Origin of the sequence: Williamsia herbipolensis, from assembly GCF_000964005.1 — a bacterium.
GTDB lineage: Bacteria > Actinomycetota > Actinomycetes > Mycobacteriales > Mycobacteriaceae > Williamsia_A > Williamsia_A herbipolensis.
Genome location: NZ_JXYP01000014.1, coordinates 286,809 through 344,234, shown reverse-complemented (window position 1 = coordinate 344,234; position 57,426 = coordinate 286,809). Strand labels below are relative to the sequence as shown.

Below are 57,426 nucleotides of genomic sequence, written 5' to 3'. Positions count from 1 at the left end.
GCTGGAGGCGAAGGGCGCGCAGGTACACTCGCAGCTGCTCAACGTCGCCGAGCGCGAGGCGATGCTCGAATACGCCGACACCGTCCTCGCACACTTCGGCAAGGTCAACGCGATCTTCAACAACGCCGGCATCGCCCACCACGGCGAGGTCGAGCTGACCGAGTTCAAGACCTTCGAGCGGATCATGGACGTCGACTACTGGGGCGTGGTCAACGGCACCAAGGCGTTCCTCCCGCATCTCATCGCCTCCGGCGACGGTCACATCGTCAACACGTCGTCGCTCTTCGGTCTGCTGTCCATCCCCGGCCAGAGCGCCTACAACGCAGCGAAGTTCGCCGTGCGCGGGTTCACCGAGTCGCTGGTGCAGGAGATGCGGCTCGCCGGCTACCCGGTGTCGGTGTCGTGTGTGCACCCCGGTGGCATCAAGACCGCCATCGCCCGCAACGCGACGGTCAACGAGGGCAGCGACATCGCACAGTTCGCCGAACTGTTCGACAAGAAATTGGCGCGGATGACCGCGGCCAAGGCGGCGTCGATCATCATCGCGGGCGCCGAGAAGAACAAGGCCCGCATCCTCGTCGGCGCCGACGCGCAGTTCCTCGACAAACTCGTGCGCGTCCTCGGCCCGAAGTACATGCCGGTGGTGGCCCGTGCGGCCGGCGCGACCCTGAAGCCGCGCTGACCCGATGTCGTACCGTCCCGCCGGGCCGAAGCTGCCCATCGGTGTCGTGGAGCCGCTGACCCGGATCATGTACCGGGCCATGCTGCATCCACGGCTCCCGCTGTCGACCCAGCGCGCGCTGGCCGACCGCGCGCTCGGTGTGGAACCACTCCCCCGTGACACGGTCGTCCGGACGCTCACCGTCGGTGGACGCCCCACCGAGCGGGTGACCGTCGGCGCCACCGAGACCGACACCGCCGTGCTGTTCCTGCACGGCGGCGGGTACACGTTGGGTTCGCCGCACTCGCACCGCCACCTCGGTGCGCACCTGGCCGCGGTCACCGGGGCCGCGATCTTCCTGGTCGACTACCGGCTCGCGCCGGAGGATCCGTACCCGGCCGCGGTCGTCGACGCGGTCGCGTCCTATCGCGATCTCGTCGACAACCACGGCTACTCAGCGGATCGTCTCGCGATCTCCGGCGACTCGGCCGGCGGCGGATTGTCGGTGGCCACGGCTCGTCGGCTCCTCGACGACCACCAGATCACCCCCGCCGCACTCGGTCTCATCTCGCCGTGGGTCGATCCGGGCGACGACACCCACGAGACGTGGTCGACGGACTCCGTCGTCAACCGCGGATGGTCGCGATTCTGCGCCGATGCGTATCTCGGCGGTGGTGACCCCACCGATCCCGGCTACGCGCCGCTGCACGGCGACCTGACCGGTCTGCCGCCGACGGTGATCCACATCGGTCGCCGGGAGGCGCTGTACGCGCAGGTGATCCGGTTCGCCGAGAAGCTGCGGGCGTCCGACGTCGAGGTCGACCTCCTCGAGTTCGACCGGCTGTGGCATGTCGGTCATCAGCAGGCCGGGATGCTCGTCGAGGCCGCCGACGCGGTCGACCACCTGGGGACGTTCCTGCGCCTGCGTCTCGACGCCTGACCTGCGCCACACCCGGGATAGGGTGTCGCGGTGGGTACAGCCGTCGTTCTTCTCGTGATCGCCGGACGGTTGTTGGTACCGCTGCTCATCCCGCGGTTCCCCGTCCCCGCGATCATCGCGGCGTTGGTGCTCGACGCGGTCGACCAGACCATCTTCCAACAGGTCCCGGGCCTCGACATCGCCGGCTACCAGCAGTACGACAAGGCGCTCGACGTCTACTACCTCGCGATCGCCTACCTGTCGACGCTGCAGAACTGGTCGGATCCTTTAGCCTTCGGCATCGCGCGGTTCCTGTTCTACTACCGCCTCGTCGGCGTCGTCGCGTTCGAGTTCAGCGACTCCCGATGGCTGCTGTTGGTGTTCCCCAACACCTTCGAGTACTTCTTCATCGCCTACGAGGTCATCCGGTGTCGGTGGGCGCCCACGCGCCTGAATCGTCGCGCGCTGATCGCACTGGCCGCGGGCATCTGGATCGTCATCAAGCTGCCCCAGGAATGGTGGCTGCACATCGCCGAACTCGACGTGACCGACGAGGTGAAGACGAAGGTGTTCGGTGTCGGCCTGACCGACGGGTGGGGCACCGCCGTCGCCCATCGGTGGTGGGTCGTGATCGTGGCCCTGGCGGCACTGGCGGTCGCGGTCCGAGCCGGTGTCTCCCGGCTGCCCGACGGTGATTGGCCGTTCGGGTTCGTCGTGTCGGCCCGCACGCGGGGCGGCAACGTCGCCCGCGTGCCCGCGAACGTCCGCGCCTCCCAGAGCGCGTTCCTCCGCGGACCACTGATCGAGAAGATCGTCCTGGTGTCGATGCTGCTGCTGGTGTTCTCGCGGATCGTGCCCGGTGTGCGCGCGACGAACACACAGATCGTCGTGACGGTGATCATCCTGGTGGTCGCCAACTCTGTGGTGAGTCATTGGATCGCCGGTCGCGGCACCGAGTGGACCTCGACGGTCTCGCAGTTCATCGCCGTCTCGGCGATCAACGCCGGCGTGGTCGTTGCGCTGGTGCTCCTGCCGACGCCGGGTGGTTCCACCGTCACCCCGCTGCCGTCGCTGTTCTTCCTGCTGCTCATCTCGCTCATCGTGACGCTCTACGACCGCTATCGGATGCTGCGGAAGCTGCGCAGCGGCAAGCCGTTCCCCATCTGGGTGCTGCGGCGCCGTCTGCTCGAGCGCACCCGCCGGACGGTTGCGGGCGTGGCGACGCGCTCAGACTGACAGCGACTGTCCGGGGACGAGTTCGTGCGCCGTGGTGACAGGCGCCGCGGAGTCGCGCGCCGACGACGTCACCGCCTCGACGAATCTCGCACCCGGCGGCAGGAACTCCTCCGGCGCGACCGCGGACAGGCCGATCGGCCAGAACGTGCCGAAGTGGACCGGAACGGCGTGGCGCGCGCCCAGCATCCCCGCCGCGGCCGCCGCACGGTCGGCGTCCATGTGTCCCTCACCGAGGCCCGGCCCCCAGCCCCCGACCGGCAGCAGAGCCAGATCGCAGTCGCCGACCTCCTCGGCCATCCCGGGGAAGATGTCGGTGTCACCTGCGAAATAGGTTCGCGCCGAACCGGTCACGACGAAACCGAGCGGCTCGACCGAGTGCCGCGCCAGCGGGTGCCGGCGACCGTCGTGGCGTGCCGGCACCGCGCGGATCTCGACGCCACCGATCTCCACCACCTCACCGACGACCACCTCGCGGACATCACGGCCGCGCAGCCGGCTCGTGCCCGGTACCGCGGCACCCGTCCCCCGCGGCACGACGATGGGTGTGGCGGGATCGAGCATCGCCAGCGAACGGACGTGGAGATGATCCGAATGCAGATGCGACACCACCACGACGTCGGCGTCGCGGGCCGCGGCGGACGGGATCGGCCCGCGCCGCCGCCGCAGATGTGCGACACCGGCGGTGAGGACCGGATCGGTGAGCACCCGCACACCGGCATCGACGACGGTGGCGGTCGAGTGTCCCCACCACGTCACGTCCACTGTCGGCTCGGCGGCCACGTCAGAGGTTGTGTTCGGAGAGCCAGTCGGTGACGACCGCCGAGGCGGTGGCTGCGCCGGTCGAGACCTTCTGGGCCATCGCGGCGAGGTCGGCGGTGGTGAGCTCGCCCGCGACCGTGTTGACCGCCTTGATGAGATCTCGGTCGAGGGCTGCGGTGGCGAAGACGGGGACGAGGTTCTGTGCCCGGATCGCCGGTTGATCCGCCGGGTCGGCGGCACCGGTGGCGGTCGGATCGGCACGGGCGTCGGCCGACACCTGCTTCCTGTCTGCGAGGACCGTCAGCGCGGCATCGTTGCCCGCGCTCGACAGCGTCGACACGAGACCCACCGCACGGCCCGAGGTCACCTCGGCGGTCACCGACGCGACATCGGCGACCTTCCGGAACGGCCCGAACCGACACCCCACCGCCGCCAGTGCGGCCAACGTGCCCTCGTCGGGGGTACGGTCGCTCACCACCGGTAGGCCTGCGGGCAGCCGCGAACACTCCGACAGTTCGTCGACGCCGACCGCCGACGCCGTCGAGGCCGCGACCACCACCTGCAGTTGGTCGACCACCGTGGTCGGGTCGCCGACCGAGACGCCCTGCGGCAGGGCGCGGTTGAGATCGTCGTACACGGAGTCGGTGGAGGTCGCGGTCGAGCCGGGCGCGAGTGCGGACAGCAGCGATCCGCTGAACGCGCCGAACAGATCGACCGTGCCGCCGTCGACGTCGTCGAGCAGTTGCCGGTAGGAACCGGTCACCAGGCCCGAGCGCACGGTCGCCCCCTCGTGCCGCAGCACCTCGGCGTAGATGTCGGCGGCGATCGCCGGGGCCGTACCCGGGCCGCTGCCGACGACGAGGGTGCGATCGGGCTCCGACACCGACGACGAACACCCCGCGACGACGGCGACCGCCGCGATGAGCGAGACCGTCACCGCTGCGACGCGGACCCGCCGGCGGGACGACACGGTGGGGGCTCGGTGGACGATCACGGCGTCCACGCTAGTCGAGGCGGCCACCCGTACGATGATGCCGCGAGGTCGTCACGCCCGAACCCGAGGAGGTAGCACCATGCCGTCGTTGCCGTCACTGCGCCCCTCCGGCGGCGGTCCGCCGCGACCCCGGGTGCCCATCCCGCCCGCGCGCGCGGTGGTCGACTGCGCGGTCTATGTCGACGGGGAACGCAAATCCGGGCGGCGCTCCTACAGCGAGGCGCTCGCCGAGGTCACCGCGACCGGGCAGGGGTTCGTGTGGGTCGGTCTACACGCCCCCGACGATCAACAGATGGCCGGGGTCGCCGACACCTTCGGGCTCCACGAACTGATGGTCGAGGATGCCGTCCACGCCCACCAGCGCCCGAAGCTCGAACGGTACGACGACACCCAGTTCATCGTGTTGCGCACCGTCAAGTACGTCGAACACGACTCGCTCGCCACCACGAAGGAGGTCGTCGAGACAGGCGAGATCATGATCTTCGTCGGGAAGAACTTCGTGATCACCGTGCGCCACGGCGATTTCACCCACCTCGCCGGCGTCCGTCAATATCTGGAGAACCGACCCGATCGGCTCGCCCTCGGCCCGTACGCGGTGATGCACGCCATCGCCGACCACGTCGTCGACACCTATCTCGAGGTCACCGCTGCGGTCGAACACGACGTCGACGCGATCGAGGAGGCCATCTTCTCCCCCAGCGGCGCGATAGACATCGACTCGGTGTACCTGCTCAAACGCGAGATGACCGAACTGCGTCGCGCGGTGGCGCCGCTGACGGTCCCGCTACAACGCCTCACCTCCTCCGACAACGACCTGTGCCCCAAGGAGGTCCGGCGGTACATGCGCGACGTGGCCGACCACCACACGAGCGCGGTCGAGCAGATCTCCACCTTCGACGAGGTCCTGACGTCGCTGTTGGAGGCGGCGTCGGCGAAGGTCGCGATCCAACAGAACACCGACATGCGCAAGATCACCTCGTGGGTGGCGATCGCGTCGGTGCCGACGATGGTGGCCGGGATCTACGGCATGAACTTCGACAACATGCCCGAGTTGCACTGGCATTACTTCTATTACTGCGTGCTCGGATTCCTCGCGGTGGTCTCGGTGACGCTGTGGCGTACCTTCCGGCGCAACCACTGGCTCTAGGGTCAGGCCCGTCCCGGCGTGGCGGACACGCGGCGCACGTCGGCGACGTCGATGTCCGCCTCCTCCCAGGCGCGGCGCAGTTCGTCGACCCCCCGCAGACGCACCCACGCGGCCTCGTTCGCCGTGATGGGGATGGCCCGCAGGAACGTGACCGGCGACATCGGCTCGTCGAGAGGACAGTCGGCGATCTCGTCGACCGAGAGCACGACCGCGGTGCACGCCGATCCCGACCACAGCGGTTCGCCGAGATCGATCAGCGCGTCGGCCAGCAAGACGACACCCTCCACCGAGGGGGTCGCGGCGAGCAGGGCGACACTGCGGTGCAGGTCCACCAGCGGGTCGCCGGCGTGCATACGGACGACGATCTCCGCGCGGGGTCCGCGTACCGGGTCGGCACCCAGGTCGGTGGGGTCGGCCATCGGGTGCCGGGAGCACCCGACCGACGCGAAGACGACGTCGGCGACATCGGCGCGGCCGGCGTCGGTGAACCGCAGGACGTCGATCGCCTCGACGCCGAGGAACGTGACCGAGGCGCGCTGCGGATCGCCGGGCAGGGCCGCGCGGAGATGGTCGGTGACCCGATCGGTGACGGAGGTGCTCATCGCCTACGAGTCAACACCATCGCACTCCGGCCGCACCCATCGCGCGCGGTAGCCTCGTCGCATGGTGCGGGTGCTGGCGGTGGCCGACGAGGTGGTCGACGGACTCACCCACGGCCTCGTCGAGCAGCTCGCCCCCGACCTGATCCTCGGCGCCGGCGACCTGCCCTTCGACTACCTCGAGACGTTGTCGACCCGTAGCGGCGCCCCGTGCGTGTTCGTCCCCGGCAACCACGACCGCGACCTCGCCGGATTCCACCGTGGGCGGTCGGGCTGGACGCGGGCCGGGCTCCCGGCGAACGACCCCGGGCCGGCCGGCGCGGTCAACGCCGACGGCCGCGTCGTGACCGTGGCCGGGCTCCGCATCGCGGGCCTCGGGGGCTCGATCCGCTACAACGACGGCCCCAACCAGTATCGGGAGGGCGCGCAGCGTCGGCGCGCGGATCTGCTCCGCTGGCGTCACCGCATCGCGGTGCGGACCCGACGGATCGGCGCGCGACCACATTGCGACCCCCAGGTCGACATCCTGCTGACCCACAGCCCCGCCCGCGGCTACGGCGACGGCGACGACGGCCCGCACATCGGTTTCCGCTGTCTCGTCGATCTCGTGCAGTCGCTGCGGCCCCAGGCGTTGATCCACGGACACATCCACCCCTACGGTCAGACGCCCCGGGACCGGCGGATACCGCTGGTCCGCGACGCCGACCCTTCGCGGCGTCCGACGAACGACAAGGACGCGACCCCCGCGACCTCGACACTCTCGCTGAACACGGTGGGCTACACCGTGTTCGACATCGAGGCCGGCGGTACCGGCATCACCGTGCGGAGGCGACGACATGGCTCGTGACACCGGATTCCCCGACGCCGACGCCGAGAACGACTTCAGCCGCCTCCGGCGACAGGCCGAACTGGCGCGCCTGTCGGCGTGGTTCACCCGTGCGCCCGCCGACGTCAACACCATCCTGCCGTTCGACGAGGTCGTCACCGCACTCGGCCGCACCGGTGAGACCGCCCTGGGTCTCGTCGTGGTCGAGGTGTCGTCGATCGTCGGCAGCGTCGACCGCACCAGGGATTTCGACCGCTACTTCCGCCCCACCTCGACCCGTGTCCGGGCGCGGTGGCAGCGGTTGGCCGCGGCCCAACGTCGCGGCGAGGCGATGCCGCCCATCGTGCTCTACCGGGTGGGCTCGATGCACTTCGTGGTCGACGGGCACCACCGTGTGTCGATCGCGATCGCGCGCCATCTTAAGACCATCGACGCCTACGTCACCGAGATCCACACCCGCATCTCCCCCGACGGGATCAGCGCACCGTCGGACCTCCTGCTCAAGGACCACCGTCGGCTGTTCCTCGCGCGGGTCCCGTTGCAGGGCAAGCAGGCCGAGGCCATCACCGTGGCCGATCCGTTCGACTACGCCGAGCTGGCCGAGAACGTCGAGGCCTGGGGCTTCCGTCTGAGCCAGGAGGTGGGCGAGTTCCTCGGGCGTGGCGAGGTGGCCCGGCGCTGGTTCGGCGAGGAGTTCCTGCCGGTGGTCCGCATGGCGCGGCGCGCGGAGGTGTTGCCGCGGGTCACCAGCGACGCCGAGCTCTACATGTGGCTGGCCTGCGAGCGCTACCGCCTGGTGCGCAAACACATCTGGGACGAGTCGATCATCGACGAGCTCCGCGACCTCGCCCCGCGCACACTGCGCTGACTCCCCCACACGACACCGCCGCCCCGCGACGTGGTCGTCGGAGGGCGGCGGTGTCGTGTGTGCAGGTGTCCTACTGGAGCAGCAGGTTGTGTCCGCTCGACTGGTCGAACAACGCCACCTTGGAGGCGTCGTAGAACAGTTCGGCGTTGGTGCCCTTGGTGATCGACGACTCCGGCGAGAGACGCGCGATCAACTGGTTCGACCCGAAGTCGGCGCCGGAGTCCGCGGCGAGCTCGGCGAGGGCGTCGCCCGATGCCCGCTGACCGTCGACGGTGAAGTACGCGAACTTGTCCGAACCCATCGACTCCAACACCTCGACGTGGGCGGTGAAGGTCCCACCGGTGCCGCGCGCCGCGGGGTCGAGCAGGCGTGCGTCCTCGAAGTGCTCGGGGCGGATGCCGACGAGCACCTCGCCGTTGCTGCCGACCGACCGGGCCGCCGACACGGCGCGTTGGTGCTCGGGAACCGTGATGTCGCCCAGAGCTGTCTGGACGGAGTTGGCGCCGAGGGTGCCGGGGATGAAGTTCATCGCCGGCGAGCCGATGAAGCCGGCCACGAACAGGTTCGCGGGGTTGGCGTAGAGCTCCTGCGGCGACCCGATCTGCTGGACGTGACCGCCGCGCAACACCACGACGCGGTCGCCGAGGGTCATGGCCTCGGTCTGATCGTGCGTCACGTAGACCGTCGTGGTGCCCAGACGCTGTTGCAGCCGTGAGATCTCAGTGCGCATCTGCACACGCAGCTTCGCGTCGAGGTTCGACAGCGGCTCGTCCATGAGGAACGCCTTGGGGTTACGCACGATCGCGCGACCCATGGCGACCCGCTGGCGCTGACCGCCGGAGAGGTTCGCGGGCTTGCGGTCCATGTACTGGCCGAGGTCGAGGATCTTTGCGGCCTCGTCGACCTTCGACGCGATCTCCGACTTCGACAGCTTCGCCAGGGTCAGCGGGAAGGCGATGTTGTCGCGCACCGACATGTGCGGGTAGAGCGCGTAGCTCTGGAACACCATCGCGATGTCGCGGTCCTTCGGCGCCTTCTCGTTGACGCGTGAACCGCCGATGCGCAGCTCGCCCGAGGAGATGTCCTCGAGGCCCGCGATCATGTTCAGCGTCGTCGACTTACCGCAGCCCGAGGGTCCCACCAGGATGATGAACTCGCCGTCGGCGATCTCGATGTTCACCTCACTGACCGCCAGAGAGCCGTCGGGGTACTTCTTGCTCACCTTGTCCAGAACGATGTCGGCCATGGTTATCCCTTCACAGCGCCGGAGGTCAGGCCGGCAACGATACGACGTTGGAAGAACAGTACGAAGACGATGATCGGAATGGTGATCACCACGGCGGCCGCCGCGATCGACCCGGTCGGCTCCTCGAACTGCGAGCTACCGGTGAAGTTCGAGATGGCCACCGGCGCGGTGATCGAGTTGTTGGTCGAGGTCAACGAGATCGCCAGGAGCAGGTCGTTCCAGGCGAAGATGAACACCAGGATCGCCGCGGTGACGATGCCGGGTGCGGCCAGCGGGGCGATCACCTTGCGGAAGGCCTGTGCCGGGGTGGCGCCGTCCATCTTGGCCGCCTTCTCGAGCTCCCATGGGATCTCGCGGAAGAACGCCGAGAGCGTGTAGATCGCCAACGGCAGCGCGAAGGTGATGTACGGCAGGATCAGGCCGGGCCAGGTGTCGAACAGCCCGATCTTGCGCTCGATGTTGAACAGCGGTGTCACCAGCGAGATCTGCGGGAACATGGCGATGAGCAACGCCGCACCGATGAACACCTTCTTACCCGGGAAGTCCAGGCGCGCAACCGCATACGCCGCGACGGTCCCGAGCACCACCGCGATCACCGTGGTGATGAGACCGATGCCGATCGAGTTGATGAGCGCACTCGTGAAGTCGTTCGTGTCGAAGATGCCGCTGTAGTTGTCGAACGTCCACTTCTTCGGGATGAAGCTGCCGTCGGTGACCGAGCCCGGGGGCTTGAACGAGAGGCTGACGATCCACAGCACCGGGATGAGGGCGTAGAGAACGACCAGCAGATTGATGACGGACCAGCCGACCTTTTTTCCCACCGTCTGATTCATGTCCGGCGCTACCGCCCCTCGTTGTCGGATCCGGGCGCTGACGCACCGAATCCCTTGATGAACAGTGCGGCGATGATCGCGACGGCCAGGAAGATCAGCACGCTGATCGCCGAGCCGACACCGAGATTGAACGCCTTGAACAGGTTGTCGTATCCCAGGACGGACACCGAGTAGGTGGTGTTCGCGCCCTTCGTCAGCACGTAAATGTTGTCGAAGATCCGGAACGCGTCGAGGGTGCGGAACAGCAGCGCGACCAGGATGGCCGGCTTCATCAGCGGGATCGTGATGCGGATCAACCGCGTCCACGCCCCCGCCCCGTCGACCTGGGCCGCCTTGAGCAGGTCGTCGGGGACGAGCGCGAGACCGGCCAGCAACAGCAGCGCCATGAACGGTGTCGTCTTCCACACCTCGGCGAGGACGATCACCGCCAGCGACGGCAGCTGGTGGGTCAGCGGAGCCGACCCGGCGGGCAGCAGGTTCGCCAGGTAGCCCGTCTCCGGCGTCCACGCGTAGTACCACGAGAACGCGGCGGCGACGGTGACGATGCCGTATGGGATGAGCACGACCGTGCGGACGAGTCCCTTGCCGAAGATGGTGCGGTGCATGACGAGTGCGATCGCCAGGCCCAGCACGAACTCGATGGCGACCGAGACCACGGTGATGCCCAGGGTGATCCCGAACGCGGTCCACCAGTAGCTGTCGCTGAGCGCGGTCACGTAATTGGTGAACCAGACGAACTCGCTCTTGCCCGGCGCCGACAGGCTCGCCTTGAACAGGCTGAGGTACACCGAGTACACGATCGGGTACCCCGTGACGACCAGCATCACGATCGCGGCCGGCGCGATCAGCAGCAGCCCGAGGCGCCGATCGGCCTTCTTGCCGTCACTGACGTTCTTCGCCGTGGGCGGCGCGCCGGCGGTCTTCGTGCGCGCCACGGTCGTGGGCACGGGCCGGTCGGCCTCGCTGCGCGCGTGACGTCCCCGGGGCTGTGAGAGGCCCCCATCCGCCGCTGTCATGGAATCAGTCCCTTACCGTCGATTGCCTTGCGGACCTGGTCGGCCAGCACATCCACACCGCTCTTCGGATCGAGTCCACCCGGAGGGCTGAGCTTCGCGACGAGCAGCGTCGAGATCGCCTGGTAGACCGGCGATGCCGGTCGGTTCGACGACGCGTTCGACTCGAGCTGGGCCTTGATGTCGTCGCCCATCGGGTAGGTCTGCTTGAAGTCGGGATCGTCGTAGATCGACGCGATCGTGGGGGGTGTGCCGCCACTGATCGAGTAGACCTTCTGCGCGTCGGAGTTCGTCAGACACGCAGCCGCCTTGAACGCCAACGACTTCTGCTTCGAGGTGCTCGCGACGGCGAGGTTCACCCCACCCACGGTGACCTTCGCCGGACTGCCGGAGGTCACACCGGGGTAGCGCGCGAAGTCGAATCGGGTGCGCACCAGTTGGTTCACCGGTCCGAGCTCGGAGTCCTTCGGCGGGTTGTCGGGATCGGCGTAGAGGTTGGCGTACTTCTTCATCTCGGGGAAGAACGCGACGTCACCGGATGCGGCGTTCGACCGCATGCTGGGGAACACGAAGGGGTAGTTGATCTGGAAGGTCGCCAGGCCGTTCTCCATGGCGAGGCGTCCCTCGTTCTCCTTGTTGTTGCTCAGCGACGGGTCGGCACCGGGGGCGCGGGCGACCGAACGCATGATCTCGAGCGCCTTCTCGGTGGCGGCGCGGTGTGCCGGGGTGTCGTTCAGCGTGATCTTGGTCGGATCGTTGGCGTCGACCACCGAACCGCCCGCGCTGGTGAGAAGTGTGTTGAACCACACCATGAGTCCCTCGTACTGCGCGCCCTGGACCTCGATGTAACTCGGTGCCGCGCCGGGGCCCTTCCAGGCCGTGCGGATCTTCTCGTTCGCCGCGAGGACCTCGTCCCACGTCGAGGGTGCCTTCGTCGACCCCAGGTACTGCTTGAGGATGTCCGGGCGGAACCAGAGCAGCTGCGTGTTGGTCCACGTCGGGATCGCGTAGAGCCGCTTGGCGTTGTCGGACTTGGTCTTCCACTCCGCGGTCTCCAACGGGCCGGGCAGCGACTGCGAGCTGATGTCGGAGACCAGATCCTGGGGAACGGGTTCGAGCCAACCGGCGTCGGCGAACTCGGCGGTCCACACGACGTCCATGCCCATGAGGTCGAGTCCGGCGTCGTTGCCCGCGAGCCGTCGCGCCAGCTGCAGCCGCTGGTCGTCGGCGGCCTTGGGCAGCGCGTGGGTGACGATGTTGTACTCGCCGTTCGATGCGGCACTGCATTTCTTGCCGACCTGCTCGATGAACGAGGCACCGTCGGCCGGTGCGTACGCGTTGAGCGTCCGGGCTGTGTACCCGGATCCGCACGCGCTCACCGCCGGCAGCACGACCGCTGCGGCCGCGAGAGCGGCGACGGCGAGTCTCGCCCGCCTACCGCTCCCGCTGGTGTGTCCCTTGCCCGCCACGTACGCCTCCTTGCGACCGGAGCGCACGCGTCGACCTCGGCGTGCACCTTCGAATGCCTGAGGCGATACGTTATAGGTGGCAATTCGTGACGCGCAACACATTCGGCATGAACGTGCCAACTCGTGTCGGAATCGACGCCGCGGGTCCCATCAGATGCCCGAACGGGCACATTCGGACCTCAGATGGTGGTACGGGCCAACAGATCGCGCGCCTGCGGGGCGCTCTTGGGATCGCAGATCACGTCATAACGACCTGCCACGAGCTGCATCGTGGAGGCGAAGTCGCGGGTGCCACGCGTGGCCGCATACGGGATGGACGTCGAGATGACGCCGAACACGATGCCGCCGATGATGCCGAAGGCGATGGGCACCACGATGCTGCCGGTGACGACCAGGCTCAGCAGCAGACCGAAGAACAGGCCGAGCCACGCGCCCGAGGCGACACCGCCACCGATGACCTTGCCCCAGGTGAGTCGACCGAGCACGCGCTCGACCTGCATGAGATCGACTCCGACGATCGTCACGTCCTGCACCGGGAACTCGGCGTCGGAGAGGTAGTCGACGGCCTTCTGCGCCTCGGCGTAGGTGCGGTAGGAACCGATGGGCCAGCCCGACGGGGGTGTGGGCAGCCCCGGGGCCTCGCGTCCTCCGGGTCGGATCGGGTTGGTCATGTCGTGCCCTTCGTCGTCGCGCTCGGTCGATGGTGGTTCGCGGTCGCTGTGGTTCTCGGTCGCTGTCGTGCTCAGGTGGTGCGGTCGTCGCCCGGCGGCGTCCGGGTGAGACCCGCGGCGCGTCCGGTGCGTGCGAGCGCGGTCGCCATCGCCGCACTCGCCTCGTCGATCATCTCACCGCGGTGCCGCACCGCGCCGCGGGCTCCGCCCGCCGTCGACGTCGCCGTGGCGTAGGCGTCGAGCAGGTCCTCGGCCGCGTCGTAGTCGGCCTGGCGGGGTGTGAAGACCTCGTTGACGACGGCGATCTGCGACGGGTGGATGACCCACTTGCCGTCGTAACCGAGCGCTGCGGCAGCAGAGGCGATGGCGCGCAGTCGATCCGGTGCGTCGAAGGCCAGATACGGTCCGTCGACGGCGGCGAGCCCGTGCGCGCGGGCCGCCACCAGCACACTCATCAGCACATGGTGGTGGGCGTCGCCGAGGTCGTACCCCTGCGGCTGTTCACCGGTGGTGAGGGTGCGCATGCCCAGGCTCGCGGCCATGTCCGCCGGGCCGAGCACCAGCGCTTCGAGACGCGCACTGGCGGAGGCGATCTCGTCGATCCGACGCAGCGCCCCGGCGTCCTCGATCTGGGCCTGGATGCCGATGGCGCCCACCGGGAGGTCGTGGATCCGTTCGAGCTGGGTGAGGAGGAGGTCCAGTGCGATCACGTCGGCACCCCGACCGACCTTCGGCAGCACGACGGAGTGGAGGCGGGCGCCCGCCCCGGCGACGACGTCGATCACGTCGGCATGGGTCCACGGCGTCGACCACGCGTTGACCCGCACGGCCCGTCGCGCGCATCGCCAGTCGTCGGCGTTGAGGGCGTCGACGACCGCGGCCCGGGCGGCGACCTTCGCGTCGGGGGCCACGGCGTCCTCGAGATCGCAGAACACCTCGTCGGCCGACAGCGCCCGCGCCTTGGTGAGCATGGCCGCCGAACTGCCCGGCACCGCCAGGACCGATCGGCGCAACACGCCTCGGGGGTCCACCCGATCCATCGCGTCTCCCGTCACGTCGACGACGCCACGGTCTGCGGAGATCCCGGCATCGCGGTCGCTATTCCGGCATCACGGTCCGCGCGGGTGTCGTCATCGACACACCACGTCGATCAGCCGAGGGCTCGCACTACCCTGTCAGCCATGGCAGCAGTGAGCAAGGTGTTCGTGGCCAGGCTCGCGGGCCTCGCGGTCTTGGGTCCCGACGGCGAGTCGATAGGTCGGGTACGCGATCTCGTCCTGTCGCTGCGCTTCGACTCGGCCCCACCGCGGGCACTCGGTCTGGCGGTCGAACTCAGCACCCGGCGACGCATCTTCGTGCCCATGCTGCGGGTGACCAGCATCGAACCGACGTCGGTGAACCTCAACACCGGCACCGTGAGCATGCGGCGGCTGAACCTGCGTCCCGGTGAGTCGCTGGCGATAGGGCAGATCCTCGACAGTCGCGTGCAGGTCGTCGACCCCGATCTCCCCGAGCTCGCCGGCGCCGACATGCACGTGGTCGACCTGGGCATCGAGCGCAACCGCACCCGCGACTGGGTGATCTCCCGGGTCGCGCTGCGCGGCACCCGCTCGGGACTCGGCCGACGCGGCGAGACCCACGTGGTGGGCTGGTCGTCGGTGCGCGGTCTCACCCACAGCAGCCTCGAGCAGCCCGGACAGGGTGTGACGCAGGCACTCTCGCAGTTCGAGGGGATGCGCGCGGCCGACGTCGCCAACGCCCTGCGGGAGCTGCCCTCCAAACGCCGCCAGGAGATCGCCGGGGCCCTCGACGACGAACGCCTCGCCGACGTGATCCAGGAGCTCCCCGTCGACGACCAGACCGAACTGATCGGCCGGATGGAGGTCGACCGGGCCGCCGACGTCCTCGAGGCGATGGATCCCGACGATGCCGCCGACCTCCTCGGTGAGCTGCCCGACACCGAGGCCGAGGCCCTCCTGCAGCGGATGGACCCCGAGGAATCGGCGCCGGTGCGACGGCTGCTGTCGCACTCCCCCGACACCGCCGGTGGCCTCATGACACCCGAGCCGCTCATCGTGACGGCCAGCACGACCATCGCCGAGGCGCTGGCCCGTGCACGCAACCCCGACCTCACCCCGGCGTCGGCGAGCCTGACCTTCGTGGTCCGCCCGCCGACGGCCACGCCGACCGGGAAGTACCTCGGGTGCGTGCACCTGCAGGCGCTGCTGCGCGAACCGCCGGCCGACCTCGTCGGCGGCATCCTCGACACCGACCTCGCACGACTGGGTCCCGAGGACTCGCTCGAGGCGGTGACCCGCTACTTCGCCACCTACAACCTCGTGTGCGGACCGGTCGTCGACGCCGAGGGGCACCTCCTCGGTGCGGTCACCGTCGACGACCTCCTCGACCATCTGCTGCCCGAGGACTGGCGTGAGAACGAACCCGACGACGACACCGTCGCCGCGGGCCGGTCGAGGGTGCGGGGAGGCCTGTCGTGAGCCCCGACTCCTCCGCACGGGGCGGACGCCGCCTCGACACCCCGACGAAGGGTCGGCGCCGTCTGCCGTTCCATCTCGACGCCGACATCGTCGGTGTGTACAGCGAACGACTCGCTCGATTCCTCGGCACCGGCCGCTACCTCGCCATCCAGACCGTCGTGGTCATCGTGTGGATCGCACTGAACATGGTTGCGCTGAGCATCCAGTGGGATCCCTACCCGTTCATCCTGCTCAACCTCGCGTTCTCGACCCAGGCCGCCTACGCGGCACCGTTGATCCTGTTGGCCCAGAACCGTCAGGAGAACCGCGACCGGGTGGCCCTCGAGGAGGACCGGATGCGCGCGGAACAGACCAAGGCCGACACCGAGTTCCTCGCCCGCGAGCTCGCCGCGGTGCGCCTCGCCGTCGGCGACACCGTGACCCGCGACTACCTGCGACGTGAACTCGACGACCTGCTGACCGAGCTCCGCGTGGCGCTCCGCGACCCCGAGAACGCCGACGCCTCCGACACCGATCACCGCCGGGGACCGCGTACCTGACCGTTCGCCTCCCGCACGCTCGTCCCATATGTATCGTGGATCACAGCCCGGTCCGGGGGACGGTACCGACCGGGCGCGATCGACACGCCACCGTCGAAGTCGACTGTCCCGTCGGCGAACTCGTGTGTGAGAAAGCGGTGCCCCTGTGCAGTCCCGAGGTGTCATCGACGCGGCCCTGGCGCGACAACGTGCCCGTGAATCCGGTCGAGGGGGACTTTCCGGGCGGCCCTCCATGAACGCCGGCCGCTACGTCCCGATGGGGGTCGCGACACTGCTGGTCGGCGTCTTCGTCCTCGGGGCCGCGACCTCGAGTGCGCAGCGTCAACCGGCGTCGTCCCTTGCCGCCGCCGAGGTCACCCCCGCCGCGGTGATCGTCGACTCCGCCCCCCGCACGCTGGGCTTCGCCCCGCCCGCCGCACCCGCGACCGTCACGGGGGTGGGTGTGGTCACAGCCGGCGTGCGCACCCTCGCCCCCGCACTGCCCTCGGGCCCCCTGGGGATCCCGGGGATCATGCTGCGCGCCTACAAGCTCGCCGCCGACCGCGTCGGCGTCGAGAACCCCGTGTGCAAGCTGCCGTGGTTCCTCCTGGCCGGCATCGGCCGCATCGAGTCCGGGCACGCCGGCGACGGATCGGTCGACGCCTCGGGCACCACGATCAACCCCATCGCCGGTCCGGTGCTCGACGGCAGTCTCGCGGGCAACGCGGTCATCACCGACACCGACCGCGGAGCCATCGACGGCGATCCGGTCCACGATCGCGCCATGGGTCCGATGCAGTTCATCCCCAGTACCTGGGCGGCCTGGGGATCCGACGGCAACGGCGACGGCCGGGCCGACCCGAACAACATCTTCGACGCCACCTACTCCGCGGGTCGGTACCTGTGCGCCGGGGTCAGCGACATCATGAGCCCGCAGCACCGCGTCGCCGCCGTACTCCGCTACAACAACTCCCTCGAGTACGTCTCGAACGTCCTGACCTGGGCTCTGGCCTACGCGACGGGCGCGGTGCCGACCGCATCGGTCCTGGAGGTCAAGCGACCCGCGACCAGCGCCGCGCCGACACCCGGTGCACCCGGCGCGCCACCGGCGCCGTCGGGAGCGCCCGGCGCCTCCCCGACGCCCGGCGCACCCGGCGCGACACCACCGGCACCGACCGCACGCCTGCGCCTGGCGAAGGCCGCCTTCGATGTCCCGGCCACGATCGCGGTGACCTCGCCGGCCGGACCGGTGTCCTGCACCGTCGACCTCACGGTCACGGTCGCCCCCGACGGCACGTCGGCGACGGTCGGCAAGGCCGTGCTGAGCGGACAGAACCCGCTCTGCGCCATCGCCCGAACCGCGGCGCTCCCCTGGACGATCACCCCGACCGGCCCGACCACCGTCGAGGTCACCGGTGTGGGTGTCGACGCCCTCGGTACGCGGTGCGGTCCGATCGGGCTCGCCGGCGAGCTCAGCGGCGCCCTGACCGCGGCGGCCGCGCCCACCGGACCGTGTGTGATCCGTTCGCTCACCCTGCGGCCCACACCGTCGCTGGCCCTCGCGCGGTAGAACCGCCCGCTCGCCCACCGGCGGATCAGGGGTCGCTCGCCGGCGGATACGCTGAGTGACGATGAACGACGACACCGCATCCGCGATCCGCACCGCCCTGGCCAAGGTGACCGACCCCGAGATCGGGAAACCGATCACCGACCTCGGCATGCTGAAGTCGGTCACCGTGGCCGACGACGGCAGCGTCGACATCGGGATCTACCTCACGACGTCGGGCTGCCCCCTGCGCACCGAGATCACCGAGCGCGTCACGACCGCCGCCTCCGACGTCCCCGGCGTCGGTGCGGTGCGGGTGGAACTCGACGTGATGGACGACGAGCAGCGCACCGAACTGCGCAAGTCGTTGCGCGGCGACCGGGCCGAACCGGTGATCCCGTTCGCCCAGCCCGGATCGCTGACCCGCGTGTACGCGGTCGCCTCGGGCAAGGGCGGTGTCGGCAAGTCCAGCGTGACCGTCAACCTCGCGGCCGCCCTCGCCGAACGCGGTCTCACCGTGGGCGTCCTCGACGCCGACATCTACGGCCACTCGGTGCCCCGCATGATGGGCAACGACGCCAAGCCCACACAGGTCGAGAAGATGATCATGCCGCCCATGGCGCACGGCGTGAAGTTCATCTCCATCGCCCAGTTCACCAGCGGCAACACGCCGGTCGTGTGGCGCGGGCCGATGCTGCACCGCGCGCTGCAGCAGTTCCTCGCCGACGTCTACTGGGGCGACCTCGACGTGCTGCTCCTCGATCTCCCGCCGGGCACCGGCGACATCGCCATCTCGATCGCCCAGCTGATCCCCGGGGCCGAGATCCTCGTGGTCACCACTCCCCAGCAGGCCGCCGCCGAGGTCGCCGAGCGCGCCGGGGCGATCGCCCTGCAGACACGACAGAAGATCGCCGGCGTGGTGGAGAACATGTCGTGGATGGAACTGCCCGACGGCAGCCGCATCGAGCCGTTCGGTTCCGGCGGCGGCGCGTTGGTGGCCGAACGGCTCACGCGCGCGGTCGGCTCCGAGGTCGCCCTGCTCGGCTCGATCCCGTTGGAGACGGCGCTGCGCGAGGGTGGCGACAGCGGCGTGCCGCTCGTGCTCTCCGACCCGACATCACCTGCCGGGGCCGCGTTGCGCGACATCGCCCAGCGCCTCGCCGTACGTCGCCGGGGCCTGGCGGGGATGTCGCTGGGCATCGACACCGCGCGCAACGCCTGACCGCCCGGAGTCCGGACGGCTAGGTCGCGTCCCAGTCGACGACCGAGCGCTTCGTGGGCTGATCGGGCGTCGTCGGCGTGCGTGGCGTCGGTTTCTCGGCGTCGGGTCTCGCCGCCTTCGACAGGTCCGGCGAGGTCTTCTTGGTGAGCGACGGACCGGGACCATCGGTCGTCAGTGCGGGCGCCGGGGTCGGGTTGATCTCGGGCATGGGCGCCGAGACGGGTTTGATCCGGGTGTCGTCATCGAAGTTGCCCGAGAAAAACGAGTCGTCGCCGTCGAGCAGATGCTTGGTGATCAGCGACCGCGGCGTCATCCCCCGCAGCTCGTTGAGCTCGGCCAGCGGTTTGCGGAAATCCTCGAAATCGGGTCCGAGGTCGTCCTTGAGCTGGTTGGTCGCCCCGGCCGCGTACTCGCGCACCTGACGCAGCGACTTCATCGTCCAGCTGACGGCACCGGGCAACCGCTCGGGTCCGAGGATGACCAGACCGGCCACCAGGAGTACCAGGAGCTCGCCCCATCCGACACTGCTGAACACAGTTGCAGGCTACTCAGTCGGCCGCGGGCGTGATGGACGCGGTGAAGGTTCGACCGTCTCGCCAGTAGCTCAGCGGCACCGACTTGCCGATGGTCGAGGTCCGGACCGCGACCGTGAGCTCGTCGGCACCGTCGATGGGACGGTTGTCGAACTCGGTGATGACGTCGCCCTCGCGCAGACCCGCACCCGCCGCCGGGGAGCCACCGACGATGTTGCCGATACGCGCGCCGAGGACCTTGTCGTTGCGCACGGAGCTGGCGCTGACACCTATCTGGGCGTGGGTGACCTTGCCGTCGCGGATGAGCGCCTGCGCCACCGTGCGCGCCTCGTCGATCGGGATCGCGAAGCCGAGACCGATGGAACCGCCACCGGGCACGAGACCCGCGGTGTTGATCCCGACGACCCGCGCGTTGTCGTCGACGAGCGGACCACCGGAGTTGCCAGGGTTGATGGCGGCGTCGGTCTGGATGCCGTCGATCACCGCGTCGGTGTCGGACGTGTCGTCCGGGCGGAGCGGTACCGCGCGATGCGTCGCGCTCACGATCCCGCTCGTGACGGTGCGGTCGAGACCCAGCGGCGAACCGAACGCGATGACCTCTTGGCCGATCTCGAGATCCGCGGAGTTCCCCAGAGATGCGACCGTCAGGTTGTCGACGCCGTCGACCTTGAGAACCGCGAGGTCGGTCCGGATGTCGCGACCGACGATGCGGGCCGGGACCCGCTGACGGTCGAAGAACGTCACCTCGAGCGACGCGCGCTCGGTCGCGGCCTGGGAGATGACGTGGTTGTTGGTGACGATGTAACCGGACTTGTCGAGGACGACCCCGGAACCGGTGCCGATCGAGTTCGCGGTCCGGACGTTGATCGCGACCACCGCCCTCTCCACCGCCTGTGCGACCTGCGCGACACGTCCGCCGCCGGCGCGCGGGGCGTTGTCGCCGTTGCCGAGGGAGACCGTGCTCGAGTGCAGGGGCGGCACGACCTCGGCGGTCAGGCGACCGAACAGGCCGCCGACCAGACCGACCGCCAGGGCGACGACGGCGAGGATCGCCAACGCCCGCCAGCTGACGATGCGGTCGAAGAGCAGTTCGCGGACGCCGAGCTTCGCGCCGGGCAACACCGGGGTGGGCGCCGGTGCGGCGGCCAGCGCCGGTGCGTCGAGACCGGCCACGCTCGCCGGATCACGCCAGGGGTCGGGGGGCGTCGACGGCGTGACGGTCTCGCCGTAGCGCGAGTCGGGATCACGCTGCACGGCCTCATCGGCGCCGGGTGGACGGGAGAACGCTTCCCGCAGAACGGGATCGGGTGCACCGACCACCGGCTGCACGGCCCGGGCGCGCTGATGTTCGGGGGCGGCGAACGAACCGTCGACACCCGCGGGACGACCGAACACCGCAGCGGTCTGCGGCGACACCGGCGAGTGGCGGCCCTGACGCGGACCCGCGCCCGGATCGGTTTTCGACGTGTTCACCGGGGAGGACGTCTCCGGCTGGCCGGACGAGGACGTCTCCGACTGGCCAAGCGAGGACGTCTCCGACGTGTCGTCGGGTGGGGGCGGGGTCATCGCGTGATGCCCTCGGCCGTGGCCGGGATCACCGATGGCGCCAACGGCTCGGACGATGCACGGGGAAGCCGGGAGCCGACAGCGGTCCACCGCGATCGGGGTTGCGGCGATCGGTGTCGCGCGAACGCTCCAGGGCGCTGCGCAGATCGATCTCCCGGCTCGGGATGTCGGCCAGGGCACCCAACAGACCCAGGGGCATGGTGATGTCCGCGCAGCCGCGCAGGGCGGTACGTGCCGCGGCCTGCGCGTCGACCTCGGCGGCGCACTCGGCACAGGCGGCGATGTGACGAGCGGCGCGCAGGTGCGCGTTCATGCGCAGTTCGCCGTCGACGTAGGCGGCGACGGCCTCGGTGGCGAGATGGTCGGTGGGGGCGAACGAACGCCCTCCGGCCGAACCGGGCGCACGGTAGTCGGTGTTCGGCGACAGCGACGACGATGCCGGACGCCGAGACGTCCGGCGTTCACGAGAACCTGCGTCACGCTGATCTGCATCGTCAGGATCGGGGCCGAACGGACCTCGTAGCCGGTCCACGGTCATCACCCCTTCGAGTCGGCGGTCTCTCACGGTCGAAACCCGAGAGCGACGAGCCGCGGGCGTGCCCCACGATAGCGAAAGCTCTCGGCGGTGTCGTGTGTCCGGCACCGAGGGGACAACGATCACCGACCCCGCCGGGTTCCCGCCGGGCGGGCCGCCGGGATCAGATCGAGGTGGTGACCGAGCGGCTGCTGGTGTGGCCGTTGGCGGCGAGGTGGTCGCGGATGGCCTGCCGACCGCGGTGGATGCGACTGCGCACCGTGCCCAGCTTCACCCCGAGCGTCGTCGCGATCTCCTCGTACGACAGACCCTCGATGTCACACAGGACGACCGCGGCACGGAACTCCGGCGCCAAGGCGTCGAGAGCCTGCTGCAGATCGGGGTCGAGGTTCGCCTCGTCGTACGCGCGGCCCGGATCGGGCGCCGAACCGGGGACGCGCTCGTAGTCCTCGGGCAGCGCCTCCATACGGATCTTCGCGCGACGGCGGACCATGTCGAGGAACAGGTTGGTGGTGATGCGGTGCAGCCAGCCCTCGAACGTGCCGGGGCGGTAGTTCGACAGCGACCGGAAGACACGGATGAAGGTCTCCTGGGTCAGATCCTCTGCGTCGTGCTGATTGCCCGACAGGCGGTAGGCGAGGCGGTAGACGCGGTCGGCGTGCTCGCGGACCAACTCGTCCCACGACGGCATGAGCGCACCGTCACCGGTCTCGTCGAACCGCGCGGTGCCCGATCGCTCCCCCGCGACGGACTCGGTGGACGCGACGGTCTCGGCCGTGGCCTGCGTGTGGTCTGCGATGTCGGCGGATCGGGGGGTGTCGATCATGTGCGCGGCTCCACTTCCTCTCGGGGTCGACGCGCGGGATGTCATCTCTGCCAGGAGAACCTCGTCATGGTCCGGGATGTTCCCGAACCGACGCGGTCCGCGGTGTCCCGCGGTGACGATCGCTGTGTCGTTGTCCATGACTCTGGTACATCGGGGTATGTGAGCCGTATGAGTGGCCTGAGCGTTGCCTGAGAGTCACGACGAGGCCCCGTCGCGGCACCGACCGTCCGTCGCCGCCACGCGCAGACGACCCCGACCTGGCCGATCGAGCGACCCGTGACGGTTAACCTGTCTGCGTGTCCGACACCCCCGGTGACCAGCCGACCGACCCGCCGACCCGCGACCCCGGCCATGAATCGCTCCGCGAGTACGCCGAATCGGCGATCGCCGAGGACGACACCCTCCTCGCCGCGAGAGAACGCGCCCACGAACTCGGTGCGGCCGCCGTCTCCCCCGCCGTCGGTGCGACTCTCTGCCTGCTGACCCGGCTGACCGATGCCCGCAACGTGGTCGAGATCGGTACCGGTGCCGGTGTGAGTGGTCTCTGGTTGCTCGCCGGGATGCGGGCCGACGGGGTGCTCACCACCATCGATCCCGACTCCGAGCACCAGCGTGCCGCCAGGGTGGCCTTCGCCGCCGCCGGCGTCGCCTCGTCGCGGACCCGCCTGATCAACGGTCGCGCCGCCGACGTCCTGCCGCGCCTCGCCGACGCGTCCTACGACGTGGTGTTCGTCGACGGCGCCGTCATCGACCAACCGCGCTACGTCACCGAGGGGCTCCGACTCCTGCGACCCGGCGGCGTGTTGCTGGTGCACGACGCCACCGCCGACGGGCGGATCGCCGACCCGTCGCAGACCGACCCCGAGACCTCGGCCGCCCGCACCGCGGCCCTGATGATCTCCGAGGACGACGGTCTGCTGCCGGTCGTCATCCCGCTCGGCCGCGGTCTGCTCGCCGCCGCACGCACCGCCCCGACCGACGACGCATGACCGACGCCCGGGCGGGTCGCCACACCTAGGGCGTGGGCGCCAGCTCGGTGAGCTCGGGATACTTCGGCGTCATGTTGTCCCCGCGCGACCGACCCCGCAGGCGACGCCCGATCCACGGCGCCGCGGCCTGAGTCGCCCACTGTCGGTTGCCCTTCCGGCGCTGTGCGGCCGAGATCTCCTCCGCGGGACCGAAGGTGACGGGGACGAGATCGTGGGCCACGCCCAGGGATTCGAGCACGCAGATCGCCATCTGGTGGTGGCCGGCCGGCGACAGGTGCATCCGGTCGAACTCCCACATCCGCCGATCGGCGAACTCGCGCATCCGCCAGAAGTCGACCAGATGGACCCCGCGGCGATCGGCGATCTCGCGCAGTAGTTCGTTGTAGATCGCGAAACGTCCACGCAGCGCGGCGAAGAGCGGTCGGGCCGCGGTGTCGAACGCGGTGAACGTGAACACCAGTGCACCGGTGTCGGCCAGAGCCCCGATCGCGGAGTCGTATCGCGCCATGAGGTCGTCGATGTCGACCGACGGGCGGAGCAGATCGTTGACGCCCGCGCAGATCGCCACCAGATCGGGCGCCATATGCAGTGCGGGGTCGAGCTGATCGGCCACCACGGGACCGAGCAACTTCCCACGGATCGCGAGGTTCGCGTAGCGCAGCGGCTCGTCACCGCGACGCGCCGCACGACGTGCGAGAACCTCCGCGGTGCGGTCCGCCCACCCACGGACACCGTTGGGGCACAACGGTTCGTCGTCGCCGACCCCCTCGGGGAACGAGTCCCCCACGGCGACGAACCGGGTGACGGCTCGGTCCGGATCGATCATGGGTCGCGTCATCACACGTCGGTGGAGAACCGCACCCCACCGTCGGGGATCGTGACCCCCGGCCACACGCGTGCGCCACGCAGCAGTTCGCACCGCGCACCGATGTCGGCGCCGTCGCCGATGACCCCGTCGCGCACCAACGCCCGGGGACCGATACGGGCACCGAACCCGATGATGCTGCGCTCCACGACCGCTCCGGCCTCGATCACGGCGCCGTCGAAGACCACCGCACCGTCGAGTCGTGCGCGGGCACCGATCTCGGCTCCGCGCCCGACGACCGTGCCGCCGACGAGGACGGCGCCGGGTGCGACGCCGGCACCCTCGTGCACGAGGGACTCACCGCGCGGCCCCGACAACGCCGGCGACGGCGCGATGCCCCGCACCAGATCCGCCGAACCCTGCACGAAGTCCTCCGGGGTCCCCATGTCGCGCCAGTAGCCGGTGTCGACGTGGGCGTGGACGTGCCTGCCGTGCGCGAGCAGACCGGGGAACACCTCACGTTCGACCGAGACCGGTCGGCCGGCGTCGATCTCCTCGATCACCGACCGCTTGAAGACGTAGCACCCCGCGTTGATCTGATCGGTCGGCGGATCCTGCGTCTTCTCCAGGAACGCCGTCACGCGACCGTCGTCGTCGGTCGGGACACACCCGAACGCGCGCGGATCGCCGACACGCACCAGGTGGATCGTGACGTCGGCACCCGACGAGTGATGGGTGTCGAGCACCGCACGGACGTCGGTGCCGCCCAACACATCCCCGTTGAAGACGAGGATCGTGTCCGCGGTCAGCTCGGGGAGCACGTTGCGAATCGCCCCACCGGTGCCGAGGGGCTCGGTCTCGGTCACGTACGACAGACGCATGCCGAGCTTCGAGCCGTCACCGAAGTGTTCGGCGAACACCTCGGCCTTGAACGACGTACCGAGCACCACGTCGGTGATGCCCGCGGCACCGATCCGCGACAGCAGGTGGGTGAGAAACGGCATGCCGGCGGTGGGAAGCATCGGCTTGGGTGCCGACAGGGTGAGCGGCCGCAGGCGGGTTCCCTTGCCGCCCACCAGGATCACGGCCTGGACACTGCCATCAGGTGTGCCGGTGTGCGTGATGTCGCCATCGGTCGGTGCCACTCATGCCTCCATCGTGGGTGGTTGAACTGCGTTCACAGTAGGCGAGTCCGCGCGGTTTCTCGCGGCCCGGCGGGCCGAGGCCACCGCCACCTTCGACCGGACCCACAGGCCCGCACCGAGCCCCGCGCGCAACGGTGCCCACCGGGCGCCCGGATGGCGATCGGCCTGGAAGCGGTAGGCGCTCTGGTGGTGGGCGGGCAGCATCAGTTCGGGGTGTTCGCCGGCGACGTGCCCCTTGCGGTGGATCACCTCGGCGCTCGGCGCGTAGACATTGAGCCAGCCGGACCGCGCCAGACGGTCGCCGAGGTCGACGTCCTCCATGTACATGAAGTAGCGCGAGTCGAACCCGTCGATGGAGTCGAAAGCGGCGCGACGGAGCAGCAGGCACGATCCCGACAGCCACCCGACGGTCCGTTCGGCGATGTCGGCGTCCTGCTGGCGGTAGCCGGCGGTCCAGGGGTTGGACTTCCACACCTTGCCCAGGACGGCGTGCCCGGTTCCCGACACCAGGTCGGGGACGCGCCGGGCGGAGGGGTAGACGGTGCCGTCGGGTTCGCGGATCAGCGGGCCGATCGATCCGGCGCGCGGACGGCGGCGCGCGACGGCGAGGAGTTCGTCGATGGACCCCGGGGTCCATTCGACGTCGGGGTTGGCCACGATCACGAACTCGACCGCGGGGTCGACCTCGGCGACCGCGCGGTTCGCGGCACCGCCGTAGCCGATGTTGGCGCCGGTGTCGACGAGGGTGACGTTGTCGAACTCGCGTTCGGCGGCCTCGGGGGCGCCGTCGGTCGAACCGTTGTCGGCGATGATCACCCGGTGGTCGACGGTGGTCGCGGTGCGCAGGCTGCGGAGAAAGGCGGTGAGATGGTCCCCCGACGAGTAGGTCACGGTCACCACAGCCAGGTCAGTCACCGGGCAAGGGTAACCAACCGTCGCCGACCGACCGCCCGGGCGGGTTCTCACACACTCGGCCCGGCCACACCGTCTGCGGCCAGCGCCGCGGTGAGCCCGGCACGCCAGTCGCGCAGCGGCGGTAGCCCCGCGGCCGCCCATGACCGACCCGACAGAACCGAATAGGACGGGCGGGGCGCAGGGCGGGGGAACGCCGCGGTCGTCGTGGGGGCGACCCGCTGCGGATCGGCGCCCACCCCGGCGAACACCGCACGGGCGAGGTCGAACCACGAGCAGCTCCCGGCGTTGGTCGCGTGCAGGGTCGCGCCCGTGAGGTCGGGACGGTCGGCGAGCGCGAGCAACCCGGCCGCCAGATCGACGGCGTAGGTGGGTGATCCGACCTGGTCGTCGACCACCGACACCGTGTCGCGTTCGGCTTCGAGGCGGCGCATCGTGGCGACGAAATCGTTGCCGCCGAGTGCACCGGTGTAGACCCATGCCGTCCGCACGACGGTCGCGCGCGGGTCGATCCCGGCGACGGCGCGTTCACCGGCGAGCTTGGTGCGGCCGTAGACCGACGCCGGCTGCGCCTCGGGATCGAGGTCGCCGGGTTCCCACGGGACCCGCTGATCGCCCGCCGCATCGGGGAACACGTAGTCGGTGGAGAGATGGATCAGTCGCGCGCCGTGCCGCGCGGTCGCCCGCGCGAGGTTCGCCGGACCGATCTCGTTGCCGAGCCGGGCCGCCTCGACGTCGGTCTCGGCCGCGTCGACCGCGGTGTGGGCCGCACAGTTGACGACGACGTCGTCGGGGGTGAGGTCGCCGAGCGCGCGGTCCACGCGCGCGGCGTCGGCGATGTCGATCTCCGCGCGACCCAGGGCCACCGTTGCGGGTCCGGTGGCGAGCAGACGGCCGACCTGCCCGCCGGCACCGATCACGATGAGACGGCCGGGTCGAGTCCCCGCCTGTCCCTGCGTGTCCTGATCGTGTGTGTCGCTCATCACCGGTAGACCCCGTCCCCTCGTTCGACGCAACCCCACATCTCGCGACCGAGCGTATCGGCCGGTCACCGCCTCCACCGATCGACGCGTTCGCGCGAGTCCGGGGGAACGACGCCGACCGTGCGGCGTTGCGTTCCCCGGTTCGGGGTCCTCGGGGACGTACCGTGAGATCGGTTCCGTCCAGACCCGTCTGTCCCATCCGCCCCACCCGTCACGACATCGAGAGGCCCACGTGCAGCAGCCACCCGACGACCCCCGCGGTCGTCGTGCCGCCCCTCGGCGCGGTGGTCGGGCCGACGGGCCCCGCGCCCGCCCGGCTGCGTCACGGACCACGGCCCCGCGTGCCCCGAGCCCCCGCACCTCGACTGCCCAGTCCTCGATTCCCCAGTCCTCGATCCCCCGGACCCCACCTCCGGCTGCCGGTACGCCCGGCACCCGCACCGCCGCCCGACCCGCGGCGAAGGCATCCGGAGCCCGCAGACCCGTCGCGCCCACGCCGGACGCCGCCGCGGTGCGTCGCGGACCGATGGCCGGACGGCTGGCGATCGCGTTGGCGTCGGTCGCCGTCCTCGTCCTCACCGGGTACGCATGGAACGGCATCACCGACCTCGAGAACAACGTCACCCGGCTCGGCGGTCTGTCGCTGGGGTCGGGCCAGGACGGCGCCGTCGACATCCTCATGGTCGGCACCGACTCCCGCACCGATGCCCAGGGCAACCCGCTGTCGCCGGCCGAGGCCGCGAAGCTCCACGCGGGCGACGAGGTCGCCACCAACACCGACACCATCCTGCTGATCCGCATCCCCAACGACGGCTCGTCGGCGACGGCCATCTCGATCCCCCGTGACTCCTACGTCGACGTACCGGGTATCGGGATGAGCAAGATCAACGCCGCCTACGGGGCGACGAAGGAGGCACGCCGGGAGGCGCTCGTCGAGTCGGGCACCTCGCCCGAACAGGCCCAGACCGAATCGACCGCCGCCGGCCGCAAAGCGCTCATCGACACCGTCGCGAAGCTCACCGGGGTGCAGGTCGACCACTATGCCGAGGTCGGTCTGGTCGGGTTCGTCCTGCTCACCGACGCCGTCGGCGGCGTCGACGTGTGCCTCAAGAACCCGGTCGACGAACCGTTGTCGGGGGCGCGGTTCCGGGCCGGCAGGCAGGTCCTCGACGGCGCTCAGGCCCTGAGCTTCGTCCGCCAGCGTCACGACCTCCCCCGGGGCGACCTCGACCGCATCGTGCGGCAGCAGGTGTTCATGGCGTCGCTGGCCCAGAAGGTGCTCTCGGCGGGGACGCTCACCAACCCCGGCAAGCTGTCCGATCTCGAGCAGGCGGTGTCACGGTCGATCGTGATCGACGACAACTGGGACATCCTCAAGTTCGTCGAGCAGCTCAAGGACCTCAGCGGCGGCAAGGTGAAGTTCGCGACCATCCCGGTGACCGACGAGCAGGGATGGAGCGAGGACGGGCAGCAATCCGTCGTCACCGTCAACCCCGTCGCGGTGCAGCGGTGGACCAGCGCCCTGCTGACGAAACCCGCGCCCGGTCGCCTCGACCGGGCCGATTACACCGTCGACGTCGTCAACGCCGGTTCGGTGGACGGACTCGCCACGAACGTCTCCAACATCGCCACCAGCCGCGGGTTCCTGCGCGGCACCACGGGCAATGCCTCGAGCCCCGACGCCACCAGCGCGGTCATGACGTCGGAACGCAACGCCGCGGCGACCGACCTCGCCCGCCAGATGGGCGGCCTGCCGGTGCAGGTCGATCCGTCGATCCCCTCCGGACACCTCAAGCTGATGCTCACCGACGCCTACACCGGCCCGGGATCGATCACCGACACCGGCGCACAGCCGGGTAGCACCGACACCGCCGCGACACCGGCGGGGGTGACCTCGACCTCGACCACCACCCCACCGATCACGGCGTCTGGGTCGGGTCCGGCCTGCGTCAACTGACCTCTCCCCGACCCGGCCGGCGGCCCCGTCGCAGCCGACCCGGGCGCGTACCGACAGGATCATCGTCATGAGCACACGTCCTGCGCCCGATGTCGCCACCGTCACCGACGCGGTGTTCGGCCCGGCCCTGGCCACCGACCCCGCGAGCCCGCTGTTCACCTTCTACGACGATGCCTCCGGGGAACGGACCGAGCTGTCGACGCTGACCGCGGTGAACTGGGCGGCGAAGACGGCGAACTTCCTGCGCGACGAGATCGGCGTCGCACCCGGCGACCGGGTGGCCGTCGACCTGCCCGAGCACTGGCAGACGTTCACGATCCTGCTCGGCGCCTGGTGGGCCGGTGCCGAGGTGGTGCTCGGCAGCGATCCGTCGGTGTCGGTCGCGTTCTGCGCCCACGACCGCCTCGACGCGCACGCCGACGTCGACGAGGTCGTCGTGGCACCGCTCGACCCGTTCGCGCTCCCCGTCGCCGACCTCCCGATCGGCGTCACCGACTTCGGGTCGGGGGTGCGGGTGCACGGCGACCAGTTCGCACCGATCGTGGGCGGTCCCGCCGCGCTGGACGGCCGCACCGTCTCCGAGATCGTCACCGCCGCGACCGCCCGGGCGGCGGCCGACACCATCACCGCGGGTTCCCGCGTGATGTCGACCTGCCGCTGGGACACCGCCGACGGCCTCATACGCGGCGTGCTCGCGACACCTGTCGTCGGCGGGAGCCTGGTCCACGTCTCCCACGCCGACGCCCATGCGATGGCGGGGCGTGTCGACACGGAAAAGGCGACCGTCTCACTGTCGTGAGGCGGCCGCCCGTGTCCGTCGTGGGCTGCGGCGGAGGTCAGCGCAGCAGCGCGCGCGACATCACGACCCGCTGGATCTGGTTCGTGCCCTCGTAGATCTGCGTGATCTTGGCGTCGCGCATCATCCGCTCCACCGGGAAGTCACGCGTGTAACCCGCGCCGCCGAACAGCTGCACCGCGTCGGTGGTGACCGACATCGCGACATCGGAGGCGAAGCACTTCGAGGCCGAGGAGATGAAGCCGAGGTTGGGCTCGCCGCGTTCAGCGCGCGCCGCGGAGGTGTAGACCATGAGTCGCGCGGCCTCCACCTTCATCGCCATGTCGGCGATCATGAACTCGACGCCCTGGAACTGCGAGATCGTCTTGCCGAACTGCTTGCGCTCCTTGACGTACTCGATGGTCTTGTCGAGCGCGCCCTGCGCGATGCCGACCGCCTGCGCGCCGATCGTGGGACGGGTGTGGTCGAGGGTCTGCAACGCGGTCTTGAACCCGGTGCCCTCCTCGCCGATGAGGCGATCGGCGGGGATCTCACAGTTCTCGAAGTAGAGCTCCGCGGTGGGCGAGCCCTTGATACCGAGCTTGCGCTCGTAGCCACCGGTCGAGAAACCCGGATCGTCCTTGTGCACCATGAACGCCGAGATGCCGTTCGAGCCCTGCTCGGGATCGGTCACGGCCATGACGGTGTACCAGGTCGACTTGCCGCCGTTGGTGATCCACGCCTTGCCGCCGTTGAGGACCCAGCCCTCGGAGGTCTTCTTGGCCCGGGTCCGCATGGAGGCGGCGTCGGAACCGGCCTCACGCTCGGACAGGCCGTAGGAGGCGAGCAGACCACCGGAGGCGATGTCGGGCAGGACCTGCTTCTTGAGTTCGTCGGATCCGCTGAGGATCAGGCCCATCGTGCCGAGCTTGTTGACCGCGGGGATCAGCGAGGCCGACGCGTCGACGCGGGCGACCTCCTCGATCACGATGCAGGCGGCGACCGAATCGCCACCCTGTCCCTCGAACTCCTCGGGGACGTGGATCGCGTTGAAGCCCGATGCGTTGAGGGCATCGAGGGCCTCCTGCGGGAAGCGGGAGTTCTCGTCGACGTCGGCCGCGTGCGGCTCGATCTCCTTCTCCGACAACGCGCGGATGGCCTCGCGCAGCGCCTCGTGCTCCTCCGGCAGCGCGAAGAGGTCGAAATCTGGGTTGCCGGACATGTCGCGTCTCCTCAAATGTGATGTTTCACCTCCCATGCTAACCCTCGACCCGACGAGTGTTACCGGGCGGTAACCGGCGCGACGCTGGTGTGACGGCACGCACTCTGCGACGCTTGCGCCATGCCGACAGCCCCCGGAGGACCCCGTGACGAATGACTCCCTCGCCGACTTCGACCGCATCGAGTTCTCCGCCGAGGGACGCACCGCACCGGTGTACCGACTCGGCACGGGGCCCGCGGTGATCGTCATCTCCGAGATGCCGGGCATCACCCCCGCGGTCGCGGGGTTCGCGCGCACCGTGGCCGGGGTGGGACTGACCGCGGTCATGCCGCACCTGTTCGGCGTCGACGGCAAGGACCCCCTCGACGCGCGCATCCCTGCACTCGGGGCGGTGTCGACGATCGCCCGCGCCATCGTCCCGGCCTGCATCAGCCGCGAGTTCACGGTGCTGGCGACCGGCAAGTCGTCACCGGTGGTGCGGTGGCTGCGCGCCCTTGGTGCGGCCGAGCACGAGCGCTGCGGCGGTCCCGGCATCGGCGCGGTCGGCATGTGTTTCACCGGAGGGTTCGCGCTCGCCATGGCCGCCGACGACCGCCTCATCGCGCCGGTGCTGTCGCAGCCGTCGTTGCCGTTCGGCGTCAGCCGGAGTCGCACCCACAACATCGACATCTCCCCCGCCGACCTCGCCACGGTCAAGAACCGCTGCGCCACCGGCGATCTCGGCGTGCTGGGACTGCGGTTCGCGGGCGATCGCGCCTGCCCTCCCGCGCGCTTCCGGTGGCTCGCCGAACAACTCGGCGACGCGTTCACCGCGATCGAGATCCCCGACGACGCGGCGAACCCCGACTCACTGGCCCCGCCGCACTCGGTGCTCACCGAGCATCTCGTCGACGCTCCGGGAGAACCGACGCGTGCGGCTCTCGACGAGGTGCTCGATCTCTTCCGACGGCGACTGCTGCCCACCGGGTAGCGCGGCGTCAGTCGCCGATGAGGGTGCGGCGCAACGCCGCGTCCTTCTCGAGGACCATCCGTTCGAGGTTGCGCTGGAACGCCTGCATCCGGGCCAGCAGGACCGGGTCGGCGGTGGCGATGATCCGCACCGCCAGCAGCCCCGCGTTGCGGGCCCCACCGATCGACACCGTCGCCACCGGCACCCCGGCGGGCATCTGCACGATCGACAGCAGCGAGTCCATGCCGTCGAGATACTTCAGCGGCACGGGGACACCGATCACCGGCAGCGGCGTGGCCGAGGCCACCATTCCCGGCAGGTGCGCAGCGCCGCCGGCACCGGCGATGATCACCGAGATGCCGCGGTCGGCGGCCCCGGCGGCGTAGTCGAGCATGCGCTGCGGGGTGCGGTGCGCCGAGACGACACCCACCTCGAACGGCACCTCGAACTCGGCGAGCGCCTCGGCGGCGGCCTCCATCGTCGGCCAGTCGGAATCGCTGCCCATGATGAGGCCCACACGGGGACCCGAGGGACTCGTGCCGGCCGGATCGGGGGCGATCGGATCGGGTCGCGTCGCATCATCCATCGTGTTCATCCCACCCGTCGGTCCACACCGCGGTCGACATCCAGTGCGCCGCCCGCTCGGCGCGTTCGCGCACGGTCGCGACATCGTCGCCGGGTGCACCGACGATGTTCACGTGACCGATCTTGCGTTCGGGCCGTTCACCTTTCGCGTACAGGTGCACGCGGGCGTCGGGCATCCGGGCCATCAGGTGGTGGCACCGCTCGTCCATCGACATCGCCGGCGCCGAGTCGGCGCCGAGGATGTTGGCCATCACGGTGACCTCCGCACGGGCGCGGGTGTCCCCCAGCGGATAGTCGAGTACCGCACGCAGGTGCTGCTCGAACTGCCCGGTGACCGCCCCGTCCATCGACCAGTGACCGCTGTTGTGCGGACGCATCGCGAGCTCGTTGATCGACAGCCGGCCGTCCTGTGTCTCGAACAACTCGACCGCCATCACCCCGACGACGCCGAGCTCGTTCGCCAGTCGCAGCGCGATCGTCTGCGCCTGGGTGGCGAGCTCGTCGGAGAGATCCGGTGCGGGGGCGATCACGACCGCACACTGCCCGTTGCGCTGCACGGTCTCCACCACCGGCCACACCGCGCCCTGACCGAACGGCGAGCGCGCCACCATCGCCGACAGTTCGCGGCGCATCGCGACCCGGGCCTCGGCCAGCAAGGGCGTGCCGTCGGCGACCGATCGTGTCAGCACCGCGACGGCGTCGTCGAGATCGTCGGGCATCCACACGCCGCGACCGTCGTACCCGCCGCGGATCGCCTTGAGCACGACGCGCCCGTCGTGGCGGGCGAAGAAGCCGCGCAGCGTCGCCTCGGCGTCGGGGCCGTCGAGGTCGACGAAGTCGGGAACCGGCAGCCCCATCTCCGACAGTCTGCGGCGCATCACGGACTTGTCCTGCGCATGGACGAGCGCCTCGGGCGGCGGCAGCACGTTCACGCCCTCGGCCACCAGCGCGTGCAGGAGGTCGGTCGGGACCCCCTCGTGATCGAAGGTGACCGCGACCGCGCCCGCGGCCACCCGTCGCAGGTCGTCGAGGTCGTCGTGGGAGCCGAGCACGACGTCGGGGGTGACGAGTGCCGCGGGTTCGTCAGCCGAGGCCGCCAACACCCGGAGCCGCTGCCCCAGCGCGATCGCGGCCTGGTGCGTCATCCGCGCGAGCTGCCCACCGCCGATCATCGCCACCGTCGGCAACGCGCCCGGCCCGCTCGCGACGGCGCGCGGCGCTGTGTTCTGACCCGTCGACTCTTGGCTCACGGCTGACCATGGTGTCACGCCCGACCCGCTCCGCGATGACGCACCGCCGTCGGGTGGGTCACCCACCGACCCCGCAGTTCACCGCCACGATGACAATGTTTCGCCGATCGTTTCGTAGACTCGTGACTTGTGTCGACTATCGACGGGCTCATTGCCCGTACCCCGGCGCCGATCCGGCGACTGGCGCTCCGCCACCACGAACTGATCAAGTTCGCGATGGTCGGTGGCACCACGATGGTCTTCGACATGGCCATCTTCTACTCGTTGAGCCTCACCATCCTCGAGCAGAAGCCCGTGATCGCGAAGGTCATCTCGGGCACGCTCGCGACCCTGCTGAGCTACGTCCTCAACCGGGAGTGGGCGTTCAAGAACCGCGGCGGCCGCGAGACCCACCACGAGGCGCTGCTGTTCTTCGTGATCAGCGGAATGGGTGTGGTCCTGCAGGCCGCGCCCCTGTTCATCGCCAACAACCTGTTCGACGTCCGCAACCACGCGAGCGTCGCCGCGCTCGTGGTCATCGACTTCATCCTCGGATACGTCATCGGCAACGTCCTGCAGATGGTGTTCCGGTTCTGGGCGCTGCGGAAGTTCGCGTTCCCCGAGACACAGGGCAACGAGGACACCGAGGTCGAAGCCCTCGCCACCGGTCAGGTCACCATCGGCGACGCCGACCCCGACTCGCTCGGCCGTCGCTGACGGCTAAGACGCCTCAGCGTGGCTCGCGGACGGCCACCGCCACCCGATCACGCGGACCGGTGAGCGGCCCGCCCTCGCCGGTCGGCACCACGATGCTGAACGTCGCCGGACGACGGGTCGTCAGCTCGAGTCGCCCGCCGTCGGCCTCGACCAACGCACGCGCCAGCGACAGCCCGACGCCGCTCGACCCGGCCGCGGAGTAGCCGCGCCGGAAGATCAGCTGCACGCGGTCGTCGGGGACGCCGGACCCCTCGTCACCCACCGCGACCCGCAACATGCCCGCCCCCACCAGTTCGGCGACCTCCACCCGACACACCCCGCCGCCGTGGCGCAGGGAGTTGTCGATGAGCACCGAGACCGCCTCGCGCAGCCGGCTCGGGGTCGCCCAGGCGGTGCTCTCGCCCGAATAGGTCACCTCCAGCTCACGCCCGGCCTGGTGGAACGACTCGGTGAAGTCCCGGACCAACGGATCGACGGTGCCGTGGACGTCGATCGGCCCCGTCGGCAGCACGGCGGAGTCGCGGGACACCGCGATCAGCTCGTCGAGTTCGCGATTGAGCCGCTCGACCTGCTCGTGTGCCGCCTCGGCCTCGTCGACGACATCGGGGTCGGGATGCAGCGAGAGCTCGTCGAGCCGCAGCTGGATCGCGGTGAGACGGCTCCGTAGCTGATGGGACACCTCGCCGACGATCTCGCCCTCGCGTTCGAGGCGCAGCGCGATCTCGCGGTTGGCGACCTCGAGCGCGCTCGACACACGGTCGAGTTCGACGATGCCGTGCGATTTCCACGCGGAGTGGAAGTCGCCCTGCGCCATGCTCGAGGCACGTTCGGCGAGTTCCTCGAGGGGGTCGGCGAGGCGTTTCGCGGTCACCGCCGCGACGACGGTGCCGGCCGCGACCGACGCGGTGAGGACCAGTGCGACCACGCCCACCGCGGTCCACTGATTGCCGCGCACCTGCGACAACGGGATCTCCATGGTGATCGCGCCGGCGTCGCCGAGGCTCACCGACTCGCTCACCGTCGCGCCGTCGAGGGTGTCGCCGATCGCGGTGCGGTCACTCTCGCCGGGCGCCGCCGGGTACTCCAGTTCCAGACGGCCGCCCGCGGGGAGCAGGAGACGGAACGGGGCGGTGTCGAGGGCCACGGCGTTCGGCCCGCCGTCGGATTCCTGGTCGATCAGCTCACCCGACACCCGCTTGAGCCGCTGGTCGAGATCCTGATGGGCGAGGTCGTCGACCCACCACCACGCGGTGAACATCAGCGGCAGCCCGAGCAGGAACCCGATGCCCATCACCATGGCGATCATCGACAGCAGGATCCGTCTGCGCACCGCGCGCCTCTTCTCGGTCGGTGATGGGGATTTAGTCGGGATCGAACCGGAAGCCGACACCGCGCACGGTGACGATCCGCTTGGTGCGACCGGCCTGATCGTCCCCGATCTTCCGCCGCAGCCACGACACGTGCATGTCCAGGGTCTTCGACGATCGCAGATCCGCAGATCCCCACACCTCGGTGAGGATCTCCTCACGGCTGACCACCTCGCCGCCCCGTTCCATCAGGAAGCGCAGCAGGTCGAACTCGCGGTTGGCCAGCGTCGCGTCCCTGCCGCCCACCAACACCCGCCGACCGCGGGCGTCGAGTTGGATGTCGCCGGCCTCGAGCACCAGGTCGACGCCCTGCTTGCGGCGCAGCAGCGCGCGCACCCGGGCCAGCAGCTCGGCGAGTCGGAACGGTTTGCCGACGTAGTCGTCGGCACCGGCGTCGAGGCCCACCACGAAGTCGACCTCGTCGGTGCGGGCGGTGAGCATGAGGACGGCGAGTTGCGGCCGCGCGGCGCGCACACGACGGCACACCTCGAGGCCGTCCATCTCGGGCAGCCCGAGATCGAGGACGAGCAGCTCGAACCGGTTGTCGCGGGCCCGTTCGAGCGCGTCGGGTCCGGTCGTCACGATCTCGCACCCGTACCCCTCGCGGGTGAGTGCACGGGCCAGGGGCCCGGCGATGGCCTCGTCGTCTTCGGCCAGCAATACGTCGGTCACGAGAACACGGTACGGATCAGCGCCGTCGACCGCCGTCGAACCCGTCCCCGGGCCGCGTGCCGGACTCGGGGTCGAACACCTCGTGGTAAAGCAGCGAATGGACCTTCTCGACCTGCGGGATGTCGTCGAACGACAACGGATCCTCCGACGCCGACTCGATGATCAGGGTCCCGGTGCGCAGCATCCGGTCGATCACGCCGTGTCGGAACTCGACGGAGTTGATCCGCTGCAACGGGATGTCGATGCCCGACCGCGTGAGGATCCCGTTGCGGAAGGTGACACGCCGGTCGGTCAGGACGAAGTGGGTGGTGCGCCAGGAGATCAGGGGTCGCAGGAAGAACCAGACGACCACCACCGCCCACACGACCGCGATCACGATCCACAGCACCGACCGTGTCGATCCGGAGAGATCACTCGAGGTGTAACCCGCGGCGACGCCCGCGAGCGCGGTTACCACCAGGAAGATCAGCGTGGGCAGGATCAGGCACTTCCAGTGCGGATGACGGTGCAGGACGACGTGCTCGCCGTCGGCGAGGATGTTCTCCGGGTACCCCATCGGTGCGCCTTTCGCCAGGTGTCCGCGCGGGTGCGGCGATGATGAGGCTAGCCCTAGATCGGACATCGCGGGCCCCGTGTCGCGGTGTCGGCGGGTGCCGACTCGCTACACTCGGGCGACGATCGCTCCGAACCGAACGCCGGTCCCGGCGGCGGGAACACACCCGAGCGGGAGGCGCCCGATGAGCCCACGACCCCAGTACCCGAACGAGCCCGACGACCCGCGCACGCGCGCGTACGGCCAGGCCGACCACGACCCGTACCGGGCCGATGCGTACCGCGGGGACTCCTACGGCAACACCTCCGCCTATGCGGCGGACTCCTACGCCGCGGGCTCGTACGGCAATGATCCGTATGCGCGCGACCGCTACGCCGATCCCCATCCGGCGCAGGCGAAGCGGGCCCGCGCGCCCCGACCGCCGCGGCGCGGACCGCAGATCAACACCGGGCTGTTCATCGGCGGCGTGCTGGCGACCGCGGTCGTCACCGCTCTCGCGGCGTGGTTGATCGCATGGATCATCCGGGTCATCAGCCAACGCATCACCGAGACCGGCAAGTTCGGGGTCTGGAACCCGGTGTCGCAGGACGAGTACTGGTTCGCCGTCGTCGGGGCGCTCTGCGCGCTGCTCGCCGGTGCGCTCTGGTACGTGCTGCAGCTGACCACGCCGTCGCCCGATCAGTTCTTCAGCTGGATCGTGGGCCTGCTGATCGCCGCCGCGGTCCTGCTTCCCCTGCTGCTGTCGCAGGAGTGGACCACCGGAATCGGCACCGCGATCATGCACCTCGTGATCGGACTGCCCATCCTGTTCCTCATCTCCGCGATGGGTTCGAAGAGCGTGGAGAGCTACCGCTGATCAGGTCAGCGGCCGCAGGTGGGTCACGTCGCCGGCGTTGACCGCGATCGCGGGCCCGCCGGACTCCGGCGTGATGACGATCCGGCCGGTCTCGTCGACGTCGGACGCCGTCCCGACCAGGGTCCTCGACTGCGGCAGGTCGACCCGCACCCGCGTCCCGAGCGTCCCGCACACCGCGCGATAGTCCTCGGCGAGCGCGGCGAGGTCGTGGGGCCATCGGGACAGTTCCCGCGCCATCGAGGCCAGGACCGCACCGGCCAACCGTGAACGGTCCACCGACGTGCCGGTGACGAGGTTCAACGACGTCGCCGTCGGGACGGGCAACGCGTCGGCCGACAGCCCGGTGTTGACGCCGATGCCGACCACCACCGATCTCCCGACCCCCGAGTCCTGGGGGCCATGCGCGAGTTCGGCGAGGATCCCCGACACCTTCAGGCCGTCGACGAGTACGTCGTTGGGCCATTTCACCTGCGAGGAGACACCGGTGACCTCGACGATCGCGGCGACCACCGCCACACCGGTGAGCAGCGGGATCCATCCCAGCGCGCCGGCCGCCGCCGGGCCGTGGGCGTCGACGACCATCGACATCGCCAGGTGGGTGCCCGGGACCGACACCCACCGACGCCCCTGCCGGCCCCGCCCGTCGACCTGCTCCTCGGCGATCAGCACCGCACCGACACAATCCTGCTCGGCGCAGCGGGCCACCAGGTCGGCGTTCGTCGACCCGGTGCGGTCCACCACCTCGATCGGACCCCACGACGGACCGGCGACCGCTTCGACGGCGTCGGGCCGCACCGGCTCGAACGGGACGGGTTCGGGAGGCGCCGCAGACATGCGATCACCCTAGGCCCGGCGGGTCCACGGGGGCGTCGCCGACCAAACATGAGACACACTCAGGTTGGGTCGGTCCGCACGACCGAGCGTGCGCTCGTTAGCATCGTTGCCATGACGACTGCCTCGCGCGACGCCGACAGCGCACCCGACATCCACACCACCGCGGGAAAGCTCGCCGACCTGCGCGGACGCCTCGCCGAGGCCGCCGAACCGGTGGGGCCGGCCGCGATCGAGAAGGTCCACGAGAAGGGCAAGCTCACCGCCCGTGAGCGCATCACCCACCTCCTCGACGAGGGATCGTTCGTCGAACTCGACGCGTTGGCCCGGCACCGGAGCACCAACTTCGGGCTCGCCTCACGCCGCCCGCTCGGCGACGGCGTGGTGACCGGGTACGGCACCATCGACGGCCGCGAGGTGTGTGTCTTCAGCCAGGACTCGACGGTGTTCGGCGGCAGCCTCGGTGAGGTCTACGGCGAGAAGATCGTCAAGGTGATGGATCTCGCGGTGAAGACCGGCCGACCGCTGATCGGCATCAACGACGGCGCCGGCGCCCGCATCCAGGAGGGCGTGGTGTCCCTCGGCCTCTACGGCGAGATCTTCCACCGCAACGTCCGCGCGTCGGGTGTCATCCCCCAGATCTCGCTGATCCTCGGCGCCGCCGCCGGTGGCCACGTCTACTCCCCGGCGCTCACCGACTTCGTCGTCATGGTCGACAAGACCAGCCAGATGTTCATCACCGGCCCCGACGTCATCAAGACCGTCACCGGCGAGGACGTCACGATGGAGGATCTCGGCGGCGCGCAGACCCACATGTCGAAGTCGGGTACGGCGCACTACGTCGCCTCCGACGAGGAGGACGCCCTCGACTACGTCCGCGAACTGCTCGGGTACCTGCCGAGCAACAACCGCGGCGAGGCTCCGCGTCTGCCCGTCGACCAGCCCGCGGCCGGGTCGATCGAGGACACGCTCACCGACGAGGACATCGAGCTCGACACCCTCATCCCCGACTCGCCGAATCAGCCCTACGACATGCACGAGGTGATCCGCCGGATCCTCGACGACGACGAGTTCCTCGAGGTGCAGGCGGGGTACGCCGCGAACGTGATCGTCGGGTTCGGTCGGGTCGACGGCCGCAGCGTCGGGATCGTCGCCAACCAACCGACCCAGTTCGCCGGCTGCCTCGACATCAACGCCTCGGAGAAGGCGGCCCGGTTCGTGCGCACCTGCGACTGCTTCAACATCCCGATCATCACCCTCGTCGACGTCCCCGGCTTCCTGCCGGGCACCGAGCAGGAATACAACGGGATCATCCGCCGCGGCGCGAAGCTGCTCTACGCATACGGCGAGGCGACCGTCGGCAAGATCACCGTCATCACCCGCAAGGCCTACGGCGGCGCGTACGACGTCATGGGCTCCAAGCACATGGGTGCCGACGTGAACCTGGCCTGGCCGACGGCCCAGATCGCGGTCATGGGCGCCTCGGGCGCTGTCGGGTTCGTCTACCGCGGCCGCCTCAAGGAGGCCGCGGCCAACGGCGAGGACGTCGACGCGTTGCGTCTGCAGTTGCAGCAGGAGTACGAGGACACGCTGGTGAACCCGTATGTCGCCGCCGAGCGCGGCTATGTCGACGCGGTCATCCCGCCGTCGCACACCCGTGGCCAGATCGCGACCGCCCTCAAGCTCCTCGAGCGCAAGATGGTCTCGATGCCGCCGAAGAAGCACGGGAACATCCCCCTGTGAGCGCAGCGAACGAAACCGATGTCACTGTGAGCGCAGCGAACGAAACCGATGTCACTGTGAGCGCAGCGAACGAAACCGATGTCACTGTGAGCGCAGCGAACGAAACCGATGTCACTGTGAGCGCAGCGAACGGAGATGACGCCGTGACCGACACCCCTGACACCGACGCGACGGCCTCCGACGCCGCGACACCGGCTCGGCCGCTGTTGCGCATCGTCGGCGGCAACCCGACCGACACCGACGTCGCGGTGCTCGTCGCCGTGCTGGCCGGTGCCGGCGGGAGCGACGACAGCGGACCGCCGCCGGCGCGGGACCTGTGGGGCACGCCGACCGATCGCCTGCGTCCCGCGTGGCCGCTCGCACCGAACGCCTTCCCCAACCTCACCTTCGGCTACTGAGTCCGCAGCCACCGGTCGTCGTCCTCGGGTCGGCGTCGCCCGCCCGGTTGCGGGTGCTGCGCGCCGCGGGTCTCGATCCACGGGTGATGGTGTCCCATGTCGACGAGGACGCCGTCGTCGCCGAACTGGGTCCCGACACCGCCCCGTCGACGGTGGTCACGCGTCTCGCGGAGGCGAAGGCCGACGCGGTGGCACGCATGCTGGTCGACTCCACCGACGTCCCGCCCGACGCGCTGGTGATCGGCTGCGACTCGATGCTGCTCCTCGACGGTCGTCTGAGCGGCAAACCCCACACCGCCGACGTCGCCCGCGCGCACTGGCGTTCGGTGCGCGGACGATCCGCCGAGCTGATGACCGGGCACTGCGTGCTGCGGGTCGAGGCCGGCTCGGTGACCGCCCGCGCCCGGGAGTCGTCGTCGACGGTCGTGCGTTTCTCCGACGCCGACGACGCCACCATCGACACATACGTCGCCTCGGCCGAACCGCTCGAGGTCGCGGGCGGGTTCACCCTCGACGGTCTGGGCGGATGGCTGATCGACGGCATCGACGGTGACCCGTCGTCGGTCATCGGGATCGGCCTGCCGCTCGTGCGCCGGCTCCTCGGCGAGGTCGGGGTGGCGGTGGCCGATCTGTGGTCGACGGGATGACACCGGTCACGATCGCCGAGTTCCGGACCGCTCCACCGCGTCGGTCGGGCGGCCTCCCAGTACCCTGACGGGCGATGACGTCATGGGGACGACGTCGGGGGAGGTCTGCACCATGTCGATTCCACACGGGTCACCGTGGACGGACGGGGAGAGCCCGCCGGGGACCACTGTGCGCGTGGGACGCCACGCACGCCGCGACCCCGAGCCCGACCCGACTCGTGTCGAGGCCTCGTATGTCCGCCCGCCGCTGCGGGATCCGGTCCATCTTCCGAGCTCCGATGCCGCCACCAACGGTCCCCCGGCCGTCGATGTCGTCGGACTGACCAAGGTGTTCGGTGGCCGCCGCGTCGTCGACGAGGTCGACTTCTCGGTCCCCGCCGGAACGGTGTGTGGACTGCTCGGCCCCAACGGGGCGGGTAAGACGACGATCGTGCGGATGATGGCGACGCTGCTGCGTCCCGACGCCGGTCACATCAGCGTGCTGGGACGCGATGTGGTGTCCGACTCGACGGCCGTGCGGTCGGTCATCTCGCTCACCGGGCAGTACGCCTCGGTCGACAACGACCTCACCGCGCTGGAGAACCTCGACATCTACGGTCGCCTGGTCGGCCTGCGCGGGTCGCAGGCGCGTCGCCGCGCGGCGGAGTTGGTCGAGCAGTTCGGGCTCACCGATTCCGCGAAGCGCCCCATCGCACAGTTCTCCGGCGGTATGCGCCGGCGACTCGATCTGGCCGCCAGCATGATCCGCCGGCCCGCCCTGCTGTTCCTCGACGAACCGACCACCGGTCTCGACCCGCGCACGCGCACACAGCTGTGGGAGATCGTGCGTGACGTCGTCGCGGCGGGCACCACGGTGGTGTTGACCACGCAGTACCTCGACGAGGCCGATGCCCTCGCCGACCAGCTCGTCGTGATCGACCACGGCCGGGTGGTGGGGCGCGGTACCCCGGAGACGCTCAAGAAGCAGGTCGGCACCTTCACCCTCTCGGTCCGGCTCTCCGACCCCGGGCACGGCTCGACCGCCGCGACCACCATCGAGGGTCTTCTCGGCCACCCCGTCGACATCGACCGTCGTACCGGCGAACTCACCGTCCCGGTGCCCGATTCGGCCCGCGCGGCCCAGGTGATCGCCGCGTTGTCCGACCGCCGCATCAGCGTCGACGAGTTCGGGGTGCACGCGCCGTCGCTCGACGACGTGTTCCTGGCCCTCACCGAGGAACGGCGGCCCACATGACCACCGACGCATTCGGTCGCCTCGACGCCGTCGACGACCTGGAGAACCGCTTCACGACCATCCCGATGGCGACGGTCACCGAACGGGTCGGGTTCGGCAAGGCCGTCCTCGACACCCTCACGCTGGCACGACGCGGCCTGCTGAAGTTCAAGCACTCCCCGCAGCTGCTCGTCGACGTCATCGTCGTCCCGGTCATCCTCACGGTGCTGCTCGGGACGATCTTCGGCGGCGTCGTCGCCGGCAGCGTCGCGTCCTACCTCCCGCTGCTGGTGCCGGGGGTGCTGGTCAACGTGGCCGTGAGCTCCACCGTCGTCGTCGGGATCCAGTTGCGACAGGACATGGACAAGGGCCTGATGGACAGGTTCGTGTCGCTGCCCATCTCGCGCCTGGCACCCCTGTCGGGTCTGCTGGTGGCCGCGCTGCTGCGCTACCTCATCGCCGGGTTCATCACAATCGGCGTGGGCCTGGCCATGGGGTACCGCCCGGGCAGCATCCCCGGCGTGGTGGCGTCGGTCCTGCTGGTCGTGTTCTCCGCGTTCGCGCTGAGTTGGGTGTTCGCCCTCATGGGCGTGATGCTGTCGAAGATCTCGGCGGTGCAGAGTTTCTCGGCGCTGATCCTCACCGTCCTGGGCTTCATGTCCAACGCGTTCGTGCCGACACAGACCATGCCGGCCTGGATGCGCACCATCGCCGACCTCAACCCGGTGTCGCAGCTGGTGTCGGCTGTGCGCCTGCTGGCGGGCGAGGGTCGGGTCGACTCCCACCTCGCGTATTCGGTGATCGGATCGCTCGTGCTCATCGCGGTTCTCGCGCCGTTGACCGTCCGGATTTATCTGCGCAAGCTCTGATCGCTAGGCTCCCACTCGTCTCGTCCGTCCCACGGGATGGCAGACGTCCCAGCCGTGAGAGAGGTGGACGCCACGATGCCCTCGGTGTTGCGCACGACCGTCGACGACGACCTGTTCATCCGCATGGATCGCGCCCTCGGGGTGCCCGTGGTCAACCAGGCCGTGTGGCGACTGCACTCCCTGCCGTCGGACGCCGAACTCGACCTGCTCGCGCGACGCCTCGCCGTCGGTCGCATCGGACGTCTGCTCCGCCGCAGCTCGTTGCCGTTGGTCCGCGACCACTGGGTCGCCGAACCCACGCGATCGGGCGGCCGGGTCGTCGACGACACCCCGGTGCCCGAGGGCGGTGTCACCGCGTGGATCGACGCCGCGGCGTCGACCCGGTTCGACCTGACCGAGGGCCCGGTGTGGGAGCTCCGATCCGCGCCCCTGGAGCAGGGCGGCGCGATCGTCACCCTGTGCGTCGCGCACGCCGCCGGGGACGGCGCACTGATCGTGCGCGCGATCCTCGATGCGTTGAGCGGCGACGACGCCGGCCGCTTCGACGCGCGCTCGCCGTCGGTGTTCGAGCAGGCCCGCGACGCGACCGGCCAGGCCGCCGCCATCACCACCAACCTCGCGGCGCTGGCCACCGACCTCGTGACCCGCCGCGTCCGTCGCGACCCGGATGAGACCGCGACCCCGGCGGCCGTCACCGCGAAGACGAGCCGGACCGTCGATGTCGATCCCACCGCCGCGGAGAACGACGGTGCGCTGGCCCCGCTGTGCATCACGAGCGTCCCGACGGAGGCCTGGCGCGCCGTGGCCGCCGACGCCGGCGGCTCCAGCAACGCCCTGTTCGTCGCCATCGTGCTCGGCATCATCGTGGCCAGTGGCCGGGTGGGGGCCGACGACACGGTCCGGATCTCCATCCCGATGTCGCTGCGCACCCCCGACGACGACCGCGCGAACGCCACGACCGGGCTGTCCCTCGACATCCCGGCATCGGCAGCGCTGGAGAAGGACCTCGGGGTCATCCGAACCCTGGCCAAGGAGGTCTACGCGGTGGGCACCGGCCGACCGAGCACCTTCGTCCGCCTCCAACCCGCGATGCAGGCTCTCTCCGACCGCACCGTCGCGGCACTGAGCGGTGGGGCGACGACCCCGTTGGCGCTGGCCTCGAACCTCGGGACCCTCGACGGCCAGTTCGCCGGCCTCGGCGACCCCGACCGCGCCAACGGCGTCGTCACCCGCTCCACGACCCAGGCCGTGACCGCCGAGAAGTTGCGGTCGCTGCGCGGCGGGCTGGCCGCGTGGACCAACGAGGCCTGCGGGATCACCACCCTCTCGGTCATCGGTCTCGATCCCGACGGCCTCGGCCGCTCCACCCTCCCCGACATCGTGCACGCCGAGTTCGCGCGCTGGTCACTCGAGCCCGAGGACTGGTGAGCCCGATGCGGGTGGCGTTCGCGCTCAACGGGAGTCGCGGTGACGTGCAGCCGGGCCTGGCCGTGGCGAAGGCCCTGACCGAACGCGGCCACGACGTCGCCGTCGGCGTACCGGAGAACCTGCTGGACTTCGCAGGCGAGCACGGGGTCGACGCCACCGTGTTCGCCCCCGACACCGCGGACCTCCTGGCCTCGCCGCTGGTGCAACGCGACCTGAAGTCGCGCAATCCGCGTACCCGCTCGCGCGCGCTGCGGGAGGTGACCGGGTTCGGCGCGACCGCCATGGACGAGCGCTTCCTGGAGATCAGTGACGGCGCCGACCTGGTGGTGACCGGGTTGATGGGTCAGGAGCGCGCGGCGACCATCGCCGAGTACCGCGGGGCACGGTATGTCCCCCTGCATTACTGCCCCATCCGTCCGAGTCGCAGCGTGCCGGTGCCGTTGGGGCCACTCGCCCACCTCGCCGCCGTCCCCCGTCTGAGCGTGGCGGTGTGGCGCGGTGTCGAACTGGCCTACTGGCACCTGTCGGCGAATAGTTCCGACGCCGCGCTCCGGAAACGCCTCGGGATGGCGCCGGCGAGCGGTCCGCTCGCCGATCGTCTCGCCGACGCCGAGACCCCGGAGATCCAGGCCTATGAACCGGGACTGTTCCCCCGGCTGGCCGACGAGTGGGGTGCGCACCGTCCGATGACGGGGTTCCTCACCACGGCACCCGACAGTGCGGACACCGGTGCGAACGACGCCGCCACGTCGGCCTGGATCGATGCCGGCCCGGCGCCGGTCTACGTCGGGTTCGGCAGCATGCCGCTGACCGACGCCGCGGCGACCGTCGGCGCCGTCGTCGAGGCGTTGCGAGACCGCGGGAGGCGGGTCCTCGTCGGCGCAGGACCGAACCTGGCTGCCTTGACCGAACCCGGGTCGACCGAGCCGGGATCGATCGATGCGAGCCCGGACGTGCGGGTGGTCGGTTCGGCTGATCACGCCTCCGTCCTCCCCCGGTGCGCGGCCGCGATCCACCACGGCGGCGCGGGCACGACCGGTGCGAGCCTGCGCGCGGGACTGCCGACCCTGGTCGCGGCCTTCAGTGCGGATCAGCCGATGTGGGGTCGAGCGATCGTTGATTCCGGACTCGGCGCGACCTGCCCGGTCGGGCGACTGACCGATCCGGCCGTTCTGGCGTCGGCGCTGTCGGCAATTCTCGACGATGATGTCGCGAATAGGTGCGCGGTGTTCGCCGGTGCGATGATCGACCCCGATACGGCAGCGAATGCCGCAGTCGAGACGATGGAGTCCGCACTGTGACGTCTGTCGGCGAATTCCGTACTCGTGTCGATCGTTTCGCTCGCCTATGAGACACTGTGGCCTGACTCACGTAAAGGAAATCCATGCCTTCTGAAAGCTCTCGCGCGGCGCGCACATCTTCGTCTACGGACACCGGCTTGCCGCGTCGTTCGCGAAGGTTTGTGACATTTCTCAGCGTCGCACTCGTCTCGTTGTTCTTCGGTACATCATTGAGTGCAGTCGCGTCGGCAGCCCCCGGTGTCTCCTCTCTCGAGAAGGTGGAATCGGAGGGACCCAATCAGTTCGCCGCATACATCTATTCGGCGTCGATGGCCAAGACGATCAAGGTGCAGGTGCTGGTGCCCGCCGTCGAACGCGGACCGCGCCCGGTGCTCACGATGCTGAGCGGCCTCGGCGAAGAGGACCCGAACAACAGCATGTGGTTCCGCAAGACCGACGCGAAGGACTTCTTCCGGGACAAGAACGTCACCGTGGCCTTCCCCCTCGCCGGCAACGGGAGCTTCTACACCGACTGGCAGCGTGACGATCCCAAGCTCGGGCGGTACCGGTGGGAGACATTCCTCACCAAGGAGATGCCCCCGCTGATCGATGCGCGCTTCAACGGCAACGGGATTCGCGGGATCGCGGGCCTGTCGATGGGTGCGGGCTCGGCACTGATGCTCGCCGCCCGTAATCCCGGGTTCTTCCGTTCCGTCGGCTCCTACAGCGGCTGCTACTCCACCGCCGACCTTCTCTCACAGGGCATCCCGCGCGGTGTCGTCGCGGCCTTCGGCGGCGATGCGAACAACATGTGGGGCCCGCCGAACAACCCGGCATGGGCCGCCCACGACGTCCTGTTGCGGGCCGAGGGCCTGCGTGGCAGCACCGTCTACGTGTCGTCGGGCAGCGGACTCCCCGGCCCGTTCGACGACCCGAAGTACCCCGGCAACGACAACCCGACCGATCGCTACATCATCGGCGGCGGCATCGAGGCCGGAGCCAACTTCTGCACCCACCGGCTCGCCGACACCCTCGCCGCACGGCGCATCCCGGCGACGTTCGATTTCGAGGCCCACGGCACGCATTCCTGGCCGTATTGGCAGGTGCAGATGAAGCGCAGTTGGCCCATTCTTTCGCGCGGCTTGGGCGTTACGGGATAACGGAAGGCGACTTTCCTGTTACGTCCTGTCGCACGCCGGACATATTCCCCGCATCGGAGCGGGGGATATGTCCGGAAGCGTCTGTGAATCCCACGACGGCGTGGGATCCGAGCATTAAATATCGACGATGTTCGCGTTAGTCTCTCGGTAGTGTGCCGGGGGTCCGACCGCCGGGCGAAGCGTGTCGACACGACCGTTTCGTGTTCGAGATCGACGATGTGCCCAGATCGACACGAGCATCGACAGTGAGGAGATCTCCGATGGAATACACCGAACTCGCCGATTACCCGCTCCCCGCGGGGACCGTGACCGAGTGGACCCCCTCGGCGGTCGACAGTGACTGGGCCGACGACGAGCGACGCCTCTCGTATGCACATCTCGAGCACGCCCGTCGGGCGCTCGAGGTGGGTGACGACTGGTACAGCCAGTGGATCGGCACCGCCTTCCGCATCGCCCACCGTCTCGACGCCGACGCCCTGCACACCACCCTCATCCGCTGGTTCGCGCGCCACGAGGCGTTCCGTTCGACCGTCGTGCCGCAGCCCGTCTCCGCCGAGACCGGCGTCGAGGACGAGTTCGGACGACGGATCATCGCCGCCGAGTCGGTGTCGATCGCCGTCGCCCGCGACGACCACAGCTCGAGCAGCAGCGCGGTCTACGAGCGGATCAACGAGCTGTTCAACACCACGATCACCCCGCTGCAGTGGCCGCACTGCCGGGTGCTCACCGTCGAGCCCGACGACACCTCCGACTCGTTCCTCGTCATCTTCGGCGCCGATCACACCGTGATGGACGCCTACACCCAGGTGTTCGCGATCAAGGAGCTCACCAAGCTCTACGAGTCCGCTCTGCTGGGTCACGACGACGCATTGGCGACGTTCGGCAGCTACCTCGACTTCAGCCACGCCGAACGCGCCAGCGGCGCGCGCCTCGACGCCGAGACCGTCGAGGTCACCCGGTGGGCCGACTTCCTGCGGTCGCACACACCGTCGCAGCCCGACCCGATGCCGGCCTTCCCCCGCCCTCTGCCGGAGCCGGAGCCGGAGACCGGACACGCCGACCCCATCCCCCATGTCGGCAGCGTCCCCTCGACCTTCCAGGGCAGCCTGTCGACATGGCTGCTCGACGCCGAACAGACCCAGCGTTTCCACGCCACCTGCAAGGCGCTGGGCGCCAACATGCAGGCCGGCATCTACACCGCCCTGTCGATCACCACCCATCGCTTGTCGGGTTCGGGTGAACTGCGTTTCATCAGCCCCGTGCACACCCGCACCGAGCTCCAGTGGGGCGAGGCGGCGGGATGGTTCGTCGGCCTCATCCCGGTCCACCTCAAGCCCGGTGCGGCGAACACCTTCTCCGAGGCGATCGGTCCGGTCGCCGAGTGCGCCCGCGAGTACAAGGACCTCGGCACCGTGCCGTTCCACCCGATCGCCGATCTCGTCGGCCATCAGACCCCGCCGCAACTGGTCGTGTCCTACATCGACCTGCGCGCGGCCGAGGGCGCCGATCAGTGGGAGGCCATCGACGCGCGTGTCCTGCGCAGCGCGTGCGCGCAGTCCGACGAGGTCTACTTCTGGATCAACCGGTTCGCGACCGGCACCAACCTCTCGACTCGTTTCCCGAGCGGCCACCCCGGCGCGAACGACGTGCACCGTTTCCTGCGGACCTTCACCGACGTGCTGCTCGAGGTCGTCGAGAACTCCGACACCACCTACGACACTCCCTCCCTGTCGTCGGTCGACGTGCAGTCACGAGGCAGCACGTCGTGAAGGCAGGCACCCTGCACGGGTGGGCACCGGCCCCGGGCCGGCACGTCGAGTGGCTCGTCGCCGACGAGGCGACGGCGCGTTCGAACGCCCGCATCGACGCCGTCGGGCCGTCGTTCCTGCAGCGTGACCATCTCGCGGCCGCGAAGGCCAAACGGGCCACCGGCCTCCCCCATCGCGCGACCGTCGGCACCACGACCCGCATCGACGAACCCCTCGACGCCGAGGCGATGGCCGCCGCGATCACCGATTACGTCCGCGCCCACGACGAGGTCCGCAGCTTCTTCGACGTGACCGACGACGGCGAGATGATCCGCCACGTCGCCGCGCCGGAGGACATCACGATGGCGGCGGCCCCCGCCGACGGGGGCGAGACCCACGCCGCGCTGACCGAACGCCTCCTGATCCGTATCGACGCCGAGGCGACCTACGACCGGGTGCCCGGCGTGATCTTCGGTGCGGTCGACGCCGGATCGTCGTTTGCGTTCTACACCATCTCCGACCACTCGCACACCGACGGATCGGCCTCGATCCAGGCGCTGTCGGAGATCTTCACGCGCTACCGTGCGCACCAGCAGGGTGTCGCCCCCGACCTCCCCCCGGCGGGCAGCCACCTCACCGACATCGTCGACGAGTACCGACGGGCGTCGCAGGTGACGCCCGACGACCCCGCGGTCGACGTGTGGCGCACGGTGCTCCGCGACCACGGCCGCACCGTCCCGCGGTGCAAGCTCGACCTGGGCCTGACCGGTCCGGACTCGGCACCCTCGACCGAGGTGATCCGGGCGATGCTCACCGCCGAACAGACCGAGGCGTGTGAACGTCGGGCCCGCGCCGCCGGCGGCTCGCTGGCCGGGTCGATGTTCGCGGCCCTGGCCCGCGGTGAGTACGAGGTGACCGGCGAGGCGGACTTCTTCACCTCCACGGTCCTGTCCACCCGCGATCCGCAGTTCCCGGGGACGCAGGGATGGCTCTGCAATTTCGCGCCGGTCGCCGTCGACGGGGCCGAACCCGACGCCGACGTCCTCGTCGTCGCCGCGTCGAACGCCCTGCGCGCCAACCGCGATCTGGTCCCGGTTCCCGCCCACGCCGTCCTCGGACTACTCGCCGCGACCGGCGATTTCGTGCCCGACGCGACGAGTCCACAGATGGTGTCCTATCTCGATTTCCGTCGGCTCGCCGATGCCGACTCCCCCGAGATCGCCGCCGCCGGGGTGATGCCGGGGTCGGGACGCACCCGTAACGCGAATCTCTGGGTCAATCGCAACGACGAGGGGATCCACCTGTTGACCCACATCCCGGACAACCCCACGTCGATCGCGTCGGTCGAGGCGTTCCACGACCGCGTCATCGCGTTCCTCGTGGAGTACGCGGCGGGAGCGGCCCCCGCGGCCGGCGCCGTAGGCGTCCCCGTCAGTGCCGCGGCGGGTGATCGGTGAAGCTCACCACGTTCGACAACCTCGACATCGCCGGCGGGGCGTTGCACCGCTGGACCGTGTCGACGCGGTCGGCACCGGTCCCGCACCCGACCGGACCCTCGGAGAACGAACGCTTCCACCTCGACGCGGTGCGCGACGGCGGACTGGGGTGGCTCGCCATCACCTTCGACATCGATTCGGCGACACTCGATCTCGCACGTCTGCGGTCGGGATTCGCCACCGTCGTCAACCACCACGAGGTGTTGCGCGCCCACTTCGCACTCCATCCCACCGAACCCGACGCCATCCGTCGCTACCTGCACCCCGCAGGCAGCCTCGAGGTCTCCGACGTCGTGAGCGTCGAACACTGCGCCGCCGGCGACAACCGCGCGGCTCTGAGCGCCGCGATCATCGACGGGTGCACGGCGCTGACCCCCGGGTCACATGTGCTGGCCGCGGTGGAGGGGCACACCACGACGACGGTCATCTGCGGCTTCGACCACTGCTACGTCGACGCGCACTCCCTCGCGGTCATCGCCGAGGACGTGCTGTCGGCCTACGAGGGCGAGGCCCCGCGTTCGGCGGGGAGCTTCCTCGATCATCAGGCCGCCGCCGCCGAACTGGCGCGGCAGAGCACGGGTGACGGCACGCTCGTGGAGAAGTGGGGCGAGTTCCTCGCCTCCACCGGGTGGACGGTGCCGGAGTTCCCCATCGACCTCGGGGTGGCGCCGGGACACTTCGCACCGGCCCGTATCCACGTGGACACGGTGTTGACCGCCGAACAGGCCCATCGGTTCTCGGCGTTGTGCGCGTCGCGGTCCATCCGCTTCTACCCCGCGCTGCTCGCGGCCCTGGCCGTGACCACCCGCGACCTGGGCGGACCGGACCGACTGCCCCTGGTGCTCCCCGTGCACACCCGTCGCAGCGATATGTGGTCGCGGTCGGTCGGATGGTTCGTGGCGAACGCGCCCATGGTCCTCGACGCCACCGGCGACGTCGACACCGCCATGGTGTCGGCGACCGCGGCACTCTCGGCCGCACTGCCTCTCGCCGAGGTCGACCTGACGACGGTCTACGGCACGTTCGGGAGCCGGATGATCAAGCCCCGACACGACGTCTTCATGGTGTCCTACATGGACTATCGGCGGTTCGACCGGCTCGAGCACCACAACGTCCACCACGTCTCCAGCGACGGCCGGGCCGACACCCTCCAGGCGTGGTTCTGGCGCGACCATCACGGGGTGCACCTGCGTACCCGCTACCCCGACACCGGCACCGCGGCAACTGTCGTGAAGGGTCTCGTCGACGACATGATCGCCGTGGTCACCGAACAGTTGGCCGCGGTCGGTCCGAGGATTCCCGCGACCGCCCATTGACGCACCGGCCTCACCACGCCGAGTAGGCGAGTTCCCAGGACTCCAGTTCGGCCCGGATGTCGTCGTGCAGGGCGTCGGCGTCACCGAAGTGGTCGGGACTGATCCCGAAGAACGCGATGGTGACCGTCGACCCGTACTCCACCGCCCACGCCGCCAGCGCCGGACCGGTCATCCGACGCATCTCCGGCGTCTGGCCCTGCATCAGCGCCCGGATGGAGAACGACTCGGCGGTGACGTCGCCGATCCGCAGGGCCGACTCCGGCACGGCGCCCAGATTCGACACCGTGGTGTCGGGGCCCGGGATCGACCGCATCATCGTCGCGATGAGTCGCCGTGGGAGCAGCCGCACCACGGGTTGCAGGTTGTCGGCGGCCTGCCGGTCACCGGTGGCGGCGTAGTCGGCGAAGGCCTGCTTGCTCGCGGCGCGGATCGCCGAGAGGCCGGTCGACGCGGACGTCGGCGTCGGGACCGTGATCCACACGCCGCCCGAGGCGTTGGCGCGCAGGTCCTCCTCGCCCTCCCGTGTGCTCACCGCCATGCACACACGCATGTCCCCGGTGTCGGCGGCGACACCCGCCCGGTGCGCCAGACCGCTGATCAACCCGGTGAACAGACTGTTCGACGTGCCCCCCAGCTCCCCTGCGCGAAAACGCCATCGGTCACGGTCGAGGTCGTAGAAGGCCAGAGTGGGTTCGGGAGCGTCCTCCGACGACACCGGGGTGCTCGCCGTCGGCCTCGGCGGACGTGGACGTGACGGGGATCGCCGGGAGACCAGCAGGGCCCGCGGTGTCGCGGCGAGCAACAGGCCGAGTGACCGTGCGGCGGCGCCGATCTGGACCACCGCATCGACCACGTCGGCGCGGAGACCGCCGATCCCACGGACCGCCGACTCGGATGCGAGCGTGGTGCGCGAGGCGGACGAGGCCGCGGCATCGAGTGCTCGGTACACCCCCTGGCCATCGGAGACCATGTGCGACACCAGCAGTGAGACCGCCATGCGTCCCGATCGCAGCGCGACGGCCTCGAGTTCCCAACCGCGACCACCCACCGGGTCGAGGCGCACCGACCGCACCCGCGAGTCGAACCACCCGGCCACGTCGGCGTCGTCGATCGCCTCGCTCGACACGATCACGTCTGCGGGGCGTTCGCTGCGCACCCATCGATCGCGGGCGAACGGCACCCTGGATCGAACGACTTTGCGCGACAACGGTCCACGACACAACTCGGCGTGCAGGTCGGCGAGGGCACGTGGACCGGGTTCGTGCGGCAGCACCCAGCAGAACTGGATCGGCGCCGAGAGCCCGAAGAGCTGCTCCGCCAACAGATACGACTCGTCGTTACCGGTCACTCGATCCATCGGGATCACGGTAGTTGTTGCTGCGTAGCACCGCAGCGCGAGCTCACCAGATGCGATGTAGGACACCCCACCTGTCGAGTTCGGCCGCCAACCCCGACCGGAGCGCGGCGCCGTCGGCGAAGGCGGACTCGTCGAAGGCCGCGACGGAGATCGTCACGGTGTCACCGGCCTGCAGCAGCCAGGCCTGCAGGCCGTCGCCGAAGCGGTGGGGCCCACCCGGGTCGACACCGATCGCATCGCCGCGAAAAGCCATGCCGGTGGCCTGCATTCCCGCGAGTGTCGCAACGTCGCCGGGATACGACCCGATGTTCGAGGTCATCACGTCGGGCATGCCGTCCCCGGAGGTGACGGCCGCCACCACCACCGACAGGGGCAGCAGCCGCAGCGCCGGCTGCAGATGCACGATCATCGCCCGCTCGCCGGCGGTCAGTGCGGAGTATGCGTGTTTGCAGTCCTGCCGTAACGACCCGAGATCATCTCCCGCGCGCAGGGACCCGGGCACGAGCACCGACACCCCCGCCGTCGCGTTCGCGCGGTCGTCGTCGATCCCCCGCTGATCGACCGGGATCCCCACCTTGAGGTGCTCGCCGGGTCCGGTCGGCGACGCCGATCGCAAGGCTCCGGTGATCAGGGCGATGAAGAGCGTGTTCACGGTCCCGCCGTGGCGCTGTGCCACGGCGGCGAACTCGGCCGCCGGGACCGAGACGATCGCCCAGGTCGTCTGCGCCCGGGGCGACCGGTCCCGGATCGGCGTCCGGGGTCGGCGACGACGAGACGGCTCCGCACCGGTCACGGGGAGCGCGCGCCGTGATCGCCCGGTCACCGCAGTGCGGATGAGAGCGCCTGCCGCGGTCGCGATCCCCGTTCCGGCGGACACGACGCCGGCGACGGCGTCCCCCGTGTCGGCGACGACCGTTCGGGGCGACGGTCCCGGGTCGATCCCGAGGGTGTCGGGTGTGGCGCGCCCGGCCAGGGCGTCGGCGGCCGCGGTCACGAGACCCTTGCCGTCGGTGACGAGGTGCAGCGCGGTCAGCGACACCACGCAACCGCCGTCCTCGGTCGGGACCGCCCGCAGTCGATAGGTGGCACCGTGCTCGGGGTCGAGGGGGACGGTGTCGAGTTCCTCTGCGGCCCAGGCCTCGACGCCATCGTTCGCGATGGGTCGGGTGTCACAGATCACGTCGGGTACCGCGGGTGCGTGTCCCCATCGCGGACGTGCGGTCATCACCGACGCGCGGGTGACCCGCCGGTTGAGGGGACCGGCGCCCAACGCCGCGTTCACCGCGTCCAGATCGCTGCGGGACACCGCGCGCGGGAACGTCCAGACCAGCTGCAACACCACCGACCATCCGAACGCCCGGTGCATGAACCAGTACGTGAAGTCCTGCCCGTGAAGACGTCTCACGCCCACCTTCCCGAGCCACTCGTCCGAGCGGCCCGTGTCGTCTGCGAACGGTAATGCCGCCGAGAGCCGCCCGCAGGACACGTCGGGGCACGAGGTCTCGCGCTGCCCTCGACGAGATCTGTGATTACCGTCGGACTCGGCGATCCGAGAGCCGGGTCGCCGGGCGGGGGTGGTCGGTTCATGCAGCTCGTCCTGGCGTTCCACGGCAGTCGTGGTGACGTGCAACCGGGCGTTGCGCTGGGCAGGACGCTCGCCGACCGCGGTCATTCGGTCGTGCTGGCCGTCCCACCGAACCTCGTGGAGTTCGCCGCCCGGTCGGGGCTCGACGCCCGGGCGTGCGGACCCGACACCGGCGAACTGCTCGCCTCCGAGCTCGTGGTGTCGCACAGCAGGTCGCGCAACCCGGTGCGCCGTGGTCGGGCGATCGCCGAACTGGCGTTGCAGGGCGGACTCGCCGCCCAGGCCGACCTGATGGACCTGGCTGCCGGCACCGATGCGATCGTGGGAGGCAGCGTCGGACAGGAACGGGTGCTCAACGTCTCCGAGGCGCTCGGCGTGCCCTATCTGCCGATCCACCTGTGCCCCATGCGGTCGAACCGGTCGGTCGCGCTCGTGGCGCCGGGGGGCCGACACCTCGGTCCGCAGTCCACACGTGCGTCATGGTGGCTGATCGAGCAGGCGTTGTGGTGGGCGGGCCGGAGCGGTGAGAACCGTCTGCGCGCAGATCTGGGGCTGCCGACCGCCCACGGCCCGACCGCCCGACGGATCGTGGCACAGGGGGTTCCCGAGGTCCAGGCCTACGATCCCGCGATGTTCGCCGACCTGGGACACGAATGGGGACAGCGACGCCCACTCGTCGGATTCCTCGATCTCGACCCCGCCACCCGCGCGATGATCGGCGATGCACACGACACCGACGACCTCGACGACTGGCTCGATGCGGGGCCCGCACCGGTGTACATCGGGTTCGGCAGCATGAGCGCGGTCGACCCGCACCGACTCGCCGCCGCGGTCGTGGACGGCACGGCCGGGCACCGTGTGCTCGTCGCCACCGGGTGGAGCGATTTCCTCCGGTCCGAGTCGCTCGATCCGGATGTGCGACAACGGCTGGTCGACTCCGGTGATCGGATCAGGGCCGTGCGCACGGTCGATCACGCCACGGTGCTGCCACGTTGCGCGGTCGCGGTCCATCACGGAGGTGCGGGGTCGACCGCGGCAGCGCTGCGATCGGGACTGCCGACGGTGATCTGTTGGCTCGGCGCCGATCAACCGCTCTGGGGTCGGGCGGTGACCCGTCTCGGCGTGGGTACCGCCTTCGCCCAGGCGACGGTCTCCGCGGAGACCCTGCGGGATGCGATCGCGCGTGTGGACACCCCGTCGAACAGGGACGCGGCCGCGGCACTGCGTCGCCGCCTCGTCCCCGCCGACGCCGCCGCCGACGGTGCCGCGGCGGTGGTGGAATCGACCGTCGCACAGCATCAGTGACGGTCGCCACCTTGGGTGGCGCTCACCCGGCCGTACCAGGTCGGATCACCTAGTGTCGTGATCGGACAGCACCTTTCGTCGACCAGAGGGGACACGACGTGTTGGAGGCAGCGCATCCATCGGGGCTCGCCCTGTCGGTGGTCATCCCGACGTTCGACGAGGAGGATGTCGTCGCCGATTGCCTCGACCGCCTGGTCGCACAGATCGATCAGATCGCCGACATCGTGGTGGTGGACAACAATTCCCGGGACAAGACCGCGGACATCGTCTCGACGTACGTCGATCGCTACCCTCAGGTGCGGATGATCACCGAGTCGCGCCAGGGCCTCGTGTTCGCCCGCAACGCGGGGCTCGACGCCGCCACCGGAGACGCGATCGCGCGCATCGACTCCGACACCCTGGTCGGACCGACCTGGGCGCGCGACATCCTCGACTTCCTCGAGGCGGACACCGACCACGAGTGGGCCGCGCTGTGTGGGCGGGGCGAGGCCTACGGACTCCCGTACGGCGACGCGATGGCCGGGGTGAAGAGGCGACTGCGGTTCGTGCCCTTCACCTCTCGGCCCGACGCCTCGGCCGCCGACGTCCGACCCGTCATGGTGCTCTACGGCTCGAACATGGTGCTGCGCCGCTCCACCTGGCTCGCGGTCCGCGACGCGGTCAGCATGCGCCGCGACATCTTCGAGGACGTGGACACCGGGCTCTGCGTCGGCGAGATCGGCGGGCGCAACGCCTTCCTCCCGCATCTCGGGGTGGGCGTCTCACCGCGGCGGATGGAGACCGGGGTCGTCTCTTTCGTCCGCTACATGAGCTTCCTCCCCCGCACCCTGTTCCTGCACCGCCGGTATG

At 69.9% G+C, this 57,426-nt stretch carries 55 protein-coding genes (2 of these 55 running past the window's edge); 29 read left to right on the top strand and 26 right to left on the bottom strand.

Going from position 1 to position 57,426, the window contains the following annotated elements:
- The 3 genes in view from TU34_RS07520 to TU34_RS07510 are tightly spaced (at most 30 nt apart) and all read left to right on the top strand, a layout consistent with a single transcriptional unit that may run on beyond the window.
- Positions 1-682, top strand: partial view of an SDR family NAD(P)-dependent oxidoreductase gene (locus tag TU34_RS07520; RefSeq protein ID WP_045822179.1) — the 3' portion only. The gene continues 146 nt to the left of window position 1, outside the view; the window shows 682 of its 828 coding nt (coding positions 147-828); its start codon lies beyond the left edge, outside the window; its stop codon occupies positions 680-682.
- Between the two features lie 4 nt (positions 683-686).
- Positions 687-1,601, top strand: a complete 915-nt coding sequence (locus TU34_RS07515; protein ID WP_045822178.1) for an alpha/beta hydrolase — start codon at positions 687-689, stop codon at positions 1,599-1,601.
- 30 nt (positions 1,602-1,631) lie between these two features.
- Positions 1,632-2,816: a hypothetical protein gene (locus tag TU34_RS07510; RefSeq protein ID WP_150116440.1), complete on the top strand. Its 1,185-nt coding sequence runs from the start codon at positions 1,632-1,634 to the stop codon at positions 2,814-2,816.
- Here the strand turns inward: TU34_RS07510 and TU34_RS07505 are convergent.
- Positions 2,808-3,596 carry an MBL fold metallo-hydrolase gene (locus tag TU34_RS07505; RefSeq protein ID WP_238981205.1) on the bottom strand — a complete coding sequence of 263 codons (789 nt, stop codon included), beginning with the start codon at positions 3,594-3,596 and terminating at the stop codon, positions 2,808-2,810. The genes TU34_RS07510 and TU34_RS07505 overlap by 9 nt on opposite strands.
- A gap of 1 nt (position 3,597) precedes the next feature.
- Positions 3,598-4,596, bottom strand: coding sequence for a glycine betaine ABC transporter substrate-binding protein (locus tag TU34_RS07500; protein WP_160298514.1), 999 nt, complete (start codon positions 4,594-4,596; stop codon positions 3,598-3,600).
- 52 nt (positions 4,597-4,648) lie between these two features.
- On the opposite strand from TU34_RS07500, the gene TU34_RS07495 reads away from it, so the two are divergent.
- A complete protein-coding gene (locus tag TU34_RS07495; protein ID WP_045822177.1) occupies positions 4,649-5,716 on the top strand; it encodes a magnesium and cobalt transport protein CorA in 1,068 nt (355 codons plus the stop codon).
- 2 nt (positions 5,717-5,718) lie between these two features.
- Here the strand turns inward: TU34_RS07495 and TU34_RS07490 are convergent, their stop codons facing one another.
- Complete coding sequence (locus tag TU34_RS07490; protein ID WP_045822176.1) at positions 5,719-6,318, bottom strand: suppressor of fused domain protein; 600 nt, start codon at positions 6,316-6,318, stop codon at positions 5,719-5,721.
- 61 nt (positions 6,319-6,379) lie between these two features.
- Between TU34_RS07490 and TU34_RS07485 the strand changes: the two genes are divergently transcribed.
- Entirely contained in the window at positions 6,380-7,162 is a 783-nt protein-coding gene (locus TU34_RS07485) for a metallophosphoesterase family protein (protein ID WP_045822175.1), read from the top strand.
- Positions 7,152-8,009 carry a chromosome partitioning protein ParB gene (locus TU34_RS07480; protein ID WP_045822174.1) on the top strand — a complete coding sequence of 286 codons (858 nt, stop codon included), beginning with the start codon at positions 7,152-7,154 and terminating at the stop codon, positions 8,007-8,009. Before TU34_RS07485 ends, TU34_RS07480 begins: the two co-directional genes overlap by 11 nt.
- A 70-nt stretch (positions 8,010-8,079) precedes the next feature.
- Here TU34_RS07480 and TU34_RS07475 read toward each other — a convergent pair whose 3' ends face one another.
- The 6 genes from TU34_RS07475 to TU34_RS07450 all read right to left on the bottom strand — a co-directional run bounded on the left by TU34_RS07475 (position 8,080) and on the right by TU34_RS07450 (position 14,281).
- Complete coding sequence (locus tag TU34_RS07475; protein ID WP_045822173.1) at positions 8,080-9,255, bottom strand: ABC transporter ATP-binding protein; 1,176 nt, start codon at positions 9,253-9,255, stop codon at positions 8,080-8,082.
- 2 nt (positions 9,256-9,257) lie between these two features.
- On the bottom strand, positions 9,258-10,088 hold the full coding sequence (locus TU34_RS07470; RefSeq protein ID WP_045822172.1) for a carbohydrate ABC transporter permease: 831 nt from the start codon (positions 10,086-10,088) through the stop codon (positions 9,258-9,260).
- Positions 10,089-10,096: 8 nt separating this feature from the next.
- Positions 10,097-11,104 (bottom strand): carbohydrate ABC transporter permease, encoded by a 1,008-nt coding sequence (locus TU34_RS07465; RefSeq protein ID WP_082079976.1) that lies wholly within the window; start codon positions 11,102-11,104, stop codon positions 10,097-10,099.
- A complete protein-coding gene (locus TU34_RS07460) occupies positions 11,101-12,672 on the bottom strand; it encodes an extracellular solute-binding protein (protein ID WP_082079975.1) in 1,572 nt (523 codons plus the stop codon). The genes TU34_RS07465 and TU34_RS07460 overlap by 4 nt, the downstream gene beginning before the upstream one ends.
- Positions 12,673-12,749: 77 nt before the next feature.
- On the bottom strand, positions 12,750-13,241 hold the full coding sequence (locus TU34_RS07455) for a YflT domain-containing protein (RefSeq protein WP_045822170.1): 492 nt from the start codon (positions 13,239-13,241) through the stop codon (positions 12,750-12,752).
- A 71-nt stretch (positions 13,242-13,312) separates the two neighbouring features.
- The gene (locus TU34_RS07450; RefSeq protein ID WP_150116439.1) at positions 13,313-14,281 is read right to left on the bottom strand and encodes an HpcH/HpaI aldolase/citrate lyase family protein; all 969 of its coding nucleotides are present in this window, start codon (positions 14,279-14,281) and stop codon (positions 13,313-13,315) included.
- 141 nt (positions 14,282-14,422) lie between these two features.
- Here TU34_RS07450 and TU34_RS07445 point away from each other — a divergent pair, with 141 nt between their 5' ends.
- The 4 genes from TU34_RS07445 (at position 14,423) to TU34_RS07425 (ending at position 19,025) form a co-directional block, all read left to right on the top strand.
- The gene (locus TU34_RS07445; RefSeq protein ID WP_045822169.1) at positions 14,423-15,739 is read left to right on the top strand and encodes a magnesium transporter MgtE N-terminal domain-containing protein; all 1,317 of its coding nucleotides are present in this window, start codon (positions 14,423-14,425) and stop codon (positions 15,737-15,739) included.
- Positions 15,736-16,278: a DUF1003 domain-containing protein gene (locus TU34_RS07440; protein WP_045822168.1), complete on the top strand. Its 543-nt coding sequence runs from the start codon at positions 15,736-15,738 to the stop codon at positions 16,276-16,278. The genes TU34_RS07445 and TU34_RS07440 overlap by 4 nt, the downstream gene beginning before the upstream one ends.
- A gap of 232 nt (positions 16,279-16,510) precedes the next feature.
- Positions 16,511-17,827, top strand: a complete 1,317-nt coding sequence (locus TU34_RS24615) for a lytic murein transglycosylase (RefSeq protein WP_052688803.1) — start codon at positions 16,511-16,513, stop codon at positions 17,825-17,827.
- 61 nt (positions 17,828-17,888) lie between these two features.
- A complete protein-coding gene (locus tag TU34_RS07425; RefSeq protein WP_045822294.1) occupies positions 17,889-19,025 on the top strand; it encodes an Mrp/NBP35 family ATP-binding protein in 1,137 nt (378 codons plus the stop codon).
- Positions 19,026-19,044: 19 nt separating this feature from the next.
- Here TU34_RS07425 and tatB read toward each other — a convergent pair whose 3' ends face one another.
- From tatB to sigE, 4 genes are all read right to left on the bottom strand, one after another.
- Entirely contained in the window at positions 19,045-19,560 is a 516-nt protein-coding gene (gene tatB, locus TU34_RS07420; protein WP_045822166.1) for a Sec-independent protein translocase protein TatB, read from the bottom strand.
- Between the two features lie 13 nt (positions 19,561-19,573).
- The gene (locus TU34_RS07415; RefSeq protein WP_082079973.1) at positions 19,574-21,124 is read right to left on the bottom strand and encodes a S1C family serine protease; all 1,551 of its coding nucleotides are present in this window, start codon (positions 21,122-21,124) and stop codon (positions 19,574-19,576) included.
- A 28-nt stretch (positions 21,125-21,152) separates the two neighbouring features.
- On the bottom strand, positions 21,153-21,656 hold the full coding sequence (locus tag TU34_RS07410) for a hypothetical protein (protein WP_275041737.1): 504 nt from the start codon (positions 21,654-21,656) through the stop codon (positions 21,153-21,155).
- 166 nt (positions 21,657-21,822) lie between these two features.
- Positions 21,823-22,485 carry an RNA polymerase sigma factor SigE gene (gene sigE / locus TU34_RS07405; RefSeq protein WP_045822293.1) on the bottom strand — a complete coding sequence of 221 codons (663 nt, stop codon included), beginning with the start codon at positions 22,483-22,485 and terminating at the stop codon, positions 21,823-21,825.
- Between the two features lie 296 nt (positions 22,486-22,781).
- Between sigE and TU34_RS07400 the strand changes: the two genes are divergently transcribed.
- Complete coding sequence (locus tag TU34_RS07400) at positions 22,782-23,474, top strand: O-methyltransferase (RefSeq protein WP_045822163.1); 693 nt, start codon at positions 22,782-22,784, stop codon at positions 23,472-23,474.
- A 25-nt stretch (positions 23,475-23,499) separates the two neighbouring features.
- On the opposite strand, the gene TU34_RS07395 is transcribed toward TU34_RS07400, so the two are convergent.
- From TU34_RS07395 to rfbD, 4 genes are read right to left on the bottom strand one after another with little or no spacing between them, the layout of a single operon-like run.
- Positions 23,500-24,300 (bottom strand): SGNH/GDSL hydrolase family protein, encoded by an 801-nt coding sequence (locus TU34_RS07395; RefSeq protein ID WP_045822292.1) that lies wholly within the window; start codon positions 24,298-24,300, stop codon positions 23,500-23,502.
- 11 nt (positions 24,301-24,311) lie between these two features.
- Positions 24,312-25,424, bottom strand: a complete 1,113-nt coding sequence (gene manB / locus TU34_RS07390) for a mannose-1-phosphate guanylyltransferase (RefSeq protein WP_238981203.1) — start codon at positions 25,422-25,424, stop codon at positions 24,312-24,314.
- The gene (locus TU34_RS07385) at positions 25,425-26,339 is read right to left on the bottom strand and encodes a glycosyltransferase family 2 protein (RefSeq protein ID WP_203225420.1); all 915 of its coding nucleotides are present in this window, start codon (positions 26,337-26,339) and stop codon (positions 25,425-25,427) included.
- A gap of 47 nt (positions 26,340-26,386) precedes the next feature.
- Positions 26,387-27,319, bottom strand: a complete 933-nt coding sequence (gene rfbD, locus TU34_RS07380; protein ID WP_045822161.1) for a dTDP-4-dehydrorhamnose reductase — start codon at positions 27,317-27,319, stop codon at positions 26,387-26,389.
- A 232-nt stretch (positions 27,320-27,551) separates the two neighbouring features.
- Here rfbD and TU34_RS07375 point away from each other — a divergent pair, with 232 nt between their 5' ends.
- Entirely contained in the window at positions 27,552-29,276 is a 1,725-nt protein-coding gene (locus TU34_RS07375) for an LCP family protein (RefSeq protein ID WP_238981202.1), read from the top strand.
- A gap of 67 nt (positions 29,277-29,343) precedes the next feature.
- Positions 29,344-30,075 carry a TIGR03089 family protein gene (locus TU34_RS07370; RefSeq protein ID WP_045822160.1) on the top strand — a complete coding sequence of 244 codons (732 nt, stop codon included), beginning with the start codon at positions 29,344-29,346 and terminating at the stop codon, positions 30,073-30,075.
- A gap of 37 nt (positions 30,076-30,112) precedes the next feature.
- Here the strand turns inward: TU34_RS07370 and TU34_RS07365 are convergent, their stop codons facing one another.
- Positions 30,113-31,273, bottom strand: coding sequence for an acyl-CoA dehydrogenase (locus tag TU34_RS07365; RefSeq protein ID WP_045822159.1), 1,161 nt, complete (start codon positions 31,271-31,273; stop codon positions 30,113-30,115).
- 145 nt (positions 31,274-31,418) lie between these two features.
- Here TU34_RS07365 and TU34_RS07360 point away from each other — a divergent pair, with 145 nt between their 5' ends.
- Positions 31,419-32,243, top strand: a complete 825-nt coding sequence (locus TU34_RS07360; protein WP_045822158.1) for a dienelactone hydrolase family protein — start codon at positions 31,419-31,421, stop codon at positions 32,241-32,243.
- A gap of 7 nt (positions 32,244-32,250) precedes the next feature.
- On the opposite strand, the gene purE is transcribed toward TU34_RS07360, so the two are convergent.
- Together purE and TU34_RS07350 are read right to left on the bottom strand one after the other, a co-directional pair.
- A complete protein-coding gene (gene purE, locus TU34_RS07355) occupies positions 32,251-32,808 on the bottom strand; it encodes a 5-(carboxyamino)imidazole ribonucleotide mutase (RefSeq protein ID WP_045822157.1) in 558 nt (185 codons plus the stop codon).
- Positions 32,801-34,057 carry a 5-(carboxyamino)imidazole ribonucleotide synthase gene (locus TU34_RS07350; RefSeq protein ID WP_420835164.1) on the bottom strand — a complete coding sequence of 419 codons (1,257 nt, stop codon included), beginning with the start codon at positions 34,055-34,057 and terminating at the stop codon, positions 32,801-32,803. Before TU34_RS07350 ends, purE begins: the two co-directional genes overlap by 8 nt.
- A 129-nt stretch (positions 34,058-34,186) precedes the next feature.
- On the opposite strand from TU34_RS07350, the gene TU34_RS07345 reads away from it, so the two are divergent.
- Positions 34,187-34,753, top strand: a complete 567-nt coding sequence (locus TU34_RS07345) for a GtrA family protein (protein WP_045822155.1) — start codon at positions 34,187-34,189, stop codon at positions 34,751-34,753.
- A gap of 13 nt (positions 34,754-34,766) precedes the next feature.
- On the opposite strand, the gene TU34_RS07340 is transcribed toward TU34_RS07345, so the two are convergent.
- Genes TU34_RS07340 through TU34_RS07330 form a run of 3 tightly spaced genes read right to left on the bottom strand, consistent with a single transcriptional unit; the run spans position 34,767 to position 37,348 of the window.
- The gene (locus TU34_RS07340; protein ID WP_045822154.1) at positions 34,767-36,083 is read right to left on the bottom strand and encodes a sensor histidine kinase; all 1,317 of its coding nucleotides are present in this window, start codon (positions 36,081-36,083) and stop codon (positions 34,767-34,769) included.
- Between the two features lie 31 nt (positions 36,084-36,114).
- Complete coding sequence (locus tag TU34_RS07335; protein WP_045822153.1) at positions 36,115-36,792, bottom strand: response regulator transcription factor; 678 nt, start codon at positions 36,790-36,792, stop codon at positions 36,115-36,117.
- A 16-nt stretch (positions 36,793-36,808) separates the two neighbouring features.
- Positions 36,809-37,348, bottom strand: coding sequence for a PH domain-containing protein (locus TU34_RS07330; protein ID WP_045822152.1), 540 nt, complete (start codon positions 37,346-37,348; stop codon positions 36,809-36,811).
- 181 nt (positions 37,349-37,529) lie between these two features.
- On the opposite strand from TU34_RS07330, the gene TU34_RS07325 reads away from it, so the two are divergent.
- Positions 37,530-38,201 carry a DUF6069 family protein gene (locus TU34_RS07325; protein ID WP_045822151.1) on the top strand — a complete coding sequence of 224 codons (672 nt, stop codon included), beginning with the start codon at positions 37,530-37,532 and terminating at the stop codon, positions 38,199-38,201.
- Here the strand turns inward: TU34_RS07325 and TU34_RS07320 are convergent, their stop codons facing one another.
- On the bottom strand, positions 38,202-39,035 hold the full coding sequence (locus TU34_RS07320) for a biotin--[acetyl-CoA-carboxylase] ligase (RefSeq protein WP_052688802.1): 834 nt from the start codon (positions 39,033-39,035) through the stop codon (positions 38,202-38,204).
- A 111-nt stretch (positions 39,036-39,146) separates the two neighbouring features.
- Here TU34_RS07320 and TU34_RS07315 point away from each other — a divergent pair, with 111 nt between their 5' ends.
- The 11 genes from TU34_RS07315 to TU34_RS07265 all read left to right on the top strand — a co-directional run bounded on the left by TU34_RS07315 (position 39,147) and on the right by TU34_RS07265 (position 52,330).
- Positions 39,147-40,775: an acyl-CoA carboxylase subunit beta gene (locus tag TU34_RS07315; protein WP_045822150.1), complete on the top strand. Its 1,629-nt coding sequence runs from the start codon at positions 39,147-39,149 to the stop codon at positions 40,773-40,775.
- A gap of 143 nt (positions 40,776-40,918) precedes the next feature.
- Entirely contained in the window at positions 40,919-41,173 is a 255-nt protein-coding gene (locus tag TU34_RS07310) for an acyl-CoA carboxylase subunit epsilon (RefSeq protein WP_045822288.1), read from the top strand.
- Positions 41,170-41,820, top strand: a complete 651-nt coding sequence (locus TU34_RS07305; protein WP_045822287.1) for a Maf family protein — start codon at positions 41,170-41,172, stop codon at positions 41,818-41,820. Before TU34_RS07310 ends, TU34_RS07305 begins: the two co-directional genes overlap by 4 nt.
- A 112-nt stretch (positions 41,821-41,932) precedes the next feature.
- Entirely contained in the window at positions 41,933-43,054 is a 1,122-nt protein-coding gene (locus tag TU34_RS07300) for an ATP-binding cassette domain-containing protein (protein ID WP_082079965.1), read from the top strand.
- Entirely contained in the window at positions 43,051-43,902 is an 852-nt protein-coding gene (locus TU34_RS07295; RefSeq protein WP_052688801.1) for an ABC transporter permease, read from the top strand. The genes TU34_RS07300 and TU34_RS07295 overlap by 4 nt, the downstream gene beginning before the upstream one ends.
- A 54-nt stretch (positions 43,903-43,956) precedes the next feature.
- A complete protein-coding gene (locus tag TU34_RS07290; protein ID WP_150116438.1) occupies positions 43,957-45,330 on the top strand; it encodes a hypothetical protein in 1,374 nt (457 codons plus the stop codon).
- Between the two features lie 5 nt (positions 45,331-45,335).
- The gene (locus TU34_RS07285) at positions 45,336-46,631 is read left to right on the top strand and encodes a glycosyltransferase (RefSeq protein ID WP_045822149.1); all 1,296 of its coding nucleotides are present in this window, start codon (positions 45,336-45,338) and stop codon (positions 46,629-46,631) included.
- Between the two features lie 161 nt (positions 46,632-46,792).
- Positions 46,793-47,770: an alpha/beta hydrolase gene (locus tag TU34_RS07280; RefSeq protein ID WP_238981201.1), complete on the top strand. Its 978-nt coding sequence runs from the start codon at positions 46,793-46,795 to the stop codon at positions 47,768-47,770.
- Between the two features lie 260 nt (positions 47,771-48,030).
- A complete protein-coding gene (locus TU34_RS07275) occupies positions 48,031-49,539 on the top strand; it encodes a condensation domain-containing protein (RefSeq protein ID WP_045822147.1) in 1,509 nt (502 codons plus the stop codon).
- Positions 49,536-50,975 carry a condensation domain-containing protein gene (locus TU34_RS07270; RefSeq protein ID WP_045822146.1) on the top strand — a complete coding sequence of 480 codons (1,440 nt, stop codon included), beginning with the start codon at positions 49,536-49,538 and terminating at the stop codon, positions 50,973-50,975. Before TU34_RS07275 ends, TU34_RS07270 begins: the two co-directional genes overlap by 4 nt.
- Positions 50,972-52,330 carry a condensation domain-containing protein gene (locus TU34_RS07265; protein WP_052688799.1) on the top strand — a complete coding sequence of 453 codons (1,359 nt, stop codon included), beginning with the start codon at positions 50,972-50,974 and terminating at the stop codon, positions 52,328-52,330. The genes TU34_RS07270 and TU34_RS07265 overlap by 4 nt, the downstream gene beginning before the upstream one ends.
- 10 nt (positions 52,331-52,340) lie before the next feature.
- Here TU34_RS07265 and TU34_RS07260 read toward each other — a convergent pair whose 3' ends face one another.
- Both TU34_RS07260 and TU34_RS07255 read right to left on the bottom strand, forming a co-directional pair.
- Positions 52,341-53,687: a hypothetical protein gene (locus TU34_RS07260; protein WP_052688798.1), complete on the bottom strand. Its 1,347-nt coding sequence runs from the start codon at positions 53,685-53,687 to the stop codon at positions 52,341-52,343.
- A 43-nt stretch (positions 53,688-53,730) separates the two neighbouring features.
- Positions 53,731-55,092 carry a WS/DGAT/MGAT family O-acyltransferase gene (locus TU34_RS07255; RefSeq protein ID WP_045822281.1) on the bottom strand — a complete coding sequence of 454 codons (1,362 nt, stop codon included), beginning with the start codon at positions 55,090-55,092 and terminating at the stop codon, positions 53,731-53,733.
- Between the two features lie 180 nt (positions 55,093-55,272).
- Between TU34_RS07255 and TU34_RS07250 the strand changes: the two genes are divergently transcribed.
- Positions 55,273-56,577, top strand: coding sequence for a glycosyltransferase (locus tag TU34_RS07250; protein WP_052688796.1), 1,305 nt, complete (start codon positions 55,273-55,275; stop codon positions 56,575-56,577).
- A 98-nt stretch (positions 56,578-56,675) separates the two neighbouring features.
- Positions 56,676-57,426 carry the 5' portion of a glycosyltransferase family 2 protein gene (locus TU34_RS07245; protein WP_045822145.1) on the top strand. The gene runs 152 nt beyond the window's last position, so 751 of the gene's 903 nt are visible here — the first part of the coding sequence; the start codon lies at positions 56,676-56,678; its stop codon lies off the right edge, out of view.

What these genes read in the sequence shown, in the direction of transcription:
- TU34_RS07295 (WP_052688801.1), top strand. Translation starts at nt 43,051, where the DNA reads ATGACCACCGACGCATTCGGTCGCCTCGACGCCGTCGACGACCTGGAG.
- TU34_RS07455 (WP_045822170.1), bottom strand. Translation starts at nt 13,241, where the DNA reads ATGACCAACCCGATCCGACCCGGAGGACGCGAGGCCCCGGGGCTGCCC.
- TU34_RS07275 (WP_045822147.1), top strand. Translation starts at nt 48,031, where the DNA reads ATGGAATACACCGAACTCGCCGATTACCCGCTCCCCGCGGGGACCGTG.
- TU34_RS07330 (WP_045822152.1), bottom strand. Translation starts at nt 37,348, where the DNA reads ATGGGGTACCCGGAGAACATCCTCGCCGACGGCGAGCACGTCGTCCTG.
- TU34_RS07320 (WP_052688802.1), bottom strand. Translation starts at nt 39,035, where the DNA reads ATGTCTGCGGCGCCTCCCGAACCCGTCCCGTTCGAGCCGGTGCGGCCC.
- TU34_RS07425 (WP_045822294.1), top strand. Translation starts at nt 17,889, where the DNA reads ATGAACGACGACACCGCATCCGCGATCCGCACCGCCCTGGCCAAGGTG.
- TU34_RS07395 (WP_045822292.1), bottom strand. Translation starts at nt 24,300, where the DNA reads ATGATCGATCCGGACCGAGCCGTCACCCGGTTCGTCGCCGTGGGGGAC.
- TU34_RS24615 (WP_052688803.1), top strand. Translation starts at nt 16,511, where the DNA reads ATGAACGCCGGCCGCTACGTCCCGATGGGGGTCGCGACACTGCTGGTC.
- TU34_RS07475 (WP_045822173.1), bottom strand. Translation starts at nt 9,255, where the DNA reads ATGGCCGACATCGTTCTGGACAAGGTGAGCAAGAAGTACCCCGACGGC.
- TU34_RS07515 (WP_045822178.1), top strand. Translation starts at nt 687, where the DNA reads ATGTCGTACCGTCCCGCCGGGCCGAAGCTGCCCATCGGTGTCGTGGAG.
- purE (WP_045822157.1), bottom strand. Translation starts at nt 32,808, where the DNA reads ATGGATGATGCGACGCGACCCGATCCGATCGCCCCCGATCCGGCCGGC.
- TU34_RS07260 (WP_052688798.1), bottom strand. Translation starts at nt 53,687, where the DNA reads ATGGATCGAGTGACCGGTAACGACGAGTCGTATCTGTTGGCGGAGCAG.
- TU34_RS07285 (WP_045822149.1), top strand. Translation starts at nt 45,336, where the DNA reads ATGCGGGTGGCGTTCGCGCTCAACGGGAGTCGCGGTGACGTGCAGCCG.
- TU34_RS07315 (WP_045822150.1), top strand. Translation starts at nt 39,147, where the DNA reads ATGACGACTGCCTCGCGCGACGCCGACAGCGCACCCGACATCCACACC.
- TU34_RS07485 (WP_045822175.1), top strand. Translation starts at nt 6,380, where the DNA reads ATGGTGCGGGTGCTGGCGGTGGCCGACGAGGTGGTCGACGGACTCACC.
- TU34_RS07470 (WP_045822172.1), bottom strand. Translation starts at nt 10,088, where the DNA reads ATGAATCAGACGGTGGGAAAAAAGGTCGGCTGGTCCGTCATCAATCTG.
- TU34_RS07450 (WP_150116439.1), bottom strand. Translation starts at nt 14,281, where the DNA reads ATGGATCGGGTGGACCCCCGAGGCGTGTTGCGCCGATCGGTCCTGGCG.
- TU34_RS07495 (WP_045822177.1), top strand. Translation starts at nt 4,649, where the DNA reads ATGCCGTCGTTGCCGTCACTGCGCCCCTCCGGCGGCGGTCCGCCGCGA.
- TU34_RS07445 (WP_045822169.1), top strand. Translation starts at nt 14,423, where the DNA reads ATGGCAGCAGTGAGCAAGGTGTTCGTGGCCAGGCTCGCGGGCCTCGCG.
- TU34_RS07250 (WP_052688796.1), top strand. Translation starts at nt 55,273, where the DNA reads ATGCAGCTCGTCCTGGCGTTCCACGGCAGTCGTGGTGACGTGCAACCG.
- TU34_RS07415 (WP_082079973.1), bottom strand. Translation starts at nt 21,124, where the DNA reads ATGACCCCGCCCCCACCCGACGACACGTCGGAGACGTCCTCGCTTGGC.
- TU34_RS07465 (WP_082079976.1), bottom strand. Translation starts at nt 11,104, where the DNA reads ATGACAGCGGCGGATGGGGGCCTCTCACAGCCCCGGGGACGTCACGCG.
- TU34_RS07370 (WP_045822160.1), top strand. Translation starts at nt 29,344, where the DNA reads ATGAGCACACGTCCTGCGCCCGATGTCGCCACCGTCACCGACGCGGTG.
- TU34_RS07325 (WP_045822151.1), top strand. Translation starts at nt 37,530, where the DNA reads ATGAGCCCACGACCCCAGTACCCGAACGAGCCCGACGACCCGCGCACG.
- rfbD (WP_045822161.1), bottom strand. Translation starts at nt 27,319, where the DNA reads ATGAGCGACACACACGATCAGGACACGCAGGGACAGGCGGGGACTCGA.
- TU34_RS07365 (WP_045822159.1), bottom strand. Translation starts at nt 31,273, where the DNA reads ATGTCCGGCAACCCAGATTTCGACCTCTTCGCGCTGCCGGAGGAGCAC.
- sigE (WP_045822293.1), bottom strand. Translation starts at nt 22,485, where the DNA reads ATGATCGACACCCCCCGATCCGCCGACATCGCAGACCACACGCAGGCC.
- TU34_RS07480 (WP_045822174.1), top strand. Translation starts at nt 7,152, where the DNA reads ATGGCTCGTGACACCGGATTCCCCGACGCCGACGCCGAGAACGACTTC.
- TU34_RS07460 (WP_082079975.1), bottom strand. Translation starts at nt 12,672, where the DNA reads ATGTGTTGCGCGTCACGAATTGCCACCTATAACGTATCGCCTCAGGCA.
- TU34_RS07490 (WP_045822176.1), bottom strand. Translation starts at nt 6,318, where the DNA reads ATGAGCACCTCCGTCACCGATCGGGTCACCGACCATCTCCGCGCGGCC.
- TU34_RS07300 (WP_082079965.1), top strand. Translation starts at nt 41,933, where the DNA reads ATGTCGATTCCACACGGGTCACCGTGGACGGACGGGGAGAGCCCGCCG.